This window comes from Methanolapillus ohkumae (assembly GCF_032594355.1).
Lineage (GTDB): Archaea > Halobacteriota > Methanosarcinia > Methanosarcinales > Methanosarcinaceae > Methanolapillus > Methanolapillus ohkumae.
On sequence record NZ_CP131061.1, the window covers coordinates 461,372 to 519,042 of the forward strand.

At 40.5% G+C, this 57,671-nt stretch carries 41 protein-coding genes (2 of these 41 running past the window's edge); 15 read left to right on the top strand and 26 right to left on the bottom strand.

Annotation, left to right across the window (positions count from 1 at the left end):
* The 6 genes from MsAm2_RS01830 to MsAm2_RS01855 form a co-directional block, all read right to left on the bottom strand.
* Positions 1 to 2,957, bottom strand: the 5' portion of a protein-coding gene (locus MsAm2_RS01830; protein ID WP_338098114.1) for a cobaltochelatase subunit CobN. It extends 1,210 nt beyond the left edge of the window; 2,957 of the gene's 4,167 nt are visible here — the first part of the coding sequence; the start codon lies at positions 2,955 to 2,957; its stop codon lies beyond the left edge, outside the window.
* A 410-nt stretch (positions 2,958 to 3,367) separates the two neighbouring features.
* A complete protein-coding gene (locus MsAm2_RS01835; protein WP_338098115.1) occupies positions 3,368 to 3,778 on the bottom strand; it encodes a DUF2149 domain-containing protein in 411 nt (136 codons plus the stop codon).
* Positions 3,775 to 4,422 (bottom strand): MotA/TolQ/ExbB proton channel family protein, encoded by a 648-nt coding sequence (locus MsAm2_RS01840; RefSeq protein WP_338098116.1) that lies wholly within the window; start codon positions 4,420 to 4,422, stop codon positions 3,775 to 3,777. Before MsAm2_RS01840 ends, MsAm2_RS01835 begins: the two co-directional genes overlap by 4 nt.
* Before the next feature lie 171 nt (positions 4,423 to 4,593).
* On the bottom strand, positions 4,594 to 5,358 hold the full coding sequence (locus MsAm2_RS01845) for a DUF2162 domain-containing protein (RefSeq protein ID WP_338098117.1): 765 nt from the start codon (positions 5,356 to 5,358) through the stop codon (positions 4,594 to 4,596).
* Between the two features lie 339 nt (positions 5,359 to 5,697).
* The gene (locus MsAm2_RS01850; protein ID WP_338098118.1) at positions 5,698 to 11,064 is read right to left on the bottom strand and encodes a cobaltochelatase subunit CobN; all 5,367 of its coding nucleotides are present in this window, start codon (positions 11,062 to 11,064) and stop codon (positions 5,698 to 5,700) included.
* A 514-nt stretch (positions 11,065 to 11,578) separates the two neighbouring features.
* Positions 11,579 to 17,281: a cobaltochelatase subunit CobN gene (locus MsAm2_RS01855; RefSeq protein ID WP_338098119.1), complete on the bottom strand. Its 5,703-nt coding sequence runs from the start codon at positions 17,279 to 17,281 to the stop codon at positions 11,579 to 11,581.
* 458 nt (positions 17,282 to 17,739) lie between these two features.
* Here MsAm2_RS01855 and rpl7ae point away from each other — a divergent pair, with 458 nt between their 5' ends.
* Genes rpl7ae through ndk form a run of 4 tightly spaced genes read left to right on the top strand, consistent with a single transcriptional unit; the run spans position 17,740 to position 19,024 of the window.
* Positions 17,740 to 18,105, top strand: coding sequence for a 50S ribosomal protein L7Ae (gene rpl7ae, locus MsAm2_RS01860; RefSeq protein ID WP_338098120.1), 366 nt, complete (start codon positions 17,740 to 17,742; stop codon positions 18,103 to 18,105).
* A gap of 29 nt (positions 18,106 to 18,134) precedes the next feature.
* Entirely contained in the window at positions 18,135 to 18,359 is a 225-nt protein-coding gene (locus tag MsAm2_RS01865) for a 30S ribosomal protein S28e (protein ID WP_338098121.1), read from the top strand.
* Between the two features lie 14 nt (positions 18,360 to 18,373).
* Complete coding sequence (locus MsAm2_RS01870; RefSeq protein ID WP_338098122.1) at positions 18,374 to 18,562, top strand: 50S ribosomal protein L24e; 189 nt, start codon at positions 18,374 to 18,376, stop codon at positions 18,560 to 18,562.
* A 12-nt stretch (positions 18,563 to 18,574) separates the two neighbouring features.
* Positions 18,575 to 19,024, top strand: a complete 450-nt coding sequence (gene ndk, locus MsAm2_RS01875; protein WP_338098123.1) for a nucleoside-diphosphate kinase — start codon at positions 18,575 to 18,577, stop codon at positions 19,022 to 19,024.
* Positions 19,025 to 19,206: 182 nt separating this feature from the next.
* Here the strand turns inward: ndk and MsAm2_RS01880 are convergent, their stop codons facing one another.
* A complete protein-coding gene (locus tag MsAm2_RS01880; protein ID WP_338098124.1) occupies positions 19,207 to 20,514 on the bottom strand; it encodes an ATP-binding protein in 1,308 nt (435 codons plus the stop codon).
* 579 nt (positions 20,515 to 21,093) lie between these two features.
* Between MsAm2_RS01880 and infB the strand changes: the two genes are divergently transcribed.
* The 3 genes from infB (at position 21,094) to MsAm2_RS01895 (ending at position 23,831) form a co-directional block, all read left to right on the top strand.
* Positions 21,094 to 22,881 (top strand): translation initiation factor IF-2, encoded by a 1,788-nt coding sequence (gene infB / locus MsAm2_RS01885; protein WP_338098125.1) that lies wholly within the window; start codon positions 21,094 to 21,096, stop codon positions 22,879 to 22,881.
* Positions 22,882 to 22,891: 10 nt separating this feature from the next.
* Positions 22,892 to 23,128: a hypothetical protein gene (locus MsAm2_RS01890; RefSeq protein ID WP_338098126.1), complete on the top strand. Its 237-nt coding sequence runs from the start codon at positions 22,892 to 22,894 to the stop codon at positions 23,126 to 23,128.
* Positions 23,129 to 23,423: 295 nt separating this feature from the next.
* Positions 23,424 to 23,831, top strand: coding sequence for a 30S ribosomal protein S6e (locus MsAm2_RS01895; RefSeq protein WP_338098486.1), 408 nt, complete (start codon positions 23,424 to 23,426; stop codon positions 23,829 to 23,831).
* Between the two features lie 462 nt (positions 23,832 to 24,293).
* On the opposite strand, the gene MsAm2_RS01900 is transcribed toward MsAm2_RS01895, so the two are convergent.
* From MsAm2_RS01900 to MsAm2_RS01940, 9 genes are all read right to left on the bottom strand, one after another.
* Entirely contained in the window at positions 24,294 to 25,988 is a 1,695-nt protein-coding gene (locus MsAm2_RS01900; RefSeq protein ID WP_338098127.1) for an ATP-binding protein, read from the bottom strand.
* A 183-nt stretch (positions 25,989 to 26,171) separates the two neighbouring features.
* The gene (locus MsAm2_RS01905) at positions 26,172 to 27,926 is read right to left on the bottom strand and encodes an AMP-binding protein (protein WP_338098128.1); all 1,755 of its coding nucleotides are present in this window, start codon (positions 27,924 to 27,926) and stop codon (positions 26,172 to 26,174) included.
* 182 nt (positions 27,927 to 28,108) lie between these two features.
* Positions 28,109 to 28,660, bottom strand: a complete 552-nt coding sequence (locus MsAm2_RS01910; RefSeq protein ID WP_338098129.1) for a helix-turn-helix domain-containing protein — start codon at positions 28,658 to 28,660, stop codon at positions 28,109 to 28,111.
* A gap of 319 nt (positions 28,661 to 28,979) precedes the next feature.
* Positions 28,980 to 30,656 carry a hypothetical protein gene (locus MsAm2_RS01915; RefSeq protein ID WP_338098130.1) on the bottom strand — a complete coding sequence of 559 codons (1,677 nt, stop codon included), beginning with the start codon at positions 30,654 to 30,656 and terminating at the stop codon, positions 28,980 to 28,982.
* A 116-nt stretch (positions 30,657 to 30,772) separates the two neighbouring features.
* Positions 30,773 to 32,038: a M20/M25/M40 family metallo-hydrolase gene (locus tag MsAm2_RS01920; RefSeq protein WP_338098131.1), complete on the bottom strand. Its 1,266-nt coding sequence runs from the start codon at positions 32,036 to 32,038 to the stop codon at positions 30,773 to 30,775.
* A 111-nt stretch (positions 32,039 to 32,149) separates the two neighbouring features.
* The gene (locus tag MsAm2_RS01925) at positions 32,150 to 33,538 is read right to left on the bottom strand and encodes a glutamine synthetase family protein (RefSeq protein WP_338098132.1); all 1,389 of its coding nucleotides are present in this window, start codon (positions 33,536 to 33,538) and stop codon (positions 32,150 to 32,152) included.
* A gap of 369 nt (positions 33,539 to 33,907) precedes the next feature.
* Complete coding sequence (locus MsAm2_RS01930; RefSeq protein WP_338098133.1) at positions 33,908 to 34,633, bottom strand: NAD(P)-binding domain-containing protein; 726 nt, start codon at positions 34,631 to 34,633, stop codon at positions 33,908 to 33,910.
* Positions 34,634 to 34,962: 329 nt separating this feature from the next.
* Complete coding sequence (locus tag MsAm2_RS01935; protein WP_338098134.1) at positions 34,963 to 35,139, bottom strand: 4Fe-4S binding protein; 177 nt, start codon at positions 35,137 to 35,139, stop codon at positions 34,963 to 34,965.
* 346 nt (positions 35,140 to 35,485) lie between these two features.
* Positions 35,486 to 35,935, bottom strand: coding sequence for a hypothetical protein (locus MsAm2_RS01940; protein ID WP_338098135.1), 450 nt, complete (start codon positions 35,933 to 35,935; stop codon positions 35,486 to 35,488).
* Positions 35,936 to 36,260: 325 nt separating this feature from the next.
* Here MsAm2_RS01940 and MsAm2_RS01945 point away from each other — a divergent pair, with 325 nt between their 5' ends.
* Both MsAm2_RS01945 and MsAm2_RS01950 read left to right on the top strand, forming a co-directional pair.
* A complete protein-coding gene (locus MsAm2_RS01945) occupies positions 36,261 to 37,592 on the top strand; it encodes a cobyrinic acid a,c-diamide synthase CobB (protein ID WP_338098136.1) in 1,332 nt (443 codons plus the stop codon).
* A 169-nt stretch (positions 37,593 to 37,761) separates the two neighbouring features.
* On the top strand, positions 37,762 to 38,877 hold the full coding sequence (locus tag MsAm2_RS01950) for a DNA cytosine methyltransferase (RefSeq protein ID WP_338098137.1): 1,116 nt from the start codon (positions 37,762 to 37,764) through the stop codon (positions 38,875 to 38,877).
* Positions 38,878 to 38,929: 52 nt separating this feature from the next.
* On the opposite strand, the gene MsAm2_RS01955 is transcribed toward MsAm2_RS01950, so the two are convergent.
* The 5 genes from MsAm2_RS01955 to MsAm2_RS01975 all read right to left on the bottom strand — a co-directional run bounded on the left by MsAm2_RS01955 (position 38,930) and on the right by MsAm2_RS01975 (position 46,724).
* Complete coding sequence (locus MsAm2_RS01955; protein WP_338098138.1) at positions 38,930 to 41,083, bottom strand: AIPR family protein; 2,154 nt, start codon at positions 41,081 to 41,083, stop codon at positions 38,930 to 38,932.
* A 14-nt stretch (positions 41,084 to 41,097) separates the two neighbouring features.
* Positions 41,098 to 42,051 carry a PD-(D/E)XK motif protein gene (locus MsAm2_RS01960; RefSeq protein ID WP_338098139.1) on the bottom strand — a complete coding sequence of 318 codons (954 nt, stop codon included), beginning with the start codon at positions 42,049 to 42,051 and terminating at the stop codon, positions 41,098 to 41,100.
* Positions 42,041 to 44,725, bottom strand: a complete 2,685-nt coding sequence (locus tag MsAm2_RS01965; protein ID WP_338098140.1) for a Z1 domain-containing protein — start codon at positions 44,723 to 44,725, stop codon at positions 42,041 to 42,043. Before MsAm2_RS01965 ends, MsAm2_RS01960 begins: the two co-directional genes overlap by 11 nt.
* Complete coding sequence (locus tag MsAm2_RS01970; protein ID WP_338098141.1) at positions 44,722 to 46,197, bottom strand: ATP-binding protein; 1,476 nt, start codon at positions 46,195 to 46,197, stop codon at positions 44,722 to 44,724. The genes MsAm2_RS01965 and MsAm2_RS01970 overlap by 4 nt, the downstream gene beginning before the upstream one ends.
* Before the next feature lie 101 nt (positions 46,198 to 46,298).
* On the bottom strand, positions 46,299 to 46,724 hold the full coding sequence (locus tag MsAm2_RS01975; RefSeq protein WP_338098142.1) for a very short patch repair endonuclease: 426 nt from the start codon (positions 46,722 to 46,724) through the stop codon (positions 46,299 to 46,301).
* Positions 46,725 to 47,743: 1,019 nt separating this feature from the next.
* On the opposite strand from MsAm2_RS01975, the gene glyA reads away from it, so the two are divergent.
* From glyA to folP, 3 genes are all read left to right on the top strand, one after another.
* Complete coding sequence (glyA, locus tag MsAm2_RS01980) at positions 47,744 to 48,979, top strand: serine hydroxymethyltransferase (RefSeq protein WP_338098143.1); 1,236 nt, start codon at positions 47,744 to 47,746, stop codon at positions 48,977 to 48,979.
* Positions 48,980 to 49,173: 194 nt separating this feature from the next.
* Complete coding sequence (locus MsAm2_RS01985; protein ID WP_338098144.1) at positions 49,174 to 50,037, top strand: bifunctional 5,10-methylenetetrahydrofolate dehydrogenase/5,10-methenyltetrahydrofolate cyclohydrolase; 864 nt, start codon at positions 49,174 to 49,176, stop codon at positions 50,035 to 50,037.
* Between the two features lie 74 nt (positions 50,038 to 50,111).
* Positions 50,112 to 50,948: a dihydropteroate synthase gene (gene folP / locus MsAm2_RS01990; RefSeq protein ID WP_338098145.1), complete on the top strand. Its 837-nt coding sequence runs from the start codon at positions 50,112 to 50,114 to the stop codon at positions 50,946 to 50,948.
* A 100-nt stretch (positions 50,949 to 51,048) separates the two neighbouring features.
* Here folP and MsAm2_RS01995 read toward each other — a convergent pair whose 3' ends face one another.
* Positions 51,049 to 51,369 carry a rhodanese-like domain-containing protein gene (locus tag MsAm2_RS01995; protein ID WP_338098146.1) on the bottom strand — a complete coding sequence of 107 codons (321 nt, stop codon included), beginning with the start codon at positions 51,367 to 51,369 and terminating at the stop codon, positions 51,049 to 51,051.
* A gap of 185 nt (positions 51,370 to 51,554) precedes the next feature.
* Between MsAm2_RS01995 and MsAm2_RS02000 the strand changes: the two genes are divergently transcribed.
* Positions 51,555 to 52,385, top strand: a complete 831-nt coding sequence (locus MsAm2_RS02000; RefSeq protein ID WP_338098147.1) for a DUF2238 domain-containing protein — start codon at positions 51,555 to 51,557, stop codon at positions 52,383 to 52,385.
* A 507-nt stretch (positions 52,386 to 52,892) separates the two neighbouring features.
* Here MsAm2_RS02000 and MsAm2_RS02005 read toward each other — a convergent pair.
* Genes MsAm2_RS02005 through MsAm2_RS02015 form a run of 3 tightly spaced genes read right to left on the bottom strand, consistent with a single transcriptional unit; the run spans position 52,893 to position 54,640 of the window.
* Positions 52,893 to 53,750, bottom strand: a complete 858-nt coding sequence (locus MsAm2_RS02005) for a TIM barrel protein (RefSeq protein WP_338098148.1) — start codon at positions 53,748 to 53,750, stop codon at positions 52,893 to 52,895.
* A gap of 15 nt (positions 53,751 to 53,765) precedes the next feature.
* Positions 53,766 to 54,101, bottom strand: a complete 336-nt coding sequence (locus MsAm2_RS02010) for a hypothetical protein (protein WP_338098149.1) — start codon at positions 54,099 to 54,101, stop codon at positions 53,766 to 53,768.
* A gap of 2 nt (positions 54,102 to 54,103) precedes the next feature.
* On the bottom strand, positions 54,104 to 54,640 hold the full coding sequence (locus MsAm2_RS02015) for a phosphopantetheine adenylyltransferase (protein WP_338098150.1): 537 nt from the start codon (positions 54,638 to 54,640) through the stop codon (positions 54,104 to 54,106).
* Positions 54,641 to 54,991: 351 nt separating this feature from the next.
* Between MsAm2_RS02015 and radA the strand changes: the two genes are divergently transcribed.
* Complete coding sequence (gene radA / locus MsAm2_RS02020) at positions 54,992 to 55,969, top strand: DNA repair and recombination protein RadA (RefSeq protein ID WP_338098151.1); 978 nt, start codon at positions 54,992 to 54,994, stop codon at positions 55,967 to 55,969.
* A gap of 178 nt (positions 55,970 to 56,147) precedes the next feature.
* A complete protein-coding gene (gene priL, locus MsAm2_RS02025; RefSeq protein ID WP_338098152.1) occupies positions 56,148 to 57,215 on the top strand; it encodes a DNA primase regulatory subunit PriL in 1,068 nt (355 codons plus the stop codon).
* Between the two features lie 33 nt (positions 57,216 to 57,248).
* On the opposite strand, the gene MsAm2_RS02030 is transcribed toward priL, so the two are convergent.
* Positions 57,249 to 57,671, bottom strand: partial view of an IS30 family transposase gene (locus MsAm2_RS02030; RefSeq protein WP_420846959.1) — the final stretch only. The gene runs 456 nt beyond the window's last position; only the last 423 of its 879 coding nucleotides appear in the window; its start codon lies off the right edge, out of view; the stop codon is at positions 57,249 to 57,251.

The window sequence follows — 57,671 nt, forward strand, 5'->3', positions numbered from 1 at the left end:
GGGGTGTATTCTCCCGGCGGCGGACCAAAAACGCGGGCCGTTGAGATTTCTTTGGCAAACGTCGAATTGTATCCTTTGGCGATGAGTGCACTTTCGATCTCATTTGAATTTATTTTCACGTAATTTGGCTGGCCTTTGTCAGGAGCGTTGGCTGCGAGTTTTGCAGCATCATTGATTAAGAGAACCTGCTGACTGTAAACATCGCGGTAAGACCCGGATGTTTCAACAACAATATCAACGCGCGGCTTATTCCATCCAGCAATTAACTGAACGCCAGTGACACGATTGGTGCCGGAGCCACTGGTCGCCCAGACCGGCTCAACTCCCATCAAATAGAAAATTTCTGATTCGGATGTTCCTTTATTGCGCGTTGTTTCAATAGCCCATAAAAGGAAAGCTACTTTTTCAGGATATTTTCCGGCACCGTTTTTCTCTTGATAAATTTCAATGAGCTTGCCGGTTAAATTTTTTCCAATTTTCCACGCATCGTCTGTTGGAATATAGCGAGAATCGTTCTGAACCGGATTTTTACCGGTTGGAAGAACTTCCGGTTTATACACAGGATCTCCGGTTGAACCAATCGGAATGGATTTCCCACTCAAAGCCCTGAGCAAATTTGTCATTTCATCCGTGGATTTATTTAACAAATTTTTAGCTTCCTCAGTTGAAATTCCTGAATTTTGAATATGAATCGCCTCAGCCATCAGATCCAATTCACTGTATGTCTTTCCGGAAATTAATGTGTCTGATGGGGGTTTTCCAAAGATGTGATCCCCATATGGAATATAACTTCCTTTAATTCCACGAAGATGTTTTTCAATAATTTCAAGATCTTGATTAATTTTCACAGCGTCGCTCTTATCACTTTCCCAATTAATTCCAAGGCTTGTCGAAAATCCAAGTTCATTGCAATAATCAATAATTGAATCCAACGTTTCAGCCTTAACAGAGTCATCTGCAGTTGTTTTGTATTCACCGATCTTAAATTCGAGCGTTGAAAGATTGCCATAAAGACCGGATGGTGTTAAAACCGGTGTCAAAAAGTTGACAATCGCCATATTTGCCCGCCTTTTATCGGTGAGTCCGGTAGAATCCACCGGCAGAGGATGAATAATCGGCATATCACCAATCATAATCGCTGTCCAGTCTTTGGCAGAAAGTCCGGCTTGTTTTCCCGGCATCACCGCTAAATTGGTCCAAATTGGAACCATGGCATCCGCATTGTATTGAGATGCATTTCCGAAATAGTAATACATGGCAAGAGCTTGGTGAGTTGGCGGATAATTTCCGTTACGTGACAAGGCATCTTGGCTTTGGTCACGGCCACGAAGCGGTGTCGGAGTCAGAACAACATTTCCAAATTTCAATGCCGGAATCACGAAATATTTTCCGGACGAATTTTCATAAACCATGATATCTCCGGGAGGTGCGCCCCAAACCGATTCAACGGCCGCTTTTTGAGAAGAATCCAATGTGTTATAAAACGCCAGATAATCATTTAGGGGAAGCATAATGGCATACCCATCTTCCGCCATTTTTTGAAGCTGACCTGGTGCCCAAGTTCCGACATTGTATCCGTATTTTGTCATCTGTTCGATCAATTCGCCTTTGGAAGGAAGTTCATCATTTCCTAAATTATATCCGGCCGTTTTCAAGGCTTTTAAAATTTCAAGAATGCTTCCGGGTCCATCCAAATAATAATCCGGGTCCGCGCCGATGTTGGCTTTTCCGGCTTCGGCGGCATAATAAGGTATTACAATTTTTTTCTCGTTGTTGCTCTTGTTTCCAAGTTCCGCCCATGAGATCGCACGTTTGACCATCCAATCCGCTTGGTAGTCAATCGGCATGTTGTATCCGAATTCATCTTTTCCCGCAATAACGATCGGTTCAATCATGCCATCCATCTCAGCAAAAGCCAATTGATACAACTGGTCTGAAAAAACACCCTGATCTGAATTTTCCCAATCGGATTGCGTTTTGCCGGAATATAATTGGACCCCGTTTAAAATCGGAACGCCGAGTGCTTCTAATTCTTGTTGTCCAAGGTCTCCGTTTGAGGAGAATAAACGCCCGCCGCGTGATAAAGCAATCGCAGCGTCAATGACAACTTCGTAATTTGTGTCGCTTCCGGTCTCTGTAATTATCATAAAATTTTCTTTATTTTCATTTGGTTTTGATCCAGTTGCGGCTGCCATGACATATGTTCCGACAATGACATTGTATCCTTGATTTTCAATTTCGCGAACCAAATAATCAATAATCGGTCCGTCCCGTGAAACATCCTTCAAGGACGTGGAAGGAATAACACCGATTGTCGGCTTATCAGGGTCATAAACATGTAAATTTCCGTCACGGGTGCTATCGGCATACCATGTCAAATATTCGGAAACATTGTCGAAAAGGTAAGGATTAGAAGAAGACCATTTGTCAGGGTGATAAATTCCATAAATTGATTTTGCAACCGGAACGGGAACGGGGCCTTCGTAATGACCCGTTTTTTTGGCAAGGTAGAGAAGGGCAATTTCCATATTGTCAACGCCCAAATAAACAAAGCATTCTGTATAATTTGTGGAACCATCGACTAAAGACAGAGTTGAAGTTACGGACGGAGTTGAAACCGCAGCCACTTTAAAATTTAAGTTTTGAGCCTTTGCGGCATCCAATTTTGGCTCCAGCCGGCTGACAACGGTTTGTTCGACGTGGTTGAATAAAACAACATCATATGCTGTTAGATCCCAATCACTGACGTCTGTTGTCATTGATGCAATTTTGCAAGTCAAGTTGACATGAGTCGCTACGGTCACATTATTCATTGCAGATTCCATCAAAACAATGTTACTTTGTCCGGAAGGGAGATAAAGAATTTCAAGTTTTTCCGGCGGTGCCGGGTCCGCATTCACCGGAATCATAGATCCCAGTAAAAGAAATAAGATAAGCAAAACGAATATTTTTTTCATATGTATGAATCCCCTATTAATGTTTTTTAATGTTTTTTAATATTTTCGATCTTTTTTCATTTTTTGTTGAGTTTTGTGAAATTATTTTTTAAGAACATTCTTTTTTAATAAAATTATATTTAGCACGTGGTTGTTTGATATCTTTTTATTATCTATAAAAAAACAACCATACTTGTGTATAAATCCTCTTTAAGAATATATACCTGAGTTTTTAGATTATACATGTAATCAAAAAAGATATCATATCAAAAAATGTAAAAATAAAAATGAACAAATCCAAAAATCAATAAAATCGACCTGCCGATTTTATTAATTTTTAAGAATTTGTTGCCATAACCGTGGGCGCTTGCCAAAAAAAATCATAAAAAAAAGAAAAGATAATGATGAAAATTTCATCATTATTTAAGATTTTAAGATGCGGACGAATTATTCGCGACGGGGGTTGTCGTGTTGTTTGCCGCCGGCGTTGAATTATTTTCCGGAACGTAAATCACACGACCGTCGTCTAATTTGTAAGCCGTCCCAAGAATCTCTCCAATGCCGCCTCCGATTTGCTTTTCGGCGTTGATCTCCATAATTTCAATGCCTTGGTCGGTTTTCGTGATGATTTGCATGTTATCCTGTCCGGGATTTTTAACAATGGTAACACTATCGTCCGTCAAAATTTCCGTGAGCCCAAACGACATCACGAGTGCCACAAGAAGAGCGACGGAGAAAACCATCGCCACGTCAAAAACGTTTCCGACGCTGGCCATCGGATTTTCCGGTTCATGCTTGGCGAAAGACGCACCACGCCGGCCTCTGCTTGCCCGGCGGCTCATTTCTTTTCCTCCAACACATCGATGAGGTAGTCAATGTCCACCATATCTTGCCAGTACCAGCGGGAACGAACCACCGTGAGGCAGTAGGCGATTCCGGCGGAGAAGAGTCCGACAACCGTCGTCGCGAACGCAATCACAAGGTTTGTCGCCAAGGATTCGATGTCTCCGGTCGTCAGACCGATGAGAGCCGGGCTGAGCGGGATCAGTGTTCCCATGAGACCAAGCATCGGGCCAACGGTGGTGATAATTCTTGTTTTTTCTGTCCGTTTGACCATTTTGACTTCATAATCATCTGCCACTCTTGAAATGGACGTATAGTTTTTGTCTTGAACAAAATCCGCCACTTCTTTGGAAAAAGAAACGACGGTTTGGGTTTGATCGTCCAAATTTCGGAAAATTTCAGCCGCTTTCTCATTTCCATTCGGCTCTTTCATGACTTTAGACAAAGTGTTCAATGTCTTTTCAAAAGCGACCGGATCTCTATGCCGTCTCGTATATTCCGTAATGTATTCACCGGTCAGGATTAAAATAACCAAGACCAACAACATCAACAAAATCATTACCGGGTAAAGAAGTGAATTCGAAAAAATATACATGAGATACGAAATCGTCGAGCCGAAGTCTGTTAAAAAACTAATTTCCATGGGTATCACTTATTGCCTTTTTAAAATCAATATAAAGTCAGACATAAAATATTAAAGTCAGACATAAACTGAAAAATGTTTATTTTTGATTGTTTTTGATTGTTATTATTTAGTTTTTGACTGTTATTGTTTTGTTTTTGATTAGAATTGTTTTTCGGTTATTTTGATATTTCATTTCGGATTGGTTTTATTTTCAGGGGTGAGCGGTGTTTTTTTCTTGGGCGTGCCGCCGTCGGCCATTCGGGTCAAAACCGCTCCGAAAATAATAATCAAGAGCGTTAAGAAGAGGGAGGTAAATTCCACGGATGTGAACGGAACCGCCGGAGCCGAATCCGGTGAACCGGCTGCAATGTATGCCGGAATCATAATGGCGGCTGTCAAATAGAATACACCGATAAAAACCATGACGGAACCGAGTGTGTCCGGCGTTCCGGAAAATTGGAAACCCACCAACTGTGTGATTTTGCCCAAATTTCTCATAAAAAGCGTAGAAAGAATTATGGAGACCGCAAACACGATTCCGACAATGGCGCCGATTAAAACGCCGTCAATGGTGACAACGGTGGAGAGCGCCACACAAGAAACCAAAAGAGCGGCCATACAAACCGGGCAGGGGAAGACCAAAATCAAAAAAGTTTTTTTGGACACGTCGCAGCCGGCATTCCATTTCTTCATGGTGTAAATGCCGCCAAAAACCATGAAAAGCGCCAATGTGATGTGAATGGCGGACGCAAGCGGCGAACTCATAAACGAGGCGACGTCAATCGCGTCCATAAAGTAGCCGGCGACAACCGCAATGATAAAGTAAAGAATGCACAGCCCAAACACGACCGGCCACTTCACTTTTGAGAATCCACAACCAATTCCGGTTTTCAATCCGAATATGAATACACTCGAAAGAATACCAACAACAATCAAAGATGCTAAAGCTTCCATGAGAAAAGAAATAGGGAAGAATGCTATATAAAGAGTGGTTTTTGGGTTATATATATTACTCAACAAGGTATTAGTTGAAAGGTTTTTTTAGATAATAAGAAAAAATGAAAAAATAAGAAATGAATAAAATGATGTGAAAGATCTAAAAAACAAAAATCAGTCCTTCGTTTTTGTTGACTTTTAAAAAAAAATGTGTTGCTATAGCGCGCGGCGGCGGCACGCAAAATAAGAATTAACGCAAAAAATTAAAACAAAACCTTAAAAACAAAAAAAATCAAGAAAACAAAAAGAGGAAAGATTCCTCTCTTGTTTTTTTAAAGTTTTCAAATTAATATTTCATCAAATTCCTTTCCTCTTAAATCCGAAGAAGACGGCACCGATCAAAAGGATGACAATCGCAATCGCGATCATGCTGGACGTTGAAAAAGAAGGGTTGGTGATAAAGTCACGAACCGCCGACGCCGCATTTTGAATCGATGATGTCATTTCATATCCGGAAACCGGAGCTTGGGGGGTTCCCGGGGTGCTTCCATCCGTTCCGTAGCCGCCACCGGTATCCGACCCTTCCGAAGGGTTTTCACCGGAAGCCGCACTTTCCGCCGCAGGTCCGCTTGAAACAGATGCCGTTCCAAATCCGCCGCCGGAGGATGTTGAGGGAGACGGGTTCACCGGCGGTTTGGTTCGCTCGGTTGCGCCTTGGACAATTTTCCAGTACGCTTCCTCTTTGTCCGGATCAACACCCAAAACGGAAAGCTGACCAGCCATGAATTTGTCAAACGACGGATTTCCGCACGTGTGGTGGCAGCAAGCGACGCCATGGTCGATGACGGAATCCATGTATTGCTCAATCAACATTTTTTGCATTTCTTTTAAGGCCTGAACTTGTTTATTGTAAGCTTCCGGATCGGATTCTTTTAAACTTTCATCCGCTTTGAAATAATCTTTTCTCATACTTTCAAGCATCCGGGACGTGAGAGATTGGTAAGCGTACGGATTGTCTTTCATGAACTGGTCCAAGCCTTCGATCTCTAAGGAATTGTTGACGTAAATATCATAAGCTCGTTTCCAATTTTCATAACTGATCAACTCACCATCGCTGGTGACCGCCCATCCAAACATGTTTTCAATGAATTCGGCATACATGGTGGATCCGGAATAACCGGCTTCCATCATGCCCCGAATCCACTCTTCATTCATGTACCGGGATTCCAAATCAATGTTGATGTACTCCTTAAGCGTGTAGATTTTTCCGCCGTTTGTGCGAGCGTTTTGTCCGACATTTTTGGTATCGGCCACAAACATGTCCGGCATTTTGCCGTCATTGCGTGTGTATTTCACCGCCATGTTCAAAGCTCCGAAATACTGGAAGAAATCATCGTTGTCCAAGGTGTCATACAAATTGGATGAGTCGGCATGAACGGTTGCGTCCACGCTTCCGAGAAGCGCTTTAAAGAAATCCGGCGCTTTTTGTCCCCATGTCGAATCATCGCCAAAGACAAAGCCCATGTTTTTGATGTACATATCCACAACCGATTGCGGATCGTCCCAAGAACCGCTGGCGCTTACCAAATTGCCGGTGCCGATTTCATAATTTCCGGGTTCGTTGGCAAAACAGCGGAAATAAGCCAAATCCTCAAATCCGGCCGCAATAAGTTTGTCCGAATTCTTTTTGACATAATTCCATTCATCTGGTTCATTTAAGGTTGCCACCGCTTTGACCCCGACATTGATGAGTTTGAGTTTGTCGCCAAACGCGTCACGCATGCCGGCGGTTGTATAAACAATATCAATTCTCGGCCGGTTCATCGTCACTTCTTTCTTTTGTTTTTCATCATAGAATGTGATTTTCAAATCATTTAGCGAAATGACTTTGACTGATTTCGGATCCACTTTTCCGTTGACATCCCAAACCGGCTCAACCCCCAGCAAGTAAAGCGCGCAGGCTTCAAGAGCGCCCTCATCTCGGATAAATTCAACACCAAACCGGGAGAATGCAATGGTGTCCGGCCACTTTCCATGATCGTTGTAATATTTCGCGATCATTTGGTCCGCCAAAGACTTTCCGACTTCCCAGGCTGGTTTGGTCGGGAATTTGTCCGGGTCGATTCCGTAGAAGTTTTTACCGGTCGGAAGCGCGCTCGGATTCTGAATCGGATCATTTCCGGCGTTGGGCCAAATGTAGCCGCCGGAAAGCGCACGCAATAAACTCGTTGTTTCGGAATCGCCGCAATCTTTTAAATTTTGAGCATAATTCAGCCGGCCGTATCCGGTCAGATAAGAAACAATGCCTTTATTTTGATGGGATTGTGTTTTAAATTCAACAGATAGCGCCTTGTTGATGAGTGCGGCGTCCACTTTGCCTGATCCTTTATTGTCGATACAATATTTTGTCACATTTTCAATGCTCGTATTCAATTTATCCGTCGCCGGAGCTGCGGAATAGAAATAGTAGGCAAAGACGATTTCATCCCGAAGTTCATCCATTACCGTCACCGGATCTCCATTTGCGTCTGTTCGGGTGGTGATGGAATCCCATTTTGAAATGACAACATTTGCATCTGTTTCTCCTTCAAAATACATCGCCGGTCCCAAGATGAAACGAATAACGGACTCGTGGTCTTCATTCGTGTAACTCGACAGAGAATAATAATTTTCTAAAATGTTTTTCATTTCAGCCGCCGTTGACGCGTCCGCAAGCTCAATGACCATCTCATGAATGTGTTCTTCTTCAGAATACGGAATACTGACATATCCGGCGTCTTTGTAATAAGCGTTGTAAATCACATCATCAAATTGGTGTCCCCACATATTGCGAAGCATCGCACCGATTTGATCCTCCGTCGGACTTTGCCCGTAAACATGCATCCCATATGGAAGACTGTTTTCTTTAACGGATTCGACATAATCAAACAAATCTTCTTTGAGGAATTTCGAAAAATCGTCTTGACTCATGCCTTTCAGATATCCCTGAAGCTGTAGGTCTGTCACCTTATTGGGATTATTTTCATTGATTTCACGTTTGTACTTGTCCATACCGATGACGTCGTCGATGCCGGCCGCAAACATTCGTGTGACAATGGCATTTTGACGCTGGGCGTTTGTTCCGGAATCGCCGCCAGCTTGGGAAATGAAATAAGCTTGAATTTCTTTTTCCAGCCACTCCAAATCCGCGTTGGAATCCAAATTCGAACGAATCATTGGCGGTGTCATGTGGTCAATGATGAGCGCATTTCCGCGGTATTCGGCGGTCAGTCCTTCGCCGACGTTTGCGACAATGTAAGGGTAGATGTTTGGAATATCCCCAAGCAAGAGCGGGCTTAAATCATTTTTCGCGTCCATGCCATGAGGCGATCCGGGCAGCCATTCATGCGTCCCATGTGTTCCGAAATTAATAATCGCATCCGGTTTAAACTCATTTTGAAGCCACAGATAGTAGGCCACATATTGGTGTGTCGGCGGAATGTCGCCGCTGTGATAGGAAAAGGCTTTGTCGGTCGCAAGCGCGCGGTCCGGCTGCGGGGTGAGCCACACATTTCCAAATCGGATGGCCGGAATCACAACAAATCGCTTCCCGGTGGTATTGTTTTCCCAAATCATTCCGCTTTGGTCTTTTAAAAGCGGCTTGGAGTAATCCCAAGGCTCTCCCCAGGAATCAATGATTCCTTGCCGGATGGTCGTATTCGTGATGGTGGCATCAAACCACGTTTGGTAAGTTTCGATCGGAACCATCGTTGCACCCCACCAATTTGCGTCATTTGTGTTTCCTTTTTCATCAACCATGGTATTCAAGACACCGGGCGCATACGCGCCGACATTGATTCCCTGGCGGAAAACCAAATCTAAAAGATTTGTTTCATTGAGCGTGGACTCTGTGACGCTGCTTGGCAGATTGTCAAACGAAATCGTATAGCCTTCGTCTTTCATTTGTCTTAAAAGGCCGGGGAATTGTGTGGTTTCACAGCCGGCAAAACTTCTCATGACATTGAGATAGTTGGCGCCGATTCCGTCTTTTCCGGGCGGATAATTGTAGTAAAGAATCGCGATTTTTTTATCGGCGTTGTCTTTTGCTTTTAAATTTGCCCAGGCAATCGCGCGATTGTTGAGCCAATCAATTTGGTCGTCGTAGATGATCGCACCGTCTTTAGATGGACCGCCGATGAGAATGAAATCGCCCATTCCGTCACGGTTTGGGGAAACGGTGGAATATACCAATGAGTCTTTGGAAATTTGACCGTCCGCGGACGCGGTTGTAACCGCTTTTAAAACCGTGACATTGAGTTCATTTAACCATTCCAATCCTTCCTCATAATCATTGTAATTAAAGGAAAAGTCTTTAATGGAAATCGCGGACCTGATGAGAACTTTTCCATTGCTGTCCGCGAAATATTTCATTGTCGGATTGATGGGATTTCCGCTGCCATCATCGGATTCTCTGAATATGTCATACGTTGCGATGACATTGATGTTTTTGGATTCTAAGTCGGCAATGACCGCATTGATAATTGGGAGCCGTCCGTCCGAGAAATATTCTTTGTGGAACCAAAGTCCGACGGTTCGGTTGGAATCATTGTAAACATGGTGCTGCGGATCATATTGTCCCGGAACCGAATAATCGGTCAAATAATTGTCCAGGGTTTCATAAGTTTTGCCTGGCAGATCCGGATGATAAATCCCGTAGGTCGGAGAAGCACTTTTAAGAATCCATTCTTTTGTGAAATGGTCCAACTCCTTGGACCCGTATTCACGTCCGGCTAAAACTAAAATTTGCTCATTTAATTGAACATCAACGGAAAGCGGATGATTTTTATTGTCAATTTCTTCGGCATACTCCGGTCCTAATCCTCCCGTATTGAATATTAAAACAGGTTTTGTTTTGGCGACATTTTCCAGTTTGTAGTTTGAATTTGTAATTTTGTCATCTATTCCTTGACACGATGCTGCAACAATCATATTTAATAGAATTAGATTTTGATTTGCAAAGCCGCCGGAATTTCCGAAATTGACAATGGTTTGGTTTTCAGAACTTTTCCAATAATCCGGCAAAAATGTCACGTCCATAAAAGAAGAATAAGGATTGGCGTAAACCCATTTTTCTTGTCCGGAAAAACCGAGGTAAGCGATTTTAACCGATTTCCAAGCGGTCCAATCATCCGTAATCGCTTTGCATTTGGGGTCAAGGGTGCTTTTCTCTTTGGCCAAGAACATCAAAATGTTTTCGGCATAATCATATTGAAGTTCAACCGGTTCGGCCGAATAACTTGTTTGATCGGCAAACATTTCAAAAAAGATACGAACAGAATCTGCGGAGTATGTTGTGCTTGTTGTGAGTTCAGGCGTGTCTCGAAAATCAAAGGAATCCGGAACGGGTGTGTATCCTTGATAGTCATTCATAAAAGCAATTAATGTGACGCCATTATTATGCGCAGCTTCAAAAAGAGACCAATCCTCCGCCTTAATTCCATAATAGGCCATATCTACAAAAATAAAATCAAAAGTATTCAAATCATAAGGACTTAAATCCGCCGTCGCCGGATAAGCAATTTCAATCGTTTGAATGTTAAAATCATCTTTGTACATCATTTGATCATGCATTGCCGTCGTTATCGCCATGTCAAAGTAGCCGGCATTGCCGATATACAAAACATCAATTTTGTCATCCGACCCGGAAATCAATGTGGATGGTTCTGCCGCAGAAAGCGGAATCATTGAAATCAGCAATAACAGCAATATAAAAATCGTTCCGATTTTTTTTATGTTTATTTTTTGAAACATTTGTCTCCCTCATAAAATAATTAAAACACAAAAAATGATTTTTAAAAAATTTAAAATAAAATTGATTTTTAAAATCTGTTTTAAAAAATTAAGCCTTCTAGTCATGTTTTAAATAAATGAGACTATTTTAAAAACAGACAAGTTTGGAATAGTTTGTTGTCATCCAATAAAAAGGGATTTATTTTGATAAGAACTATAATCCAAATAGGTAAGAAGTAATAAGAGATCGTGAAAAAGAAAGTATCGTTTTATGAAAAACGGGGGAAACAAAATTAAAACAAAAAAATTAAAGCAAGAAATTAAGCAAGAAATTACTACAAAAAAATTAAAGCAAAAAAATTAAAGCAAAAAAGTTAAAAACGAAAGAGAAAATCTCTTTCGTTTGAAACGGGTTTTAATTATAGGAGTTATTTTTTTGAAAAATATAGACTTGTTGCTTATTTTTCAATCAGGCTCCTTTTCTTCTAAATCCGAAGAAAACGGCACCGACCAAGAGAATGACAATCGCAATCGCAACAAAACTGGATGTTGAGAACGTGGGATTGCCCAAGAAATCACGAAGTGCGGCGGTTGCTGAATTGATCGTTGTGGGAATCATCTCATACCCATCCACCGTTCCGGATTTTGCTCCAAGGTCCGTTCCGTAACCGGCACCCGAATCCGCCGGATTCTCAACAGGTTTTTGTTCGGCGCTTTCGCCGCCGGACACGATAGCCATTCCGTAACCTCCGGCGCCGCCGGAATCTTTTTTACCGGACTCCAACGGTTTTATTTCTCGCTCGGTGGCAGTCATCAGCGTATCTAAGAATTGCTTTTGTTTTTCTTCGGAAACTCCGGCCACCGACATTTGCCCTTGGATAAAGCTGTCAAAAAACGGGTTTCCGCAGGTGTGGTGACAGCAAGCGACGCCATGGTCGATGACGGAATCTACATATTGGTTAACCAAGTCGTTGAGGACTTTTTGGTCGGCATTCCAATATTTTCCGTTATCTTTTGTAGCCGCGTCAATCATTCGTGCAATCATAGATTGATAACTGTAAGCATTTGCCGGATCGGTTTTGAGCCATTCTTTATTCTCTCCGGTCAAAAGAGCCTCATAAACTTGATTCCACATTTGATCGGAAATTAAATCCGGCTGCAAAGCTTTCCAACCCCACAGATTTTCAATCATTTTTGCCATTTCACGGGAACCGGCATACCCGTTTTCCCGCATGCCTTCCTGCCATTTCGGATTCAGCGCTCTTGCGGCCAATTCGTTGCTGATGTAAGTCTCAAGATCGGTCATTTTTTCATTCCCCGGCTTTCGAAGATCCATCACGTACGATGCCGGCTCTTTTCCATCCGGTCTTGAATATCTGACCGCCGCGTTTAAGCCGCCCAAATATTGATAGAAATCATCAATATCGGTGACGCCGTAAATCGAGGATGAACGGCTGTGAATCGTAACATCCACCGTCGAAAGACGCTTCTCATAAAGTTTTTCATTATTTATGGAACCCCAGCTTCCGACGCTGTTATAGATAAAGCCCATCCGGGAAATATAATGTTTTGCCAATTGGTCGGCCGAATCCCAAGCATTTGTGGAGCCCACCAAATCAGCCATTCCGGCACCATAAGAGTCAGCCGCCGGCCCGAAAATACGAGACATCGCCTCATCTTTGGAAAAACCATTCTTTCCGTTGTTGTAAATTTTGTCCGTGTTTTCCCGGACATAATTCACGCCATCCGTTTGATTATAGGCGATTCGGACCGCTTTATCCAACATCAAAATTTTATCCGGGAACGTGTCACGGTAAACACCGGAAATTTCCACCACCACATCGATGCGCGGTCTTGTCACCATCGTTCCATTGTTGAGCGTCACTTTTAACTCGCTTGCCGGAATGACATTTTTGTTGGAATTTTCATCCAGCGGCTCAATATTAACACCGCTCCAAGTCGGTTGAATTCCCATCAAATACATAATTTGAGCTTCCAAAACACCGCTTTGGCGGGAAGTTTCCCCTGCCCAAAGAATGAAAGCCATGGTGTTGGGCCATTTATTATTGTTTTTCTCATAATAATCCGCCAGGAATTGATCCGTTAATTTAACGGCAATGTCCCAAGCTTGCGGAGACGGAATCGTTTTAGGGTCAATGGATTGGAAATTACCGCCGGTCGGGAGAACCTGCGGTTTTGCAACCGGGTCGCCGCCGGCTTTGGGTTGAATAAATTCACCGTTTAAAGCCCGCAAAATTTGCGGAATTTCATTGGATATTTTGAGATTTCCGGCATAAATCGAAGCGTTTGTCAAATCCTTCACAAGTTCTGTTTTTTGATCAGAAGTTGCTTGAGGAAGAGAAGAAGAAACCGTTTCACTTGGGCCAACTCCGGAAACAACCGCCTGAATCATGGAATAAGCTGTATTTTCCGTTCCTTTTGCTTCTTTCACCCGGTTGATGTACGCACTTCCAAGCATAGAATAAACCATGCCGTTTAAAGCTTCGCCTTCAAGAGGTTTTCCAAGGACGTGAAGACCATATGGGATGTAAGTCATCCGAATTTCTTCCAACACCTCTTCGGCTTGATCCAAAACATGATTGAACTCCGCATCCGACATTTTTTCCATTTTACTTTTGGTGGTTCCGAATTGCTTGTCCAGACCGAGTTTGACCAGTCCGTCAATGACGGATTGTTTGTATCCGGCTTTAATTGTACCTTCGGAAGATTGATATTGGAAAATATTTTCATTTAATTTTCCGTAATCTGTCGAGCTGTCAATTCCGGCATACACGACAGCCGGTGTCATGTGATCCACAATCACCGCATCTCCACGCCGTTTTGCATTGAGGCCCTCTCCGATTCCATCCACAATGTAGGGATAAATAACCGGAATTCCGCCCACCATCAATGCCGGCCAATCATATCTGGAAAGACCTGTTTCTTTTCCGGGCAGCCATTCCTGGGTGCCGTGCCGTCCCAAATGAATTAAGGCATCCGCGTCAAACCCAAGTTCTTGGGGATTGGTTTGCAAATTGTGTTCATGTTGGAGCCAAAGGTAAAAGGCGATGTACTGATGTGTCGGCGGAATTGTTGTGTTGTGGTACAGAGCTTCAATGCTTGTTTCCGCCGCACGGGAAGGTTGCGGTGTTAAAATAACGCGGCCATCACCTGTTCCGCTTTCATCGCTGACATTGATGTAAGGAATCACAAGATACCCTTCATACACCATGATGTTTCCGGGAGCGGTTCCCCATAATTTTTCGACTTCTTTTAATTTGGATTGGTAAAGGGCTTCCTGAGCGGCAATTCTTTGTGTTTTCTCATCATCGCTTAAGGGGGCGATGGATGCTTCAAACCAGTCTCCTAAAAAGACATCATGGAACCATTCCAAATACAACTCTTTGGAAATCAAAACTGCTTTTCCGGTGTCGTAAATATCTTCGCCGCCGGAAACATCAAAGTCTCCGATCATTTTTTTGAGTTCTCCGGGAGCCCAGTTTCCGATATTAATGCCTTGTGTGGTCATGGAAGTGACCAATGTTTCCGCGTCCGGCGCTTTGGAAGAATTGATGTTATAGCCGGCCGATTCCATTCCGTTAAGCAATGAAATTATGCTTTCCGGGACATTTAAATAAGACGCGCCGATATTTCCTTTGCCGCCGCCGTGGTTGTAATAAATCACCGCCACATTTTTGTCGGCATTTGCCTTTTCCTGAAGGGTAATCTGTCCGAGAACACGGTCTTTGAGCCAAATGATTTGGTCGTTGAGCGGTTTTGTGGAGTTGGTTTCATCCGTCCACATGACCACAATCGGGTCAATAAAACCGTTGAGCTCCTGGTTGACCAAACGGTTGGAAACGGTTGTTCCAAGAGGGTTGGAGGATTTCTCCCATTCTTCCTTTGTCATGTCGACCGCCATGACATTAAAAACCGGAACGTTGAGTTCGGTTGCGTTAAAGTAAGCACTTCCCATGTACCGGAACATCATGATGGCATCCAGTTCTCCTTTGCGGAAATATTTCCCGCCCATCTCATTTCCATCCAGCATGAGGCCATTTTCGCTGAATGTTGCAATGACGTTGACATCCGCTTTTTCAAATTCTTCAATCATTTTGTTAATCGGTTCGATTTTGTCCGGATAATACGCTTTGTAAAAGACGATTCCAACCGTTGGCTTGTTTGAATCGTATTTGTAAGCCATATCTTCTCCATCCCATTTCTTTTCTTTGGACTGATACCAAGTGATGTAATCGTCATAATTTGAAATGAAAAGATTGTCCATGTGCGGATGGTAAATCATTTTATCCGGCAACGTTACCGGTTCTTTGGAGTCCAAATCATACCGGCCGTAAAAATCTTGTAAGACCATATTCACCATGGATTCCAAATTACTTGGCTCAAACGGCGCATTGGACCAATAAGTTCCGATTTTTGTGTCATAAGCCGCCAGATTGGCGGGCGTATCGGAAACGCCGTAAACGGATTTTATTTTATAATCTGTTGTCGGAGAGCGGGCCGTCCGGTTATCATCATAAAGGAAAGCTCCGTTTGTACAGGTCGTTTTAATCGAATCATTGAGCAAACTCCACGTCGTAGACGTGGTAATCATGTGAATGGTAATGACATCCGCATCCTTAATTTGTTTCCGGTATCCGACCGCTGTTTCAGCATTCACCTTTTTGGTTTCGATGAGAATCAATTCGACATTGGATCCGTTCGCATCATATTTTGATTTCAAATCATTAATAATTCCGGCATAACTATGACCGGTAATGATGACGACTTTTCTGGGTGCGCCAAGTAAAGCCGGATCTCCTTGGATTGCAACAACTTTTTTTGTATCTGTATTCATTTCGGTTTTTGCCGTAATTGTAATGTCTGTTCGTCCGATTTTCAAATCAGATGCAGGAATATTGATCGTATATTCATTGTTGGATGGATTGAAATTTTCAATTGTTGTTTTTGCATTGTTTGCGTCCATAAAAGAAACTGAAACAAAATCAGAACCGTAAGCTTTGACTTTTACTTGACTTTTAGAGGTATCATAAGAAGCACTTGTGATAACCGGTCCTTTCAGCAAATAAAGTGTCGCATTATCATTTTTGGATCCGGGATTACTTCTGGAAACAATCCCCGAAATTTTATAAGAACCGCTCAATACCGGAATATCTTCTGATTGAAGCGATTTGAGAAAAGGAACATAAATCGTATCGTAAACCAATTTATTTTCAGCCAAATTTAAATCAATCGGATCATTCGCTTTTTTCATGACGATTTCATTAACAGCTACATCCGAATCCGTAACAATCACTTCTTCAATGACTGTATACGGATTTACACCCATAAAATTTGTAGCAACAATAACGTATTTTCCGGCAGGAATATTTCCAAAAATATAATTTGGGTCATTCTTAGTTGTGCTTTTTGCCATAGCAACAACTTGATACCCCCCGTTTTCAAAAATTATTTTTTGAGAAACCGCATCTGACCCGAATTTTGCTGTAACTACTACATCAGACTGACCGGAAACAATATCATCAGATGTTAGGTCGAGTGTGTAAATGCCGGTGGATTTAATTGGAGTTTTTGTTTTTGTTTTTCCGGCAACATCGACATATGACACCTCTACAGATTCTGCACCGTAAGCTTTGATAATCAATTTACTTTGCACCAAATCATAAACAACATTTGTGATAATCGGACCTTGGATTAAATAAAGTGTCGCATTATCATTTCGAGACCCTGAACTGGTTCTGGAAATAATTCCGGAAATGTTATAAGACCCGCTTGTGGCAGGAAGACTGTCTGCATCTGTTGCACGGATTAAACTGTAGACGTTGTCATAAACAAATTTATTTTCAATATTTGTACCGTCATTTGCCTTTAACATGACAAGTTCGCCAACGGAGACATTGTCGTTTGTAACAGTTACCTCCGCAATCGCCATATAAGGATTTACACTCATCAAATTGTGTGCAACAATTGAATATGTTCCAGCCGGAATGTTATTAAATTGAAAATTCGGGTCATTTTTTGTTGTGCTTTTAGCCATTGCAATTACGGCATATGCTGAAGCGACTCCGTTATCCTCCGCTCCCGCAAATCCCGTCATCGGAATCATCGACATCAACAAAAGCAGCAAAACAAATAAAGTATTGAGTTTTTTCATAAAGTTTCCCTCGTGATTTTTTAACCTATTTAAATATAAACAAAAATATTCAATCCTTATTAAACAAAAAATTTTTCGAATCCATTTTACTTTCATTCAATGATATTGATTCGTTTTTCCACCGATCAACAAATCAACTTAAATTTACCTTAAACAAGAACAAAGAATAAAAGGGTATTTTTTTGGATTATATATCGTATCTAAACAGATAACATATGGAAGAAAAAAGAGAATAAAAATGAGCTGTTTTTTTGCAAATTTTTGCAAAAAATCCCGTAAAAAGGTTTATAAGCTATATTTGCCTCTATGGTCTGTTTTAAACCTCAGACTTGACCAAATAATCATTTTTTTATTTTTGCAAAAAACTGATTCTTATTATTTTTCAAGCGGGTCATAAAACAACTATGAATAATGAAGGCTGAACCGGCTTTGGTTTGGCTTGAAGGAGATTGATTTATATGGCAAAATTCGCTACATTCGAAGCACCAGAAGAACTTCAAAAGATTGCTCTTGAAGCTGTTGAAACAGCTCGGGACAGCGGTAAAATTAAGAAAGGAACCAACGAAGCCACAAAAACAATTGAACGCGGAACCGCGAAACTCGTTGTTATTGCCGAAAACGTGGAACCGGCCGAAATTATCGCGCACTTGGGTCCCCTCTGCGAAGAGAAAGGTGCCGCCTACATTTTTATTAAAGAACAAAAAGAATTGGGTGCCGCTTGCGGTCTTTCCGTCGGTTGCGCGGCTGTCGCAATCGTCGATGCCGGAAAAGCTGCCGATCTTGTCAACGATGTCGCCCAGAAGGTTGCCGCTCTGAAAAACTGATTTTTTAAACCGTCAAGGAGAGAAAAATAATGGCAGACGACAACAATAACGCAAACGGATTTCCGGCCGAAGTGATTGAAATCATCGGAAACACCGGAATGCATGGGGAGGCCAAACAGATCCAATGCAAAATATTGGAAGGCCGCGACAAGGGGCGGGTCATCACAAGAAACTGTGTGGGACCGGTCAGAATCGGCGACATTTTGATGTTGATTGAAACATCACGTGAAGCCAAGAAATTAACAATGAGATAAACCGGTGATTGCAAATGGATCAAAGAAAATGCAGTTTTTGCGGGGCAATGATTGAGCCCGGAACCGGAAGACTTTACGTTAAAAAAGACGGAACCGCGTTTTATTTATGCTCCTCCAAATGCCAAAGCAATTTGGACCTTGGAAGACTTCCGAGAAAAACCATCTGGACCGAAAAAGGCCGTGCCGAACAAAAGAGAAAGTAACGGGGAAGTATCATGGAACAAACGTATGTCATGATTAAACCCGACGGCGTCGCCCGCGGACTCATGGGGGAAATTCTCTCAAGAATCGAAAAGAAAGGACTCAAAATCGCCGCCATGAAGTTGGCCGTGATGGAAGAATCCAAAGCAAAAGAGCACTATGCCGAACACGCCGCCCGTCCGTTTTTCCCGGGGCTGGTCGAGTTCATCACATCCGCGCCATCTCTTTCCCTGATTGTGGAAGGAAAAGACGCGATTAAAATTATGCGTGCTTTAAACGGTGCCACAAAGCCGGCCGAGGCCGCCTTTGGAACAATTCGCGGCGACTTCGCGATGGACACCGGACGAAACATCGTTCACGCGTCCGACTCGCCGGAAGCGGCCGCCCGTGAAATCAAAATCCACTTCGGAAACGATAAGATTTTGAGCTACAAACGGTCGGTGGATGCCTACTTGTACGAATAATTTTAAAAATGTGTTTTAAAAAATAATTTTAAATTTTTAAAAACAATAATTAATCAGCCGAATTTTTCGGCTGGCTTTTCTTTTTTTGAAATTTTACCGGAGAGCTGTTGCTTTTTTGAACCGGCCGGGACATATTTTCAAAAAGAAAGAGGTGGGTGTCATAATCTAAAATGCCGCCGTTGTCATTTTTCCGTCATCTTTCCAACCTTTTCGATCGCCCACAGCGGCAAATTGAGCAACCAACCCTCCCGTTTGTAATCTGCCATGCTGGCGCGGATAGAAAGCTTTGGCTCAAACTTTTCGTGATAGACTTTCAAACTTTTCGCCTGCAAATTTACTTCGGCTTTGACCTCAATCGGAATAACATCACGGCCCGTGTCGATAACAAAATCAATTTCCGCATTCCCCGAATCGTTTGTCCAATAATAAGGTTCCAGGCCTTTGAGCGTCTTAAGCTGCTGCAAAACATATTGCTCGGTCAGTGCTCCTTTAAATTCCTGAAAGAGCGTATTGCCATCAATCAGCGTATCCGGCCTAAGACGCACCATACAGGAAAGAAGACCGACGTCGACGATGAATAACTTAAATGCCTTTAAGTCTTCATAGGCCTTTAACGGCAAGCGGGGGACGCTGATGCGGTGCACCTGATGGATAAGGCCGCAATCAATCAGCCAAAGCATTGCCATTTCATAGTCTTTTGCCCGTGCTCCTTCGCGAATCAGACCATAAATAAATTTCTTGTTTTCTTTCGTCAGCTGCGCCGGAATGTTGTTCCAAAGCATCCGGATGCGCGGCACAACTTCGTTGGGCGCGTGTTTTGAAAAATCTTGTTCATAAGCCGCAAGAATACGCTCTTGGATTTCCCGGACCTCGCCAAAATCCTTGTTTTGTACAAAAGCCTGCACGGCTTCCGGCATGCCGCCCACGTAATAGTAATGCTTCAGCAAATTAATATATTCATGTTTAAAGGTCGTCGCCAAATCAAAGCCGCCCTGTTCAAGAAGTTCGACAAATTGGTCTTTGCCCATCGCTTGCATAAATTCGGTAAAGGAGAGAGGATAAAGGTCTAAAAAATCCACTTTTCCCACCGGAAAAGATGTTCCCGGATGCAGCGCTACCCCTAAAAGGCTGCCCGCACACACAATCGAGTATTGTGGCGCATTTTCGTTGAAATACTTCAGAGAAGTCAATGCGTGCGGAACTTCCTGTATTTCATCAAAAATGAGCAGTGTGTTTTTGGGGTCAATTTTGTGCCCGCAATAGAGCTCAAGTCCGACAATAATGCGTTTCGTATCCAAATCTATTGAGAACAGCTCTTCCATTTGGGAATTATGGTCAAAATTGACATACACCGTCTTTTGAAAAGCAATTTTCCCAAATTCACGCATCAGCCAAGTCTTTCCAACCTGCCGCGCACCTCGAATAATAAGAGGCTTTCTTGTTTTTTCCTGCTTCCACCGGAGAAGTTCAGCCATGGCATCGCGGTACAAAATAATCAACTCACATAATTTTTAAGCTTAAGGATACATGAATGACAGCATGAATGTCAAAAAGTGCATCGACTTTTTGTATTAAGACTACGTTTATTGGATGGACTTTTTGTTATATAAATACATTTATTGGATGGACTTTTTGTATTAAGACCACATTTATTAGATGAACTTTTTATAACAACTTATTTTTGAACAGATTTTTATAACAACTCATTTTTGGACGGACTTTTTATAAACTCATTTTTGGACGGACTTTTTATAAACTCATTTTTGGACGGACTTTTTATAACAACTTATTTTTGGACAGACTTTTTATAAACTCATTTTTGGACGGATTTTTAAAAGCGAACTTCATTTGGATCGGCTTATTGTGATATAAATAAACACCACCTGGACACGTAATTCATAGGATTATATTCGTTTTGTCATAGATTTTTCTAAGAAACATATTTTTATAATGGCGTTCATATTCGTAACAGATTGAAAAATTGATTTTATCATTGAATAGATTGATCATAAATTGTTGAAACAGATTCGTATTTTATTATTTTTATTTCATTTTTGCGGGTGATTTTTATGAGCGAGAACCATGAGAAAAAGAATCTCAGAACGCCGATTGTTTGTGTGATGGGGCATGTCGACCACGGAAAAACAACGCTTTTGGACCAAATTCGGGGGACTTCTATTGTGAAAGGAGAAGCGGGCGCGATTACGCAACACATCGGCGCCACCGAAGTCCCGATTGATGTCATTGTGGAAAGATGCGGGGACAAACGTCTTCGCGACAAATTTATTGTCCCCGGACTTTTGTTTATCGACACACCGGGGCATCACGCGTTTACAACCCTGCGCAGCCGGGGCGGCTCTTTGGCGGATTTGGCGGTCGTCGTCGTTGACATCAATGAAGGATTTAAGCCGCAGACCATTGAAAGCTTAAATATTTTAAAACGATTCAAGACACCGTTTATCGTTGTCACGAACAAAATCGACAAACTCTACGGCTGGAAATCCAATCCGCACGCGCCGTTTTTAACCACATACAAAAAACAGACGCCGGAAACCCAAGCTCTTTTTGAGACAAAATTCTATGAAGTCGTCGGCCGGCTTTACGAACAAGGATTTAGCGCCGACCGATTCGACCGGATTACGGATTTCCAAAAAACACTGGGTGTCGTTCCCATCAGCGGTCTCACCGGGGAAGGCGTCTCTGATGTCCTTATGATTCTTCTTGGTTTGGCACAACGGTTTTTGGAGTCCGCTCTTCACTATAATATTGACGGCCCCGGCATTGGAACGGTTTTGGAAGTTAAAGAAGAAAAAGGTCTTGGAACAACGATTGATGTAATTTTGTATGATGGAACTCTTCGAAAAGGCGACACGGTCGTCATCGGACGCTTGGGCGAGCCGATTGAAACAAAAATCCGCGCTCTTCTAAAACCGCGGGAACTTGCGGAAATCCGGTACGAAAGCAAATTTAAACAGGTTCCAAAAGCCGTTGCCGCCTGCGGTGTTAAAATTTCCGCCCCGGGCATTGAAGAAGCGCTTGCGGGCTCTCCCGTCATTATGGCAACGCCGGAAACCATTGAATCGGTGCTTGAAAAAGTGAAAAAGGAAATCGCTGACGTTCAAATACAGACCGATTCCGATGGTGTCATGATTAAAGCCGATACGCTCGGCTCCTTAGAAGCGATGGTGCACGAATTTAGAAAAGCGGAGATTAAAATCCGAAAAGCGGAAGTCGGCGACGTGTCAAAACGGGATGTGATGGAAGCATCCACCATTGAAGACCCGATGCATTCCGTCATTTTGGCGTTTAATATTAAAACAACACCGGATGCCCTTGAACTTATGGATGAACACCCGTCCATTCGGATTTTCACGAACGATGTCATCTACCGGATTTTGGATGACTATAAGAATTATATCAAAGAACGGGAAGAAGAACTTGAGAAACTGAGGTCGGACACTTTGATTAAACCCGGTCAATTTAAGATTTTGCCCGGCTGCGTTTTCCGCCAAAGCAAACCGGCGGTGGTCGGCGTCCGCATCTTGGGCGGCGTGATTAAAAACAATACCGATGTGATGCTTCCCGACGGAACGGTTGTCGGAACCGTCAAAGGCATTGAAAACAACGGCAAAAAAATCCCAAAAGCAACGGTTGGCATGGAAGTGGCAATGGCCTTGGATGGCGCCACCGTCGGCCGGCAAATCAAAGAAGAAGACATTTTGTATGTCCACATTCCGGAAAGCGACTCGAAAGTTCTGGAATTTGAAATTTTTGACACGCTGTCGAATGACGAAAAAGAAACGCTTGAAAAATATCTGGCCATCCGCCGCAAAGACAAGCCGTTTTGGGGAAAATGAAGAGGATTTTATGGTTGAAGAAAAATATAAAGCAAAAGAGATGTATAGACCAGATGGCTCCAAGGAGGAATATCTTCAATTTATTCAGTATTTCTATGACCGACCGGAAGATGGGAAGTTTAAATTTACGTACTGCTCGGGAGGAGAGGGCAGCCGTGATAAAAAAAATGCTTTAAAGAAACAAAGTATAAGAGAGGATTGGAACTACGGCAATTTAGAAACGATGAAGTTTATTCCGAAAAATTGAATAATACCCAAGCAAAACGGGTTTGTACGAAAAGTAAGCATCAGCATGAAAAATAAGTTAAATTTGAGACTTTTCGTGCAAAGCCAATTCACGAATAAGATTTATAAACTATAACGGGATTTATGGTAGCCTTATACTACGGCGACGGAATAAAAGTCAACCTGAAAAAACGATTAAAAAATTAAAATAAAATTATTTTAAAAAATAATAATTATTTGTAAATTTGTAATTATTTGTAAATTTAATTCTTAAAATGGATTCATCCAATTGATCAAATATTATTGCGGAGACATAAATTATGGCAATTAAAATGGTCCTTGCTGACCCGAGAACAGGAAAATCTTACAAAATTGATTTTGACGCGACAAAAGAAAAAACCATCATTGGAAAGACGATCGGAACCGAAATGGATGCTGACTTTGTCGGACTTTCCGGCTACAAAATGAAAATCACCGGCGGATGCGACAAGAGCGGCTTCGTGATGCGCGCCGACCTTCCGGGACCCGCGAAACGAAAAATTTTGGGCGCGACCGGAATCGGTTTTTCCCCAAAAATTAACGGCCAAAGAAGAAGAAAATTCATCCGCGGCAGCGAAATTTCCTCCGACATTATCCAAGTCAATGCAAAATTAACAGCGTTTGGCAATGCCACCGTTGAAAAACTTCTCGGACTTGAGCCGGAAGAAGCAAAAGCAGAAGAGTAAATTTACTCTTACTCTTTTTCTTTAACTTTTTATAATAATTTTTATTTTGGAAAATATACCCTTTTTTATCTATTAAATTAAGGTCAGAGTAAAATAAAAACTCATTTTTATTAATAAAACCAAGAGTCAGAGTAAAATAAAAACTCATTTTTATTAATAAAACCAAGAGTCAGAGTAAAATAAAAACTCATTTTTATTAATAAAACCAAGAGTCAGAGAAAAATAAAAACTCATTTTTATTAATAAAACTAAGAGTCAGAGTAAAATAAAAACTCCTTTTTATTAATAAAACCAAGAGTCAGAGAAAAATAAAAACTTATTTTTATTAATAAAACCAAGAGTCAGAGAAAAATAAAAACTTATTTTTATTAATAAAACCAAGAGTCAGAGTAAAATAAAAACTCATTTTTATTAATAAAACCAAGAGTCAGAGTAAAATAAAAACTCATTTTTATTAATCGATTAAAAATCCGATGGAATAAGTACATAAATTGGAACTTTTCTACTCCCTTTGTTCATAATTTTATTTGACCGAGTTAATGAACCAAGCAAATTATTAATCTTATTTTTCTTTTTTTCATCTGTATTATACGATTCAGGCAATTTTTGCAAAAGTAATGCATTGATATCAGATCTTGTTGCAGAACCGTATTCCATTAAGTAATCTAAAATTTTTTCCATATAATGACCGTCATCAAAACCGCGCTGGTTAATATATTCTGCCTTTAGATTTGAGTTTTTGGACTTAAATGCAACTTCCGAAGAAATAAAATAATTCGGTTTTCGTCCTTCTATCAAATTTAATTTTTTAAGATGTTTTGCTTCCTCATCGGATAGTAAGTTCTTCTTTTGAACTTTATCTAATAAAATAATATTTTCAAGACTCAAATCAGGATTAGTTGTTAAAACGTGAGCAAACTCCACATCTAAGATTTTTCCAATTATTGTAACCTTGACTTTTTCATTATTTAAATCATATTCAGGCATTGGAAAAAATCTCTGCCTTTGAAAATTAAACATTTTCTTAATGCCGCTACCGATTGTATCAACCATATTCAAATTAAACATTGCCGTTGCCAAAAATTTATTTCGATTAGATTCCTCAGGAGCATCATCCGTAACAACCTTTTCAACAGAACCTGGAATAAAACGACCATAATTTGTAAAAATTAATTCTTCGTCATTAATTTCAATAACATTGATCATTCCACCTTTTTGATAATCTTGATGAGCAATGCAGTTGTTTAAAGCTTCACGAATAACAAATGGTTCATATTTCAAAACTTCTTCGGGAAAAAGGGTTTCTGCTCCCTCTCGAATATATCGATATTTTAAATTTCTAATTTTTAAATTTACTTTATCAACCGCCAATAAAAATGGGATTGTAAAGATTTCATAATCTTTATCTTGATTGTGAATATCTTTTAATATCCAGCGTATTTTTAAATTCGCCGGATTTAAAAAATGCTCAGATTCATCTTTCCCAAGAAGAATTAAAGCCGTCCGGGTTATTTTTCCTTTCGTTGTTACTTTAGCCTTATTTAGGAAAGTAATATCATCCCAGGAATCAATTTCAGAAACTTTTCCGGGATATTTTGTTTTATAATTTTCACGTGCTTTTAAAATAGCTTCAGAATCCAGGTCATCCAATGACGCAGAAAGAATAATTTCCGCACTCCAATCCGAATTTGATTGAGACCTGATCATTTCAAGCTCCGATAAACTCAATGCATCCAAAGACTCACCGTTTCGGCCAAAATAATGACCGTCAAAAGAAGTCGGAATACCTTTTGGTGCCGCAGGAATTTGAAAAAGAAGAACACGAAGTCCATTCGGGTTTATTTCATAAATTTGTGTAAAGGTAATTCCGCCGATTGTCTTATCAGCAATTTCCTTATAAAGAGAAATGAGATTTTTGCTATTGCTTCTGTAAGATGTACCAACAACGTGATGTGTTTTATCTTCAACTCCAAAAATCAACCATGCAAATTTTTGACTTTTCAGATTTTCCTCATTGGACAAAGCCGAAAAATATTTTCCAAGCTTGCGAAAATCAAAATCCTTTTTTGCTTCTTTGAACTCAAGAATTTCGGATTCATGGGGTTGATCCAGAAAAAATTGAAACATTTCATTGATTTCAACTTCAGAATAAGTCATTTAAAAGCCCCATTATGTTAAATAAATAACATAATGAGGAGACTTATTTAAACATTTTTAATTTATTTGAATTCTATTATTCACTATTTTATTTTTTAAACATTTATTTTTTAAGCATTTATTTTTTATTTGTCAATTTTTTGTATTTTATTTGTTAATTTTTTATATATTCTACTTCATTTTTTATTTTCGGACTTGATCTTGTTTGTCTTGTTCCCGAATTTCCACACGCCGGATTTTTCCGCTGATGGTTTTTGGAAGAACGTCAACAAATTCGATGACACGCGGATATTTGTAAGGCGCCGTTATTTTTTTCACATGCTCTTGCAATTCCTTTTTTAAGGCGTCTGAGGCTTTGTTCTTGTAGTCTTTCGTAAGAACAATTGTTGCTTTCACAACCTGCCCGCGGACCGGGTCGGGAACGCCGGTAATCGCACACTCCAAAACACCGGGGTGCTGAATAAGCGCGCTTTCAACTTCAAACGGACCAATTTTGTAGCCGGAGCTCTTGATGATGTCATCTGTCCGTCCGACAAACCAGAAGTAGCCGTCTTCATCTTTCCATGCGGTGTCACCCGTGTGGTAAAATCCGTCATGCCAAGAATCTTGGGTTTTCTCATCATCGTATTTGTAGCCGAAGAAAAATCCCGGCGGAAGATCATTAGGCTTCGCGTCCTTCGCGTCAATATTGATCCGGATGGTAATTTCGCCTTCTTCACCGACGTCGCATTCGCGTCCTTCCGGATTCAGTAAAACAATATCATATCCGGGCGCCGGCTTTCCCATGGAACCGGGTTTTGCAACAATCCATGGGAACGTCGCAATCGCCGCAATGATTTCCGTTTGCCCAAAGCCTTCCATAAGGGAAAGCCCGGTGTAAAGCTTGAACTTTTCATAAACTTCGGGGTTGAGCGGCTCGCCGGCCACCGTACAGTATTGAACGGTGCTGAAATTGTATTGAGATAAATCTTCCTTGATAAAGAACCGGTAAATGGTCGGCGGCGCGCAAAATGTGGTGACGCCATACTTAGACACTTTCTCCAACATGTTTTTCGCGTCAAACTCATCAAAGTCATAGACAAAGACGGCTGTTCCCCAAATCCATTGGCCGTAAATTTTTCCCCAGACACATTTCGCCCAGCCGCTGTCGGCCATTGTGTAGTGAAGACCATTGTTTTGCACATTTTGCCAGTAGCCGGCGGTGATAATGTGTCCAAGCGGATAGGAAAATTTGTGGGCAATCATCTTTGGAAAACCGGTGGTACCGGATGAAAAATAATAAAGCATGTCATCTGACGATGTTACCGCTTGATTTCCGGCGGGCCGGGGAAAATCGGCGGACATTTTTTCCACGCCGGCGGAAAAATCAATCCAGCCGGACGTGCCAGAGGAACTTTTTCCGACAATAAATTTTTTGAATTTGGACAGCTTGGTGTCGGCAATCGCTTCATCAAAAATCAAATCCAAATTGCCTTCGGAAATGCTGACGACCGCGCAGGCTTTGGATTTTTCTAAGCGGTAGATGATGTCTCTTTTCTTGAGCATGTGGGTTGCCGGAACCGCGACCGCGCCGAGTTTATGCAAAGCAACCAAGCAAATCCAAAACTCATACCGGCTTTTTAAGGTTAAAATAACCGTACTTCCTTTGCCGATGCCGTGGCTTGCAAACAGATTCGCGGTTTTATCCGATTCCCGCTTCAGGTCTCCAAACGAAAGAATTATCTCTCCGCCATGGTCGTCGCACCACACAATCGCAATTTTTTCCGGGTTGGCAGCTGCGTACCGGTCCACCACATCATACGCAAAATTAAAATCATCCGGGATGTGAAGCTGAAATGAAGTTTTAAAATCTTCATAAGATTCGAATTTGGTTTTTGGAACAAAAAGATGAACCAGGTTCCCGCCCCGGCTCAAAGCAACATCGTTATTTGCACTCATATCTCTCTTCTCTTGCAAACTAAAAATAATAATAATCAAGATAAAATCATAATTTATGTAAAATTTAAAATTTAAAGAATTTAATATTAAACCATTAAAAAATTTAAAATATTAACAATTCAAACATTTCACTTAAAGATCAATCCTGCCCACCAAGTGTGTTAATCCAAAAAAGATCTTTTTTAATTCATAATAATGGCTAAAAATTGAGCCGCTTTTCCGTTCAACGCCTTCATAGCGTGCGGATAGTTGGAATCAAAATAAATCGAATCGCCTTCTTCCAAAATGATCTCATTGTTGTGAATGTAAATTTTGAGGCTGCCCGATAAAATGTAATTGAATTCCTGTCCCGGGTGAGAATGCAGTTCAGGCTCCGTACTTTTGGGTTCGGCCGTGACAATAAACGGCTCCACTCTTTTGTGAATAAATTTCTCCGCCAGATTTTGATATTTGTATTGGCTCCGGCGTTCGACATTGACACCTTTTCCGGCGCGTGTCACCGTAAATATGTTCATGCGCGGCTCTTCCCCGGTGAGAAGAAGGGACATGTCTACTTTGTAGAAATTCGCGATTTCATAAAGTTCGCTGGCCGGAATGTCGGCTTTCGCATTTTCATATTTTAAATAGGTGTCTACGGAAACTCCAAGAGCGGCGGCGAGCTCTTCGGGCGTGATATCCGACAATTCGCGAAGCTCCCGAATCCGGTTGGCGATTTCAATAATTTTTTCTTGCATAATTTAAAGCCCCCTCATGGATAAGCAATAAGAATGATTTTTTCAAAATGATGACTTTTCATCACACTTTAAATTCATATAAATATTTGCTTTAAAACAGGATACTTCACGCCAAACAACACGGGATGATTGAAAAAATAAGAAAAGTAGGACCTGGAAATAGAAAAGGTAATATGAAAAAATGTCCCACGGGTTTGCTTGACTTTTTTAAAAATGTGCTGCCATAATGCGCGAGGGCGGCACCGCAAAAACAAAAAACAAAAAGAAGAATTTCCGATATGAAAACATATCGGAAAAACGAATTTTCTAATCCAACTTTTTAGAACTTTTTCGGCTTTAAATAATTTTGCGGGTTGTAAGACGGGGAATCGCGTCTTAAAAGCTCATCCTGTGCTAATTTCCGGTGTTCCTCAAATGAAAATTGAAGGGTTGACGCCCGGTTACCTTCGGAATCCGAACATGTAATCGTGATGTCTTTCTTTTTGGAAATGAAATGCAAAAAATTGCAAGTCGCCGGCGTGTTGATGGTTCTAAGACGGTTGATGGCGGATACAACTTCTTTGTTATTGGGAAGAAGAATGTTTTCGAAACTGTCGTAGCTGTAAGCGTAACCGGATGCCCGGATGAACGCGTTGAGAATATGTTTGTCAAAGCCGACCAGTTCTGAAATTCCTTTCAGCATTTCATCGGCGTACGCGGTGGTGTAGCCGATTCCGTAAGACTCAAAAATCCGTTTGACCGACCATTCAATGACGTCGGCCAAATCTGAATTCCCAAGAATGCTCATGACTTCCGACGGCGTGTCCAAATTTTCCGACACACAATAGTCCCGCATCTGTTTGGCCAGCGCGGAGATGCCGGGGTCGCCATCGCAATTCTTTTTCATCATGAGCGCGATGTATTTAAAAGCGGGATAGCCGGCCTGCTCTAAAAGAAGGGGACTGTTATTCAAATAAATCGGGAGCAGATTCGAACACAGAACCGGTCCCGATTCTTTCATGTAATGGATGCACTGAAACGCGCGAATAATTTCTTCGCGGGAACCGTTTTCCGCATACCAATAAATCAAAGAGCGGACGTCCGACTCAATTCGTCCGAAAAACTTCATGCCGCGCTCCAGCGTTAAATTGGAATCGGTGTGAACCAAAATCATCCAGACCAAATCCAATTGTTTCGGCGTCAATCGCTGTTTGCGCTCCAAAATTTCAAGGGCGTTGGCTCGGGCGGACTCGTCTTCTTCCAGCGGGCGCTCCAAAAGGGTGTACAAGGATTCGTCTCCCAAAACCCCATTTCCGTCTTCGGCCAGCGCTAAAATTAAACTCACGGCCCGCTTTTGAATCGGGGAATTGGATTCATCCAAGTATTTGTTCAGCATGGGAATGTTTGGGAGGAGCCGTCCTTTTAAAGATAAAATGGAAGCTGCCGCCGAATCTCCGTGCGGATAAATATTCATGGCGCTGTAAAGCGCGTCTGAAATCGGTTCTAAGTCCCCGTCCACGCGCGGAATCAAAGCGAGGGACTCATCCATCATGCCGGATTCGCGGGTGAGAAGCGGAGCTAAAATATCCAAAAATGTGGGTTGTAAGACCACCTTATTCAAAAACGGAAGTGTTCGTTTTTTGATATCGACGCTGCCGGTCCGGAATGTTTCTTCAAGAAGGGTGTAACTGCTCTCCGCCATCGTTTCCGGAAGCGCCGACAAATCCAAAGAGACGGTTGCCGGCTTTTGAATGAGTGTTAAGACAACGGACGAACAGTATTGGTAAGGGACATCGGATTTACACAAAAGTTTGTAGAGATTTTGCGCAATCTGAGCGTGTTTTTTGGATTTGTCCGCCATCGGTACTTCTTTTGAAAAGGTGTCGACTATAAATGGAATCATGTCACTGCCGCCGGCCACCAAAAAATCAATTCCTTTGTCGACTTTGGCGGCGTTGTCCGATCCGAGCATTTCCACCGCTTTTGCCGGTGTTGTTTCAAAATTAAACAAACCCAATTTTTAACCCCCCTTTGACCCTACCTATTTTTTTTCAATTTATTTCCAATTTTAAGTTGATCGATTCTTATTTTTTAATTTTTCAATTTAGATTCAACAGATTTTCCATTTCGTTTTTACTTTTTTTTAGAAAAGTATTTGTGTGCATTTTCAATGGCGGTGACAACAAGTGACACGCAGGATTCGATGTCGTTTAAATCCAAAACCTCCACCGGGGAGTGGATGTACCGTGTAGCGATGCTGATGGTTCCGGTCGGGATGCCGTCTTTGGTCAGATGAATGGATGTCGCGTCGGTGGTTCCGCCTTCGCCGACACCAAGTTGAACGGCGATGTCTTTGGATTTTGCGGATTCCCGAATCCATTTGACGACCATCGGGTGGGCGATGAGACCTCGGCCGGATGCGTCGGCAATGGTGATTACAGGTCCTTTTCCGATTTCAAGCGCGGAATCATTTTTAGAAATTCCGGGGTGGTCGCCCGGAATTGTTGTGTCAATCGCGATGGCGACATCGGCGTCAACCGCATGTGCTGATGTTTTGGCGCCTTTGAGGCCGACTTCTTCTTGAACGGTCCCGACTGCATAAACGGTCGCTTGAATCTTTTTTCCTTTCAAACGGCGCATGGCCTCAATCATTATGACAAGGCCGGCGCGGTTGTCAAATGATTTGGATGTCACCCGGTCATTCGCCAATTTTTTAAATTCCCGGTCGGTTGAAACATAAGTTCCGGCTTCAATACCCATGTTTGCGGCATCTTCTGCGTTTTTGGCGCCGACATCAATGAACATATCGGTGTGTTTCACCGGGTGCTTGGCGTCTTCTGCGGTCATTACGTGCGGCGGTTTGGAGCCAATCACGCCGTAAAGGTTCCCCTTGGACCCGTGAACGATCACCCTCTGGTTTAAGAGGGTTTGATCGAACCAACCGCCGATTTTTGCGAATTTTAAAAATCCGTTTTCATCGACGCGTTTAACCATGAGGCCGATTTCATCCATGTGGGCCGCCAACATAATAGACGGACCGGCTCCCCGCCGGGTTGCGATTAAATTGCCAAGCGGGTCTTCCCGAATTTCATCGGCGCAGCCCTTTAAATCCTCTTTAGCGAGTTTAAAAATGCGGCTTTCGTCTCCGGAAACTCCGTAGGCGTTGGAATATTTTTCCAAAAGGGCGGACACGGTTTTTAAATCTGCCGGCTTTGCGGATTTTGATGCAGCCGGCTTTGTTGTTTTTGATGCGACCGGCTTTGCGGATTTTGAAACGACCGGCTTTGCGGATTTTGATGCAGCCGGCTTTGTTGTTTTTGATGCTGCCGGTTTGACCGGGCTGGATTTTGAAAGAGTTTTTTCGGATGCGGGTTTCTTGCTATTGGATTGGACGGGCATATTGATTCCTTATCGTTTCAAATGAATATTGATTTTTAAATGGACAACCTAAATGAAAGTCATGAACATTTTTAAAGATTTGTTCTACAAAAAAAGAGGAAAGGAAGATGTTTAGAGATATCTGTTGACTTCCCATTGGTGAACGCAGCCGACATATTCGTCCCATTCGGCCGCCGCTTTTTGAATAATGCCGTTTGAAATCAAATCTCCAAGAACACTTTTTAAAATTGTGTCGGATCTAAACTTGTCAATCGCTTCAATGAACGTTCCCGGAAGTGTTCCTTGGGAGAGTGATTTTTTCTCGGATTCGGAATAATCGTGGGTTTCAAATCCGACGGGCTGATTCGGAAGAAGATGTTCATTGATTCCGGAAATGCCGGCAGAAATGATTAAAGAAAGTGCAAGATACGGGTTGCAGGATGAATCCGGGCTTCGAAGTTCGATTTTTGTGGAGCGTCCGCGGGAAGAGGGAACATGAATCAGAGAATGGCGGTCGGTGGTGGACCACGTAATGTAGTGGGGTGCCTCACTTTGTTTGACCAGCCGTTTGTAGGAGTTCACGGTCGGGTTGGACACGGCGCAGATGCCGCCGACATGTTTGAAAATTCCGGCAATAAAGGAGCGGGCCGAATCGGAAAGCATCATTTCTTTGTCCGGATGGTAAAACTCATTGATTTCATTTTTGAGAAGTGAAAATGAGAATGGCATACTGAGACCTTCTTTGGAGGTCATGGGTTTGGGCATAAACGACGCGTGAAGGCCGTATTTTTCCGATGCCGTCCGGATGATTTGTTTGACGGTAAGAACGTTGTCCGCAATTCGAAGCGCGCTTCCGTCTTTAAAAACAATGGCGTATTGACCGTTTTCATGACCTTTGTGAAAAGACAAGATGTCGATGTCGGAATTCGAAATCGAAAACAAAATTTCCTTTTTTGCTTTTTCGACCGCTGCCGCGTTTCCGGTTCGGAGCGAAAAACTGCCGGAGGGAGAAGACAGAGATGAATGAGACGAAAAAGACGAGCGGGACGGTGGATTGAAATCAGAATCGGCCGCATTGTATCCGGCCTCAAATAAATAGAAACTTAAAGAGGTGGAGACCGTAAACGAATATCCGGATTGGAATATTTTTCGGACTATTTTTTTCAGAACACCACGCGGGCATCCTTCAAATGGCTGGCCGTCCAGATAGTTGAGTTCGCAAATCACACGCGCAAGACTGCTGCTTCCGCGGCTTCCATCGGTTTCATCATCCGATGCCGGAACAATCGTAAAAGTGCGGGGATCCGGCTTTAAAACAACATCCGCTCCGACCGACCAAGAGGGTCCGCCGATAGAACTGTCAAACAAAATCCCTTTTGAAAAGGCCGTTTCCAAAAATGAAGCCGGAATTTCAAGTTCTCTAAAAAAGCCGTCCAAATCTGAAAATTGGAATTTGACAAAAAGAATATCGTTTTCGGAAACGCCCTCCAGGATTTCCGCAATCGTATTGAATTGAACCATAACATCACCTGATTAAATAAAGAATGATCAATAAAAACGGGAAAAGATACGAAATTATAGAATTTATAAGTAAAAAACCCTTTGCTTAAATTTTAAAAAGATTTTTACCGCATACGATTTAAATTTCTGAAAAGTGGAATGGCATGCCTTTGCTTGAAAAATCGGAAATTTAAAAAGAGAAAGAAGAAGAGAAAGAAGAAGAGAAAGAAGAAGAGAAAGAAGAAGAGAAAGAAGAAGAGAAAGAAGAAGAGAAAGAAAAAATTAAAAAAAAATTCCGAGCGCAGCGAGGAATTTCACGCGCAGCGCTCATCCTTTGAGTTGTCCTCCCGCCCCTTGAAAAATTCCGAAGCGAAGCGGAGGAATTTTTAGTTACACGAATTTAATTCCCGCATGCCGGAGTGCTTTGTTCATTTTGGCAACGTTGAGCAAAAGCGGCGTAATCGGTTCGGTCAGGGCGGCGGCTTCCAGTGGTCCGACATCGACCGGATTTAATCCGGGAATGTCGCAAACAAGACCCATCACCACGTCTTTGGTAGATTTGTTGTTGCCGCAAACGGCGATATCCAAATCAAACGGATGATCGAAATCTTCCAGCCGTTTGGCGGAAACATTGTGGAAAGATGCAACCAGATCCACCGTGGACGGAAGCATGGCTTGGATTTCCTTGGCGGCGCTGCCGGATTGCGGAACAGCGTAGCAGAAGTAGTCGGCATTGTATTCTTCGGGGTCGACTTCGATTTTGATGGAATCGGTCGCCATGTTCAGATAGCAGCGGTCCTTTATCATCGGAACCACGACTGAGAGAACGACTTGGTTGCGGCAAAGCGCCGGTTTGATGTGCGCCAAAACATCTGTCAATTGATCATAACGAATAGCAATCACCACAACATCGGCTGCGGCTGTTGCGGCTTTGTTCTCGTCCCCGCTGATATTTGCCGGGAGAGATCGTTCTTTTAAAAACGCGGTGTATTCGGCCGCGGCGGCTTGTGCGCGATCTTTTTCACGAGATCCGACAATAACTTCATGCTTTTGCCCCCATCGGAGGGCAAATCCTTTACCAATGTTTCCGGTACCACCTAAGATTGCAATTTTCATGATTTATCACCAATAAATATTAGCAATCTAATCCTAAAAACTGAGCTCTATAAAAAAGATTTGGTCGGAAAATGAAGTTTATTTGTATAAAAATAAGAAACAGAGTAATGAATAGATGATTAAAAACACAGATTTTATAAAAGTGATGATAAATAATGACAAATAAAAAACAAAAATAAAAAATGCAAAAATAAAAATATGAAAGTTTTACAAAATTATACAAAAAAATAAAAAAGTTAATAAAAAAGTTAATAAAAAAGTTAATAAAAAAGTTAAAACTCGGAGGTTCTTTCGAAACCTCCTCCTCTTCTTTTTATGTTTTTGAGGAATTACTCAAGGGTAATTGCCGCAACCGGACAGACATCCACGCATGCGCCACAGTCAACACAAGCAGCCGGGTCCACGCGGGAAACGCCGGAATCCAGAAGAGTGATAGCTTCGCTGGGGCATTCATCCACACAAAGTCCGCATCCGGTACATTCATTTTCATCAATAATCGCTGGCATAATTTTCTCCTCCTCATAAATATTTTGGATTTTTGTAATTCATGATTACATCCATCATATACATCGAATAACACATCTCTATTTTATATACGTTTTGCAAAAAACAGATGTGGGTAGGCGTATTTTTGACGGTTTGGCGAAAAAATATCGGCATATGAAATAACCCGGTCAGAAATTTAAAAAAGATAAAATCCGGAAATTTTAAAAAACTTGAAAATATGAAAACAGGAATCGTTTTTGCTTTCATATTTTTGTCGGTCCCCTCTATTTATATAATATATAAAATCAGTATCGGGAACTCCTATTTAAAACACCGGGTTGAAAAAAGATGGGGGAATGAATATTTTTACACTTTTCCGTTCACGATAAAATCAAATCGTTTCCCGGTGTCGATATTCAGGCCGATTGAAAAATAGCATGTGCCGCCTGCTTTGACCTCGACGCGATGAGATTTCCAATTTCCGACGGGGCGGCAAAAAAAGTTCATCCAAAAACAGCGTTCTTTTCTTTCGTTCAAAAATGGAATGTATTGGCGGTAATATTTTTCCGTTTCAATAAAAAGATCGGTTTGTGCCCAATCGGACGCAGGGTTTTTTTCCATGAATGTGACAAAGTCTTCCGATGCCTTTTCATTAAAAATGTCGACGGCTTTTTGGAGGAGCTGCTCCGAAATTTCCGCGCCGGCTTCAAATTCCGTCATTTTGGGAAGCCACGGCTCGGCATTGATCCGATAGCGGACGGGGAGTTCCAAAAATGGCAAAATCGTCATTTTGGTATCGTTAAATAAAAAAGGCATGTGACTCCTCAAAGAATGTTTATTTACGTAACGGTTTTATTTTTAGTTTTAAAATTTTTAATTTTTAATTTTTTTCTTCATTTCGTTTTGAACTATTTATATTTTTCAGATTCCATACTTGTTTTTGGTCACATTTTTCATTCGTTTTTATTCGGACTCCATTTTTTTTGTTCATTTTTGAAATGTTTTTCGTTTTCTGTTTAAATCAGGAAAATCTTTATTTGCTATTGTTGATTCATTTCATTTGAAATCGAAATTATTATTTTATTATTTTATTATTTTTATTGACTTCTCTATTCTTTTATTCTTTTTCGGGTGAAAAAATATGACCATAGGATTTATGATTGCGGGAACAAACAGTGGTGTCGGCAAAACAACATCTTCAATGGGTCTCATGGCGGCTCTTCGGAAGCGGGGCCGAAATGTTCAGGCGTTTAAAGTCGGCCCGGACTACATCGATCCGAGCTACCATTCCGTGATTTGCGGCCGCTCGTCTTTGAATCTGGATGCTTACATGATGGAACCCGCCGGCGTTCTTGATACCTATCTTCGAGCGTCTGCCGGCGCGGATTTGTCGATTGTGGAAGGCGTGATGGGGCTTTTTGACGGGATGGATTCGACCGAGATTTCAGGCGCCGCCCATGTCGCAAAAACGCTGGATATCCCTGTTTTTTTGGTCATTAATGTTCATGGCATGTCGCGCAGCACGGCGGCGATGCTGAAAGGTTACGCCGAGTTTGACAAAGACGTGAAAATCGCCGGCGTCATTCTCAATAAAGTCGGCAGCCCCCGGCATTTGGAACTCATCCAAGGGGCTTTGGACGGGAAAATCCCAATTGTCGGAGCCCTCCCAAGAAACACGAACATCGCCGTTCCGGAGCGGTATATGGGGCTTCACATGCCGGAAGAGTCGGACTTTGATTTTTCGGGACTTGCCGACTTTGTCGAGCAGAACATGAACATTGATCTGATTTTAAAAATTGCTGCCGAATACGAAAAAAAGCGCCCAACGCCCGCGCCTTTGCCGCAGCACGAGACGGACCTAAAAATCGGTGTTGCCAAGGACACCGCGTTTTGTTTTTATTATCCGGCGATGCTGGATGCTTTTAAGCGGGCCGGTGCCGAACTTGTTTTTTTCAGTCCGACCAAAGGCGAGCTTCCACAGGCCGACGGTTATTATTTTGGAAGCGGCTACCCGGAATTTTGCATTCAGGAGCTTTCCGAATCTCCGACAACAAGGAAGTTAAAGAGCCTTGCCGCCGATGGAATTCCGATGTTTGGAGAAGGGGCCGGCCTGTCTTACCTCTGTAAATCCTATACGACCGAGGCCGGAACTTTTAAAATGGCAGACATTTTGCCGGCCGCATCGGAAATCACAAAAAAGCTTCAGGGCTTAGGCTACGCCGAAGCAAAACCCTTGTCACAGGCGCTTCCTTTTGGAAACAAAAATATCAAGGCGCACGAATTCCACTATTCTTTGACAATGCCTGAACATGATTCCCGGTTTGCTTATGAAATGGTGAGAGGGAAGGGCATTTCTGATAAAAAAGATGGATTGTATGAGTACAATGTCATGGCGGGGTACATGCAAATGCATCCGGGGTCTTTTGATGTGGGGGAGTTTGTTGAGAAGTGCCGGCAAAATAAGAGAAAGTAATTATTAATAACATTCTATTTTTTTGAAATACTATTTTCTTAATTTATGGATCTGTTTCCTTAGACCGTATCTTTTTTATAAAATCGAAAGTATTGTCAGATTGTACAACTAATGAAAAAATAATATTTTAAATAAAGAGAAATTATTACTTGCATCAGGAATTATTAAAATGATTAAAGCGATCGATATTTTTTCAGGGTGTGGAGGTGTATCAAAAGGATTAACTATGGAAGGTTTTCAGGTTGTATGTGCAATTGAAATAGAATCCGATGCCGTTTCAACTTTTAAATCTCAAAAATGCTTTAAAAAATGTACAGTGTTAAATAAAGATATACATGATGTGAGTGGAACGGAAATATTCGAAATTCTTGATCTTAAAACTAATGAATTATATTTGTTGGCTGGGTGTCCTCCATGTCAAAAATTTTCATATCAAAATAGAGGTCGAAAGTTAATCCCGGAAGAAGAGCGGAAGGAGCTTCTATTTCAATTTTTAAGAATAATTGAAGAAATAAAACCTCCTTTTATACTTATGGAAAATGTTCCCGGAATTCTTTCAAAGGACAATAAAAAAATATTGGATGAATTTATTGACCGGCTAAGGAATCGTAAAAATAATTATAAAATTGAATATGGTATTTTAAATGCGGCTGATTATGGAGTTCCGCAATCCAGAAAAAGGTTTGTTTTGCATGCTGTTCGAAAGGATATTGATGAAATTTTAAATCAATATGGGTATGATTTTAAGCTACCTGAAGCATCACACTCAATGGACGGTGCTGATGGAAACTGCAAATGGAGGACAGTCAAGGATGCAATAGGTGATTTGCCTCCACTTAAAGCAGGTCAATTGTATGAAGATGAAGCAATTAAGAATCACAAATCTTCGAATTTATCGGATAAAAATATTAATAAAATGAAAAAAATCAGAAGGGGGGGGGGAACTCGTACTTGTCTCCCTAAAGAAGACGTTTTACCTTGTCATAAAAAACATTCAGGGCACAAGGATGTCTATGGAATAATGGATTTTAATAAACCTGCCCCAACAATTACCGGAGGATGCTTATCATATTCCAAAGGACGATTTGGGCATCCCATTGATAACAGAGCTATTTCCATAAGAGAGGCAGCAAGACTTCAAACCTTTCCTGATGATTTTTTATTTTCAAATAGTACTACAAAAGCAGGTCTTCAAATTGGAAATGCTGTTCCTATTGACTTAGTTAGAGCAAGTGCTCGAGAAATTAAAAAATCAATTCAACTAGTCGAAAAGAACTTTCAATAAGAAAGATCAATGAAAATTATTCCATTGACCCTTCAATATTGAGGGTAAAAGATTAACTACTTCCAATAAAGTTGGCATACTGATCTTTTTCCAGTTTTTTCCCCTCTGAGAAACCTGTTTCATTAATTTTTCGTTTTATTTCCGGGTCATTCAATAATTTTCGTTCAATTTGAGCAAGATGTGCATATTCTTCTTTATCCAGGTGTCTCCCGGGTTTGACAACTTTTAACATTAACTTAATGTCCTTTTGAGTTATCCCATTTTCTTCTTGCAGGTTATTTTGCTGAATTATCTCAAGAAGTTTTGCCCAATATTCGGGTGGTTTATTTCGTATGTTCATTATTGTTTCAGTTTCATCTTCTTTTTGTTTTCTTGTTCTGGCTTCTCTTTTTTGTTTCTCATACTCATTCAGCGGAATTAAAATATCATAGATTTCATCCATTAAGGACAAATTTATTTTTTTCATTTTGTTCCAACATTTTTCTTTTTTAGCCCATTCATTAATATCAATAACTTCCCGATCTTCCGAATTAAGACAATCAAAAGCATATTTTGCTAAATTTTTCATCTGTTTTTCCAAAATCTCAGATATTTCTTGATGTGTCCATATTAAATCGAAATTTAAAATATACTCCGGATATTCCTTTTCAAGAAGGTAAGACAACAATGCGATGGCGTAAGTACGACATTTTGGCTTATATCCTCCTGTTTGGGCCCACTCTTGATTTGAAATCAAAATTTCAACATCATTATAGAGAATAACTTTTGCAATAAGTTCTTTGAAATACAAATCATTGAAGTCTTCGGGACATTTTTCCCACGCTTCACTTACCCATTTGGAAAATTCTTTTACATTAGAGTCTCCACCTTTAGATACATAATATGGTAATTGATTCCAAGAATTGTGAACAGCTGCCAATTTTCCTTTTGTTATATGTTGATTTTTTGGGTTAGCATACAAAAACTTCTTTTTTTCCGTTGTTTTCATGCGTACTTGTTCGTTTGTATATTGTCCTCTTGCTCTCTCATAATACCATCTGGTGTCATATTGTCCACCTCCTTTTGCAGGGGCGTATATTTTACGAGACATTTTTTCAAGAGTAACATGATATGGATGATTGGAGAAAAAATCCGCCTCTGTAATTTTATTTTGGCTGTTTGAATATCTTGAAATTTTGGGAATAATCTCCTCAGAAACACGAGGATCAACAACTGTTAACTTCATTGGTACAAAAATATTGTCTAAAGAGACTTTACTTTTAAATCTGGCCGTTGATAAAGAAGCAGTTGTTTGCCCGCCATTTACAATTTGTAAATCTGACAAATAAATAATATGCCCATCTTCTTCTTGAAAGTTTGTTGCAGTTGCTGCAATTCCATTATTATATGCAAAGAATCTCTCCGGTTCTTTTGAAACTGTTTGAATAATTCCTCGATTTACAGCACGCAATGTGCTTAGATATGATCGGACATTTCCTTCCAGTAAACGGCTTCCAAACTTGTCGTAAATATCTGCCAGTATTTTTCCGGGAATTACACATAAAAAACATTGATAATCATCAGAAACAACATCTGATGCTTGTAAATAAGGAATTCCTTTTTCTGTGTATTCTTTAAAATTAATTTCAAGAGGCTCATAATTATAACGAATTGTATACAATCGATTAATATCATAAATCGAATATTCAATTGGTATCTCGTTAATTTCTTTTTCCTCAGCTGAAGGATTATACTCATAAATCCGGTCGCTAATCGCCATATCTGTTAAAAGAATCAGTTTATACTTTCGTATTTCCGGTTCCAACCGTCTCAAATTAAGAACCAAATCATGAGCTTGAGTACTTTCTTCTATTTCTTTGAATAATTTTCCATTAATTGCTTCTTCCAAAAACGACCTTAATTTCTTAAAAATGGCATTCAGATCTGTTTTGGACAATGTTTTTATTTCATCTTCATCTGTATATTTCGATATAATTAAATTCATTGTTTGATCCAATTCATTGTATGAACTCCCATCTACACGAATTTTTTTTCCGCGCTTTGTTTCTCCTTCATAAAAGGAGCTTTCAAACGATGGTAAAACTTCAGCATCAATTAAATCCTCAGCAACATCGGTCAAAAAACGTTCATTCGGAGCATCAGAATAAACATTTACTCCCACTCTGATTTCTTCAACTAAATCTTTATGAAACTCAATAACATCCATGGACCCACATCGCTTTACTTTACAAATATATGTGTTATTTTATTTTCAATTGCAGGCAATGAAATAGCGTATGAAACTTTGGTGATTTCAGAAAAGACATCATTTCTCCCGATTTTTGGAAAAGAATTATCTACACAATATTCCCTCAAACCGGTCAAAGAGTAATATTTTCTCTTATATTCTTCCTGCTCAATATTTCCAACAGCAGCAAGTTTCATTTCAAAAGAAGACAAGGCACCAATTTCATTTTGTAAATCATTTCGGATATTTTGGACTATATCATGAAGTGTAAACCCTTTTCTATCATTTTGAGTTGAATTATCAATGAAAAAAACAATTAATTTACCTTCATCCGAGCTATCTAATTGCTCCAAAGAAGAAATGCAAACTTCATTTTTTCCGGAAGAAATTGATTTAACTTCAACCCAATAATCAGGATATTGGAAATCTTTATCTCTACCCAAAGAACCGGTCCAACCATCCAAAGCAGTATTTGAATCGTATTTTTTCAAGGCAAAATCTTTTAAAAATATTAATTCCCCAATTAATCCTTTAATTACCTTTTCTGAAAGAAGATTATCATTTACATTTTCAAGCAAATTTTGCCATTTTTTAAATCGAAAAATTAAATCAATTGATCCGGAATCGACATCATTGTGACGGGTCGATTCAATTAAATCCCAACACAATTTCATGAAAATATATTCGTATTCCTTTTTTTTTAATGTCAAAGTCCATGTCCATCTATTGTCGCTTCTTCTTTGACCTGTATTAATCTCAAGTATTTGGGTATTTTTCAAGAGGGGTGGATGCTTTTTGGATTCAAAAATAAGAAGAAATTTCTTTTCTTTAAAATCATTGTAACCTATGTAAATATCCAATGGATGAGTCGAATCAATTCGAATTTCTGATTTTTCGTCAGGATTAAATAATTTCCACTTTAATATAAAATCTTCATTATTCATCATCCTCTTCCTCCTCTTCAAAATCATATAATCCTTCTTCTCGAAGTTTAACGGCATTGAGAACGTAGATTATTTTTGATTTATCATTTGTAATATCCTCACAGGGAGTTGATGAACGCGGGAAAGCTAATCCAAGTCCGTAATAAATTTGATCTAAGATTTCTCCATTTATTTCAGGTCGAATAAAATACAACATTAACAGGGGGTTTCTACCAGGTATAAGAAATTTCTCATCAGGGACACTTATGTTTGGTTTATCTGGTCTTTTTTCACGAAATTCATTGATAATCCGAGATACTTCGATGGAATCTAATCCCCTTGAAGAAAAACCTTTAGGTCTTACTCTGGCTCGAGAGCCACCAATACGCAATGTTTTTGAATTGTATTTATCGGACTCTCTCTCAAGTGGAATATGTTCCACGTTATATGTTTTTATTTTATCTTTTTTACCTTCAGGAATTGAAACGTCCCAATATTTTAAATTTTCAGATTTTTCAATAAAATCAATTAAACCAATTTTATTTAATTTAATATCTAGAGGATGATTTGCATAACTGTTTAGAACTTCAATAATAAGATCTCTCGGAACATTTTTCCAAATTCTATTTTTTCCATCAAATGAAATAAACGGCTCAATATTTTTCAACAAGGACTCTATACATCGTTTATTTGTGTCGATGTCAATTGATCTCATTGAGAAATGAGCTGTTTCAATTATATGCCCTGAAACCGAAACACTACGCTCTATCTTACCGGTATACTTCATTTTATTCCTGGCAGTGATAAGTAATGAATCCGGATGTGCTCTAACCTGCAAACCGAAGTGTTCCGGTTTAGAACCCCACTGATTCATAATGATGACATCTTCTTTGAGCTCATTCGAAGCATTTGTTACAAATGAATACCAATTCTTCATGTCTTTTGTCATCCAAATTTTTACCAAATCGACATATCCATCCCGATACCCAAACCATCTTGCCATTTGCATTAATGTATCATACATTTTTGAAGAACGATAGAAATAACTTACACAAAGGCCTTCCAGAGTAAGCCCTCTGGAAAGACTATTTCCACCTATTGCAATTATATTTGCACCGGATTTATAACTTCCATAATCTAACCGGGATTGAGAACTTTGGTTAATTTTTTTAATCTCGCAAGATATAACCTCTTTTTCTAAATTGTGTTGGATGGTTTCCCAATCAATTTTTTCCTCAAGGTCATATTTATCGAAAACTGCTCTAAAAAAATGAATCACTGAATAATTGAGAGCTTCTTCCTCTGGTAATTTTGAATAAAGCCTGATGTCTTTTTGTATGTTTAACATCCATTCATTTGCGAGGTCAAAAACCTGATTTTGGACATTTGTATAGTGACTGACATTGATTAACATCGATTTGTGCTTTGAAATTTGGCGTCTTTGGTTTCGAATAATGTTTGAAAGCAAATAATATGCTACAGCTTCTTTTAAACTATCTGGGAGTTCTTCGATAATTTCCAAACTTTTTGCTTTCCCTCGAAAAAGATCACCCATCTCAGTTTCAATGATTATCTTAATCATATTCTCATTTAATGGTTCTTCTCCAAACACTTTATCAGGGCCTACATAGTTTGATGGTGGTTTTAACAAATAAATGAAATCACGCGGAAACAAATCCTCTCCTACCATCTCATCATTACTTGACGGGTCAATGAATATATTTGCAAAAGGAGTAGCTGTAATTCCGACATAAGCTGCCTTTGTAAACAATTTCAGAAGATTTCGAATGGATTTGTTGATTGCAGTAATATCATCTGATTTGGTATTAACCGAGGCATTATCTGCTTCATCGTCCAACAAAAGTAACGGATAGTCAATTTTTCCACTGCTATCTGTGTTATATGCCTTCAGCCAGTCATGCAAATTTTCAAGAATCGCTTTGTTCTTTTTAACAACAAACAGAACAGTTCCGGTTGCATTTGAAATACTCCAGTTCAAATTCATTAAAACATTATGATTAAAATCCCTCTTTACAGACGTAAAAGAGGTTGGAAACTTTTTATTATTGCCTGAATAATTTCCGACCCCCTTTACTCTGATCTCTGAAGTTTTACTCAAAGCATCTTGACTACTTCTTCCAACAAAACCAGCATCTAATCGCTCTTGTGTTTGCTGTCTCAAGCTTTCAATTGTCCCTGTCATAAGTATAATTACTTTAAAACCAAAATCTGCGGCCTTATTACAAATCGCTGTATAATTAGCGGTTTTTCCGGATTGTACATCTCCTAAAATTAATCCTCTTCTTTGCCAATGTTTATCTTTTTTTGGGTCTCCTATTAAATCTAATATTTCATCTGAGTCTATATTTAATGTCGAAATCAGTTTACTATTCCATGATAAATCATATTGAAGATAAGCAGCATATCTGTTCCAATAATACATTTCTTCTGTTGATTTTCTGTTTTTAACCCATGGTTCATATGTATTATCATCTACGACAGAAGTACCAATTTCAACAGAAATTAAAATATCGGAATGAATATTTTGGATGGCTATTTTAAAATCCTCGTCCGTAATGCCACACACATCTCTGTATCTACTGACAATGATTTCCACATCTTTTTCAGAAGGGATTGAATCTGGATAACGTGTCCTGATTACGGTTTTGACAATATTCTCAAATTCCTCTTTACTCATCTTCTTGCATCCTGTAATATTCGTTCAAATTCATCCGGATAACTTCCATATGGTTCCGTAATTTTCAAAACATTTATAATTTCAATTTTTTCTTCAAAAGATTGATCATCTGCAGATATGATATTGAACAAAAGCGTTTTAAGTTGTTTTAATATCAACTCTTCATCATCCATCAAAAATTTCTCATCATTATTTAAATCAGCATAAAGAGCATTTAATGGAATGTTTGAGCCAATCATATCTAAAAATCGGTCAAACAGTTTCAACGAGTCCTTATCCATTTTTTCTTTGATTATTTGGACAAGTGGATATTTTTTGTTTATTTCATAACGAATTCCTTCTCTTTCAGATATTCGATCCCACAAATGAATTAATTCATCATCCGTCTCTTTTTTTCCTCGATATGTCCAAGTCCTTTTGCTATGGGTTGAATTGTTATTTACAATCCGTTTCAAATTTTTTCGTACAATTTCAGGGGGAATTGCCGTTGATTTTTTAATATCCAATGTCCATAAATCATCTAAAGAATTTGGGATATCTACACGGATTCGGGACAATTTTGACATTTCTTCTTTTCGATGTAGTCTAAACCATGTTGCCCAAACAAGAAGACGTTTATTTCGGTAAACATAAAACCCCTGATTTTTTCGTAATCCTTCTTTGCCCCCCAAAGCTTCTAATTCTTCTTTTGTTAATTTGGATGGGTGTGGTAAAACATAGGACCGTATATCCACTACGGATCTATCTATTCGGATTTTTTCATCATCTTGGGTTACTAAACTATTCTTCGTAAAAAAAGGATCGTTCGCTTCAATTATATTTTCGTTCAAGTAAATTTTAATTTTTTGAAGTCCGAACTCCCCTGAAATGTATCGATGAAAAACTAATGCAATGTGTTCTCGAACATTGTCCATTTTGTCGGAAAATGCTCGTTCGATACTTGTATCGTCCAATCCGATAATTAATCGGTCAATCTTTGTCCAAATTACAACTGTGCCGTTTTTTAGTTTTTTTAATTCATCTATTAGAGGCAATTTTCTTTGTTCATTTTCTTCCAGATTCCTTAATGTCCATTTTCCGGTTTTATTAATGTAATCCAGGTCCCAACATCTTGCCTCAATTTTCGAGTTCTTTTTTGTAGCTACTGTCAAACATCGACATTGAGACATTGATGCTGTTTTTAGTCCTAAGCCAAATCTGCCCAAATCATTATCTTTCCGTTGTAAAAGAGGACTGGTGCTTCCATATCTCATGGCTTCATTCAATTCGTCGGAATTCATTCCTTCACCGTCATCCAATATGGCAATAAATGGTTCCGTTCCAAAAGGGGAAAATCGAATTTTTACATTTTCAGCATTAGCTGAAATGCTATTATCAATTATGTCTGCAACAGCTGCCTCTGTTGTATATCCGATAGATCGAATAGATTCCATTAAAATCGGTGCACTTGGTGGAAGGTCAATATCATCCATTTTTATCTACTACAAATAGTTATAATAAATTAGAATAAAATTATATTGATTCGTAAAAAATATTATTTAAACGTTTTCCTACATATTTCTAAAAAATTATTTCATCTAAGAATCCTACAAGCCCAAATCACTTTCTCAATCTCTCCGACACACTCACTTGTATTTTTTTTGATGTTTTTCCCCCAAAACCTTAAAACAAACCACCCATCATTTTGTAGTGTTTTATTAACTTCTACATCTCGTTCCATATTCTTTTCAATTTTTGGAATCCAAAATTCTTGCCGTGTTTTGATTTCATTCCTTTTAATTTCCCAATTCCATCCATGGAAAAATTCACTATCGCAAAATATAGCGATTTTTTCTTCATAAAATACAATATCCGGCTTTCCAAAAACGGATTTGTCATTAGTTGTGAAAGCGTATCCCTTTTCGGCTAAGGCTTCTTGAAGAATATGCTCAATTTTGCTGCCTTTGTTTTTCACGGCTTGCATATTCTTTTTTCTTTGCTCAGGGGTTAGCTTATCCATAAAAATTCCTCTTTTTGAAAAAGTATGGGTTCAAAAAAATGATCTTGATTTTTGAACACAACCTAAAAATGGATTGTATAAAAAAATAATTTTTAATAATTTCATGTTTATGTTTTTATCAAACATATGACTTTGAGATCAAGAAAATACTTATGTTATCAGTTATATTAAAAAATAATTATTTCAAAGGTCTGTTTTTTAGGTATTACAATCAACAAAGAGTTTTAAAATGGTGTGGAGAATATCGAAGGATGAGGTTTAGTACGAACGTAGGCGGGCACATGGCTACTGGTATACGGTTACTTGCAATGGCAATGATGAAGTATACAATCACCGTGGTTTACCTCATGAACAGGACTTATCTCCTTTGATAGGATCCCGTCTTTCAAATTGTCTATTTAATAAAAATAGGTACAATAAACCATCATCTTCTACATCGACTTCCCTCCAATATGATACGCCGAAGATTTTTCCTGACTCTAAATCATCACCGAAGTCTCTAATTCTACAAAATGATGAAAATTTATTCTTTTGTTGTTGTGAGACTATTGGATTATGTACAAAGTGTGGTGAAGAGCATGAACTTACTTATCATAACAAGGGGGTTCTTTGCGAAAAATGCTATTGGGTATATAGTTTTTCTGAAAAAAATAAGAACAATCCATCCAATTCCAATATTAAACAAAACAATAAAATAGAAAAGTCATCTTCTATTGTCACTTCAGAGAATAACAATAAAATCCATATGGAAAATAAACCCAGGTATGGAGTTCTTATAACGTGTTTAACTCTTATGTTGATTGTACTTTTGTTTTTATGGGAACTTTTGATTCTGATTTTCAAAACAATGTAATAAATTGATATTTGTTACGGGACAGAAAATTCTGTCCCCGCCTTTTTCTCCGGTTATATATTTATATTTTAATCATTTTTTACCCATATCTTTAAAAAACCCAAAAACTTTAAAGAATACATCCTTTAAATCTCATTTTTAACCTTATCAAAAAGAGGAAACCCTTATGTCTTATCTTGAAAAAGCAGACCCCGAAATGGCACAAGTTTTTGAAAAAGAAATGGTGCGCCAGGAAACCCGCCTCGACTTAATCGCGTCCGAAAATTATGCGAGCTTTGCCGTCATGGAAGCCATGGGCAGCATTCTCACCAACAAATACGCCGAAGGCTATCCCGGCAACCGGTATTACGGCGGCTGCGAAAATATGGATTTGGCGGAAAACTTAGCGATTTCCCGCGCGAAACAAATGTTTGGCGCCGAACACGTCAACGTTCAGCCACACTCGGGCTCCGGCGCAAACATGGCGGTCTACTTCTCCGTCTTAAAACCGGGAGACACCATCCTTTCTATGAATCTCTCCGAAGGCGGACACCTTTCCCACGGAAGTCCGGTCAGCTTCTCCGGACAACTCTATAACATTGTTCCCTATGGCGTCGACCGCACAACCGAAATGATTGACTACGACGAATTAGAGCGGCTCGCCAAAGAACACAAACCCAAAATGATTGTCTGCGGCGCATCCGCCTACTCCCGAATTATTGATTTCAAACGCTTCTCCGAAATCGCGGCCGGCGTGGATGCGTACCTTCTCGCCGACATCGCCCACATCGCGGGACTCGTCGTCGCCGGCGCTCACCCAAGTCCCATTCCGTATGCGGACTTCGTCACCACCACAACCCACAAAACCCTGCGCGGTCCTCGCGGCGGAATGATTTTGTGCAAATCCGAATTCGCAAAAGCGGTCGACAAATCCGTTTTCCCGGGAACCCAAGGCGGTCCCTTGATGAACAACATCGCCGCAAAGGCGGTCGCGTTTAAAGAAGCCCTCACGGATGGCTTTAAGAAAGACCAAATTCAAACCGTGAAGAACGCGAAAGTCGTCGCCGACACCTTGTCCGAAAAAGGATTTAGAATTGTCTCCGGCGGAACCGACAACCATCTCATGCTCATTGATTTGACGGCCTACAACATCACCGGCAAAGATGCCGAAGCCGCATGCGCCAAATCCGGAATCGTTTTGAATATGAACACCATTCCGTTTGACAAACAAAAAGCGTTTATCGCCAGTGGAATTCGTGTCGGAACCCCGGCGGCCACCACAAGAGGCATGAAGGAACCGGAAATGAAAATCGTCGCCGACGTGATTTCCCGCGCCGTGAAAAATGCCGGAAACGATGCCGAACTTGAAAAAATCCGGATCGACGTCAAAGCGCTGTGCGAAAAATTCCCGGTGTACAAGTAAGCCAAAAAGCAAAATTAAAACTTTAAATAAACCGGCAGGAGCCGGTTTATGCTGTTTTTTATTTGCTTTTCTTTTTTGTGTTTTGCATCTCATGTTTTACATTTTTTACTTTCTTTCATCTCTTTCAATTTCATCTCAATCATTATCTCAATCATTATTTCAATCATCATCTCAATCAAAAATTGGTAATTTTCATGTCGGACGCAATGGATTCTTCAAAAATAATCGATGGAAAAGCCGTGGCTCAAAAAGTGGAAGCTGAAGTCTCAAAAGCTGTCGCCGCGCTCAAAGAAAAAGGAATTTTTCCCAAACTTGTGACCGTTTTGGTCGGAGAAGATCCCGCCTCTCAAATGTATGTGCGGATGAAACACAAAGCCTGCGAGCGGGTCGGAATTTTAGCCAGTGATTGTCTCCTTTCGGCAACGATTTCCGAAAAAGAGCTTTTGGATGTAATTTTGTCTCTTAACGCCGACAAAACCGTCTCCTCTATTTTAGTTCAGTTGCCGCTTCCCAAGCACATCTGCGCGCAAACCGTCATGAACGCGATTGATCCGAAAAAAGATGCGGACGGCTTTCATCCGTTCAATATGGGAAACCTGCTCATCAACGAAGAAGGATTGGTCCCCTGCACGCCCAAAGGCATTATCCGGCTCCTTGAGGAATACAAAATCGATGTGCAAGGCAAAAACGCGGTCGTGGTCGGGCACAGTAACGTCGTCGGGAAACCAATGGCGGCCATGCTTCTGAACCGAAACGCCACCGTTTCCGTCTGCCACATTTTTACAAAAGATTTAAAATCCTATACGATCAATGCCGATATTCTCGTGATCGGCGTCGGGGTTAAGCATTTGATCCAAGAAGATATGGTCAAATCCGGTGTTGTTGTTTTTGATGTCGGCATCAATCAAGACGCGACCGGGACGCATGGCGATGTCGATTTTGCGAATGTGATTCATAAAGCGTCTCTCATCACACCGGTTCCGGGTGGCGTCGGGCCGATGACGATCGCAATTTTAATGACGCATGTTGTCCAGTGCGCAAAACTTGTCGCTTTGTAACACACTCTCCTATCAATCACAATCAATCATAATCAATCAATCAATCAATCAATCAATCAAAAGGTCGGGATTTATTGGTCTTTCAAACAAAAATATGCGGTCTGAAAATCGGCGGTTCCCATCCGCCGCTTGTGATGGGCGTCCTGAATTTAAGTCCCGAATCTTTTTATCAAAAATCTGTTTATGATCCGAAATCACTCCTGGGCGCGGCTCAAAAAATGGTTGATGACGGCGCGTCCATGATTGACATCGGTGCCCGATCGACCGCGCCGAATTCTTTGCCCATCAGCGTGGAAGAAGAAAAAAAGCGTCTCCTCTTTGCGTTAGATATTTTGGCGGACAACATTTCCATTCCGATTTCTGTTGACACAATGTATTCCGAAATCGCGCATGCCGCACTTTCCAAAGGGGCTTCCATGATCAATGACATTTCCGGCCTGAAAAATGATCCGGAAATGGCGCGCACGATTGGAGATTTTGACGCGTGTACGGTTCTTATGGCGACGCAAAAAAGGCCCGGCGATCCGCTTGGAATAAATGCGGTTTTGTCGGCGTTGTCCAATTCCATTTCCATTGCCGAGCAGTCCGGCATTGATTCTCAAAAAATAATTTTAGATCCCGGGATTGGGCATTGGATTCCCGAAAAAACGTCGGAATACGATTTTGATATGATTCATCATTTTGACCGCCTGTCCGCTTTTGAAAAGCCGATTTTGATTGCGGTTTCCAGAAAATCATTTCTAGGCGTAACAACTCAAAAGCCGCCCGAAGGGCGGTTAATTTCCGGAATCGCCGCCGCAAGCATTGCCGCTTACAAAGGCGGACACATCATCCGAACGCACGATGTTGCTGAAACGGTGGACGCGGTCAAAACCGTGCATGCGATTTTGACGAAAAAGCCTGAAAAATGATTGGGCAGCATAATTATTTTGCATTGAACGGACATGTTTTTCATTTTTTGTTTTGTTTTTCATTTTTGTTTTGTTATGTTTTCATTTTTATTTTTGTTTTTTAGTATTGTACCGGCATCTTTTTTGAATTCCATCCGCTCATTCCGCCTTCAATGGAATAAATTTCCGTAAATCCGGATTTTTCAGCAATTGTTGCGGCTTTTCCGGCCCGAACACCGGATTGGCAATAAAATACAGTGGATTTGGAGGGATCCAATGCTTTTAATTTTGTTTCAAAATCAGGGTGATTGACATTGATATGGATGGAATTTTGAATGTATCCGGTTGCCCGCTCCTGCGGTGTTCGAACGTCTATGATTTGAATTGTTTTTTCTTGGGACAGCTTTTGAATTTCAATTGGGGGAAGCACTTTATAGGTCATTTTTTATCTCCTCATTTTTCAAAGTTATGGAATTCGGTATGATTTGCAAGTAAAAGATTTGTTTCATAAATATTTAAATATTTATATATTGTATTATTATAAAAATAGTACACTCTTTAAAATATAAAATTTTGATGCTTGAAGCATAAATTTTATTAAAATCGGATTTCATAGGTTTAATTATAATGGCAGAAAAATCAGACCCAAATCAAATTCACGACGGTTCCGACAAAGCATGTCCGGAAGATGACGATAATTACTTTGCGGATGAGATCATTGAGCCGAAAATTGCGAAATACATACGATGGGGACTTATTTTTATCTTAATTCTCAGCGTTCTTTTGTTCGTTTACCGGTATTTGACCGGTTTTGACACAGAATTGGCAACGGACGAATTTTTGGAAAACGAGTTTTTCTTCTTGTTTTTCACAACAATGACGCTGATTTATTTATTCCTTCCCAAATTCGTTCAAAAGAAAATGAAATTTGTCGCTGATCCGTGGCTGGTCATTGTTATTGTTTTATTCATTTTCGCAGGCTCCTTTTTAGGTCAAGGCCTCAACTTCTTTGAGCGTTTTCCATGGTGGGATGTGTTCCTCCATACGATTTCCGGTATCATTCTCGGATTGATTGCTTTTGCGCTGACATCCGCACTCAACGAGTCCAAAGATTGTGGCATTAAATTAAATCCGTTTTATGTCGCCTTGTTTTCTTTCACGTTTGCGATTGCGGTTGGCGCTCTTTGGGAAATTGTGGAATACTTGTTTGATTGGTTTTTGGCAACCACCATGCAGTGCTGGGATCAAGATCCATCTCTTTACATCACCGGGCGGATTTACCAAGGAGCCGGACTCATCGACACGATGGAAGATTTAATTGTGGACACGCTTGGCGCGTTGTTTGTGTCCACGGTCGGCTACTTCTATTTGTCACGCGGAAAACCGTTCATGAGAGGAAAACGATTGAGGACAAAAGAGCAGCAAAATGAAAATAAGGAACATAAGGAAAAAAAGTAAAAATAAAATACGAATCAGTGGAACCGTCAAAATTTTAATGGGCGGTTCCGGTCTTATTTTTTATTTTTCTATTTTGATTTGATTTGATTTGATTTGATTTTTTTATTTTTATTTGATTTTTTTGTTTTTGCTTTTGTTTTTTGCGCCGCCCCGCGCGTTATAGCGACATATTTTTGAATTATTCCACAAAAGACGATGGGCAGTTTTTCATTTTACAGTTTTTTTTCGCAATTTTTTCTGTTTATTTTAGATTTGCTGCAATTTTTCTGCCAACATATCTGTTTTATGAACAATCCGATTCAATCAGATGCGAAACGCATCTGATTGAATCGGATGAGTTTGCTTGGATCGATAAAAAGAGGAAAAAGAAAAAAAACAGAGGAAAAAGGAAAAAAGAACGAAGAAAAAAATATCATATCGATTGCGACCGATAGGGGTTGCATTCGCGAAGCGAACTTTGGCACAAGTTATCCCACCGCCCCTGAAAAATCCGCGAAGCGAATTTTTTCAAACATCCGCTTCTTCATACGTTTTTTTCAGCAAAAGCGCATCTTTTTCAATATTCGGGCTTTCACAAATAATCGTGCCGCAGGCACCGAATTCTTTGAAAACTTTCATCAAGTCCTTGTAATTCATGTCCGATTCATCCAAAAAGAGATGATTTCTCTCTCCTTTGGCCGAATACTCAATTCCGGAAATGTGGCAATGCATTGTTAAAAGTCCTTCCTTTCCCAACCGGTTCTCGATTTTTTCAAAAATTTGAAAAAATTCCGCATAAGTATTATGTTTTCCATCCCGGGCATGAATGTGTGAAAAATCAAAGCACGGCAAAACACCATCGATTTCCGCCGACAGAGACAGCAATTCATCCACATCTCCAAATTGCGTGGCTTTTCCGGTTGTTTCCGGTCTTAATATTGCCGGAATTCCTTCGTCGGCAAGCGTATTTTTTAAATCCGTCATTCGCTGAAAAACCCGGTCGTAGACGGTTTTCTGATCGTCTTTTAAGTAAAAAGCGGGATGAAAAACAATATTTTGCGCCGAACACAAATTCCCGACGCGGGCAGAATCATAAATTCGCTTCACACTGGCCACCAATTTCTCTTCTTCCGCCGCGTTTAAATTAATGTAGTACGGACCATGAACGCTCAGCGCAATATTGTGTTCTTTGGCGGCGGCTTGCACATCGGCCGCGGTTTTGTCATTCATCCGAACGCCGTGGACAAATTCAAGTTCCATGCAATCCAGCCCGAGTGCCCGAACTTGTTTGATTCCGGACAGCGTATCCGGCTTGGGCGAACTGATCGGAACGCCGGCGGTTCCAAAAAGCAATTTATTTTGTCTTTTCGCATGAGAGACAGTCATCTTTTTTCCTCCGATTTATCCGACAATTCCCAAATGGCGGACAATTTCTTTTCTTTTTTCAGGAGACACTTTATCGGCGACCAGCTGCAAAAAACTGTCCCGGTCATCGTCATCCAAACTCATCACTTCTTCTTTGTCCGCAAGAACCATATCCGCCAAATAGTTTACTTCCTCCGGGTCCAAAAGATACAACCGTTCTCGAAAATCATCCGCGTCTTGTGCGAAACGGTGGGAAATCGGGCGGAGAATGAACGGAAAATCATGGCCGGCGCCGGAATCCACGCTTCCTCCCGTTTCGGGAGCAAGCTTCTTAAAAATGCGTTGGTCTTGTTCTGAAAATTTTCGTCCCATTCTCATTTCTCCGTCTTTTTATTTTGATTTTTACTTGGATTGTTATGTTGATTTAATTGCCTTTGAATCCGCCCATACTTATCGATTTCTCCTTTGTAAATCCGGGTGGATGAAATCGGAATGTTGTCCTGCGCCATCACAAAATCCACTTCGCAAATTTGAATTTCGGACCGTCCGTTTTCTTTTCGGATTTGATTAATTTTTTCGGCACCGCTTCGGGTTTCGGGAGATATGACAATAAAATCGAAATCTTCGGAAGCGGCCGGACCAATCGGATCATTTAATTTCGTAATCAAGAAGCAGTCTCCCAAAAGTCCGTATTTTTGAATCAGGTGATTTGCTTGTTTTTCAATTTCCTTTTTCCGGGTTTCGTAATCCGAAACGGCATGACTTTTTTTTTGGGTCATTTCATCAGAGGTGAGTCCGATATGGACGAAGCCGCCGCCGGATTCTTTTAAAATCAGAAAAGCCCGCTCAATTAATCGGGAATGGCCGGCGTGCAGATACTCAAAAGTTCCGCCCAAAACAACTTTTACCATGTACGAAAAACAGGGCGGATAATTAATAATCTTTTGCTTTTGATTTTTCTCATATTTCTTTATATTTCTCAATTTCATATTTCTTCAATATTTTTCAATATTATTGCCGATTTTAAAATAATATAGATATAAATTCAAATCAAAATTATTAAAAAAGCTAAAAATAGGGGGCGGCTTGTCTGCTCTTTGCCGGCGGACTGAATTACTTTCACTTCGCTCACTTTAGTTATTTATAACGTGTCCACCTATGTGGGGGTAATTCATGCACCCGGTGAAAATTGACTTGAATTATTTAGTTGGTTTATTAAATTACGAATAAAAATTGTGCATCAATAAAAGGAGATTTAAATTATGGCGGAAATGCTTTTAGAAGACCTTCCCGGCGTCGGCCCGGCAACAGCGGAAAAATTAAAAGAAGCGGGATTTGCAACCATTGAATCCATAGCGGTCGCGTCTCCGGCGGAACTTGGGACTTCCGCAGATATCGGCGAAGCGACGGCCGCAAAAATTATTGCGGCAGCAAGACCGGCGGCGGATATCGGCGGGTTTGAAACCGGCGATATGGTTTTTGAGCGGCGCCTTCACATCGGGAAAATCAAAACCGGATGTTCTGAATTTGATGAAATGATGGGCGGTGGAATTGAAAGTCAATCCATTACGGAAATTTACGGTGAATTCGGGTCCGGAAAGACACAGGTTGCGCACCAATTGGCGGTCAATGTCCAATTGCCGGAAGAATATGGGGGCCTTGACGGCTCCGTCATTATTATTGACACGGAAAACACTTTCCGTCCGGACCGGATTAAGCAAATGGTTGAAGGCCGCGCTTCCGAACTCGGTCTTGAATTGGACGCTGATGAGGTTCTTCGAAACATTCACGTGGCACGCGCGTACAATTCCAATCACCAAATATTGCTTGTGGATTCTGCACTTGATTTAGCAAACGAACTGAAAGATTCCGGGCGCCCGGTAAAGCTTTTAATTGTTGATTCCCTCACCGCACACTTCCGTGCGGAATACATCGGCCGCGGAACCCTTGCCGACCGCCAACAAAAATTAAACAAACATTTGCATGGCCTCCAGCGGTTCGCGAACTTAAACAACGCGGTTGTTTTGGTCACCAACCAAGTGATGTCCAAGCCGGATGTGTTTTTCGGGGACCCGACAAAACCCATCGGCGGGCATATTTTGGGACACACGGCGACATTTAGGCTGTACATCCGAAAATCCAAAGGTGACAAAAGAATTGTTAAATTGATCGACTCGCCCAACCTGCCGGAAGGCGAAGCGGTTATCGCGGTGACCAAAGACGGAGTCACAAATGCTTGATTTTAAATCAAGCATTTTTTTCATTTTTTTCTCCATCTTTTTTTTATTTTTTCATTTTTTTCTCCATCTTTTTTTTATTTTTTCATTTTTTTCTCCATCTTTTTTTTATTTTTTCATTTTCTTTTTTTGAAAAAGAACCTCATCTTTTATATAATTCCAAACCCAATGAAAGACAGGTATGTCTCCGCAAGACCTTGCTCTTTTACCGTTTTTGACCGAAGCGTCTGATTATGTCGAAGGATTGGATTTTTCTCTGGATTCTTTAATGACAGCCCGGGCTTTTGAGTCGGCACGCCGCCGGGGTTTTGAACGGGTGGCGGAGTCCATTGACGGTGAAATTTCCAAGCCGTCTTTTGGGTCGGACGGGGAAATGCTTTCCGAACTTTTATCTTATCCTTATGCCCGCATCTTGGTTTCTTGCGTGAATGAACCGGCACTCATTCGAAAATATGCGCTTTCTGAAGCGAAAGCCGCTTATTCGATTTTAAAAAAATGGACGGACAAGTCTCCTGAAATATTATTAGAAGTTGGCGGAGACTTTGATATTTTGGCCAACGATGACGGGGCTCATGTTCACATTTATTTTTCTGACTACATTCGCTATTCTTTATCGATGCGGGATCTGTCCTGGAAATTGGTCAACCGGCATTTGGTGAATGGATTTGCGGAGGTATCTCGGGATGAATTTGCGCGGCTTTTGCAGGAAGCGGTTCGAAAAAAAATTGAACATTCGCTGCCGGTTCCAAACATTCCCGAAGAAATTTCAGCACAATGCAACAGTTACGTTTCGGAGCTTAAAGTTCTCTATGAGTCGAAACGAAAAGATATGGGCGATACGGATTTTGGTGAAGTTGATTTTGCTTTATTTCCACCATGTATCAGCAAATCGATTTCAGATGTGAAATCCGGTGTTAACTTGGCGCATTCTATGCGTTTTGCGCTGGTGTCGTTTTTGCTCAACATCGGAATGACGTCGGATGACATTGTCAATCTGTTTAACATTTCACCGGACTTTAGCGAAGAAAAAACACGCTATCAGGTGGAGCATATTGCCCACAATGAATACAAAACACCGGCATGTGCCACCATGATGACATATGGGAACTGTGCCAAAAAAGACAAAACCTGTGAACAAATCAAACATCCGCTGAGTTATTATCAACGTAAAATTTTCTTTAAACGAAAAGATGAAGGACTTTTGGCGGAAATTCAAGGTCAGGCCGTTTCCGGAAAAGAAATGAATTAATAATTTATCATATTTTTCAATTCTTATCTTCAATCAAGAAGTGCATAATTTCATGACTTCCAAAGGAGTCATGAAATTTAAACACTTTCTTGGCCTGTTATTCAGCCACTCTTCTAATTCTTTCACTTGTTTTATTGAAATCAATGAAAAATTTGTACTTTTAGGGAATATTCTTCTAATTATCCCGATCGTGTTTTCCACCGTTCCTTTTTCCCAACTGGAATAGGTATGACAGAAATAAGTATCAATATCCAACTCATCCTTCAATCTCATATGAGCAGCATTCTCTGTCCCATTATCGAAAGTGATTGTTTTTCTGAATGCCGGATCCAGTTGTTTTAAAGTAGCAATCGCCTTTTCCATCATTTCATGAGCAGATTTATCATTCAACAAATTAATCCAGGTATATCGCGTAACCCGATCCACAATTACCTGAAGGCATGATTTAGATTTTTG

Coding starts and splice junctions, on each gene's coding strand:
- MsAm2_RS01835 (WP_338098115.1), bottom strand. CDS start 3,778: ATGAGCCGCCGGGCAAGCAGAGGCCGGCGTGGTGCGTCTTTCGCCAAG.
- MsAm2_RS01840 (WP_338098116.1), bottom strand. CDS start 4,422: ATGGAAATTAGTTTTTTAACAGACTTCGGCTCGACGATTTCGTATCTC.
- MsAm2_RS01845 (WP_338098117.1), bottom strand. CDS start 5,358: ATGGAAGCTTTAGCATCTTTGATTGTTGTTGGTATTCTTTCGAGTGTA.
- MsAm2_RS01850 (WP_338098118.1), bottom strand. CDS start 11,064: ATGATTCCGCTTTCTGCGGCAGAACCATCCACATTGATTTCCGGGTCG.
- MsAm2_RS01855 (WP_338098119.1), bottom strand. CDS start 17,281: ATGAAAAAACTCAATACTTTATTTGTTTTGCTGCTTTTGTTGATGTCG.
- rpl7ae (WP_338098120.1), top strand. CDS start 17,740: ATGGCAAAATTCGCTACATTCGAAGCACCAGAAGAACTTCAAAAGATT.
- MsAm2_RS01865 (WP_338098121.1), top strand. CDS start 18,135: ATGGCAGACGACAACAATAACGCAAACGGATTTCCGGCCGAAGTGATT.
- MsAm2_RS01870 (WP_338098122.1), top strand. CDS start 18,374: ATGGATCAAAGAAAATGCAGTTTTTGCGGGGCAATGATTGAGCCCGGA.
- ndk (WP_338098123.1), top strand. CDS start 18,575: ATGGAACAAACGTATGTCATGATTAAACCCGACGGCGTCGCCCGCGGA.
- infB (WP_338098125.1), top strand. CDS start 21,094: ATGAGCGAGAACCATGAGAAAAAGAATCTCAGAACGCCGATTGTTTGT.
- MsAm2_RS01890 (WP_338098126.1), top strand. CDS start 22,892: ATGGTTGAAGAAAAATATAAAGCAAAAGAGATGTATAGACCAGATGGC.
- MsAm2_RS01900 (WP_338098127.1), bottom strand. CDS start 25,988: ATGACTTATTCTGAAGTTGAAATCAATGAAATGTTTCAATTTTTTCTG.
- MsAm2_RS01905 (WP_338098128.1), bottom strand. CDS start 27,926: ATGAGTGCAAATAACGATGTTGCTTTGAGCCGGGGCGGGAACCTGGTT.
- MsAm2_RS01910 (WP_338098129.1), bottom strand. CDS start 28,660: ATGCAAGAAAAAATTATTGAAATCGCCAACCGGATTCGGGAGCTTCGC.
- MsAm2_RS01920 (WP_338098131.1), bottom strand. CDS start 32,038: ATGCCCGTCCAATCCAATAGCAAGAAACCCGCATCCGAAAAAACTCTT.
- MsAm2_RS01925 (WP_338098132.1), bottom strand. CDS start 33,538: ATGGTTCAATTCAATACGATTGCGGAAATCCTGGAGGGCGTTTCCGAA.
- MsAm2_RS01930 (WP_338098133.1), bottom strand. CDS start 34,633: ATGAAAATTGCAATCTTAGGTGGTACCGGAAACATTGGTAAAGGATTT.
- MsAm2_RS01935 (WP_338098134.1), bottom strand. CDS start 35,139: ATGCCAGCGATTATTGATGAAAATGAATGTACCGGATGCGGACTTTGT.
- MsAm2_RS01940 (WP_338098135.1), bottom strand. CDS start 35,935: ATGCCTTTTTTATTTAACGATACCAAAATGACGATTTTGCCATTTTTG.
- MsAm2_RS01945 (WP_338098136.1), top strand. CDS start 36,261: ATGACCATAGGATTTATGATTGCGGGAACAAACAGTGGTGTCGGCAAA.
- MsAm2_RS01950 (WP_338098137.1), top strand. CDS start 37,762: ATGATTAAAGCGATCGATATTTTTTCAGGGTGTGGAGGTGTATCAAAA.
- MsAm2_RS01955 (WP_338098138.1), bottom strand. CDS start 41,083: ATGGATGTTATTGAGTTTCATAAAGATTTAGTTGAAGAAATCAGAGTG.
- MsAm2_RS01960 (WP_338098139.1), bottom strand. CDS start 42,051: ATGATGAATAATGAAGATTTTATATTAAAGTGGAAATTATTTAATCCT.
- MsAm2_RS01965 (WP_338098140.1), bottom strand. CDS start 44,725: ATGAGTAAAGAGGAATTTGAGAATATTGTCAAAACCGTAATCAGGACA.
- MsAm2_RS01970 (WP_338098141.1), bottom strand. CDS start 46,197: ATGGATGATATTGACCTTCCACCAAGTGCACCGATTTTAATGGAATCT.
- MsAm2_RS01975 (WP_338098142.1), bottom strand. CDS start 46,724: ATGGATAAGCTAACCCCTGAGCAAAGAAAAAAGAATATGCAAGCCGTG.
- glyA (WP_338098143.1), top strand. CDS start 47,744: ATGTCTTATCTTGAAAAAGCAGACCCCGAAATGGCACAAGTTTTTGAA.
- MsAm2_RS01985 (WP_338098144.1), top strand. CDS start 49,174: ATGTCGGACGCAATGGATTCTTCAAAAATAATCGATGGAAAAGCCGTG.
- MsAm2_RS01995 (WP_338098146.1), bottom strand. CDS start 51,369: ATGACCTATAAAGTGCTTCCCCCAATTGAAATTCAAAAGCTGTCCCAA.
- MsAm2_RS02000 (WP_338098147.1), top strand. CDS start 51,555: ATGGCAGAAAAATCAGACCCAAATCAAATTCACGACGGTTCCGACAAA.
- MsAm2_RS02005 (WP_338098148.1), bottom strand. CDS start 53,750: ATGACTGTCTCTCATGCGAAAAGACAAAATAAATTGCTTTTTGGAACC.
- MsAm2_RS02010 (WP_338098149.1), bottom strand. CDS start 54,101: ATGGGACGAAAATTTTCAGAACAAGACCAACGCATTTTTAAGAAGCTT.
- MsAm2_RS02015 (WP_338098150.1), bottom strand. CDS start 54,640: ATGGTAAAAGTTGTTTTGGGCGGAACTTTTGAGTATCTGCACGCCGGC.
- radA (WP_338098151.1), top strand. CDS start 54,992: ATGGCGGAAATGCTTTTAGAAGACCTTCCCGGCGTCGGCCCGGCAACA.
- priL (WP_338098152.1), top strand. CDS start 56,148: ATGTCTCCGCAAGACCTTGCTCTTTTACCGTTTTTGACCGAAGCGTCT.